This is a genomic window from Kribbella caucasensis, assembly GCF_004361855.1.
In the GTDB taxonomy this organism is placed as follows: Bacteria; Actinomycetota; Actinomycetes; order Propionibacteriales; family Kribbellaceae; genus Kribbella; species Kribbella caucasensis.
In genome coordinates this window covers 1-54,501 of the sequence record NZ_SNWQ01000019.1, presented here as the reverse complement: position 1 = coordinate 54,501, position 54,501 = coordinate 1, and the positions used below count along the sequence as shown (strand labels likewise).

The window sequence follows — 54,501 nt, the reverse complement described above, 5'->3', positions numbered from 1 at the left end:
ATCGCCACATCCGCCTTGTTCGGTGCGCGCTTCGCGGGTGCCTCGGAGGAGGTGCAGGAGGCGCTGCGGGCCTTCGGCGAGGAGATCGGCGCCGCCTTCCAGTTGGCCGACGACATCCTCGACGTCACCTCCGAATCGGTCCAGTCCGGCAAGACGCCCGGTACCGACCTGCGCGAGGGGGTGCCGACGCTGCCGGTGCTCATCTTCCGCGCCTCGGCCGATCCGTCGAAGCCCGGGGACGCCCGGCTGCTGGAGCTGCTGGACTCCGACCTCACCGACGACGCCCGGCTGGCCGAAACCCTGGGGTTGCTCCGGGCCCACCCGTCCCTCCAGCAGGCCGAGGACGACGTCCGCCGCCGGGCCGCCGACGCCCGCAAACTCCTCTCCGGCCTCCCCGAAGGCATCCCCCGCACCGCCCTCGAATCCCTCTGCGACCTGGTCGTCACCCGCTCCGTCTGAGGTTCTCCGTACGCCGGGGACCTTCAATTCTCGGGACCTTGAACAAGAACCGGGGACCGCGGACAAGGTAATTCCCTGTCCGAGGTCCCCACTTCTTGTTCATGGTCACCCGAAGAGCTGTCCGCACTACGTCAGCTGCCGACGCGGCCGCCGTCCTTGCGCCAGACGCAGGCGATGGCCGGGCGGGGGAACTTGTGCGTGTGCGGCCAGGTCGAGGTGGGCTTCTCGAAGGTCGCGTCGTCGGTCTCGCCGGGGTGCTGAACGGCGACGAAGGCGGTCTTGTCGTCATCGCTGATCAGCGGACCGCAGGCCTCGGCGGCGAACGGCACGGACAGGAACTGCTTGACCTGGCCGCGCTTCGGGCCCGCCACCGGGACGGTGAAGATGCCGTCGTTGGAGCCGAGCACGTTGCCGTCGGTGGAGATCCACAGGTTGCCGGAGCCGTCGAAGGCGACGTTGTCCGGGCAGGAGATCGGGCTCACCTTGGTCTTGTCGAACCCACCGAAGTACGTCTCCTGCGCGGCCGGGTCGCCGCAGACCAGGAACAGGTTCCAGTTGAACCCGGTCTTGGCGGCGTCGTCACCCTCCTCGCTTAGCTCGAGGACGTACCCGTTGCGGTTGCCGGACTGCTCCACCAGCGGGGCGCCCAGGCTCGGGCGGGTGTGCGACTTCGCCAGCGGGTTGGCCTCGTCCACCGGGAAGGTGCCGCCCCGGTTGGAGTTGTTCGTCAGCGCGGCGTAGACCTTGCCGTTCACCGGGTTCCGCTCGATGTCCTCGGGCCGGTCCATCCGGGTCGGGCTGACCTTGTCGGCCGCGATCCGGGTGTTGATCAGGACCTCGGCGACGCTCATCCCGGCGACGAACGACTCCGTGTCCGAGGTCAGCGGGATCCACTGGCCGGTGCCGTCGTAGAGGCCGTCGCCGCTGCCGTCGCCGGTGAACTTGGCGACGTACAGGGTGCCGTGGTCGAGCAGGCCGAAGTTCGCCTTGCGGTCGTCCTCGTCGTACTTGCCGGTCGAGACGAACTTGTAGATGTACTCGCCGCGCTCGTCGTCACCGGTGTACGCCGCGATCCGGCCGTCGGCGGTGATCGTGATGGTGGCGCCCTCGTGCTTGAGCCGGCCGAGCATGCTGCGCTTCTTCGGCGTCGACTTCGGGTCGTACGGGTCGACCTCGACGATCCAGCCGAACTTGTACGCCTCGGTCGGGGTCTTGGTCAGGTCGAAGCGCGGGTCGACCGTGCTCCAGCCCTTCTGCGTGGTCTTGGTGGTCGGCACGCCGTACCGCTTGAGGGAGGTGACGTGCTCGGCCGCGACGGTGTCGGAGACGTCGAAGTAGCCCTGGAAGTTCTCCTCGCCGGACAGGATCGTGCCCCACGGCGTGACGCCGCCGGCGCAGTTGCCGAACGTGCCGGAGACCTTCGTGCCGACCCGGGGATCCGCCGCGGCCGGGCCGGTGACCTCGAACTCGGTGTGCACGGTGATCCGGCGGTTGTACTTCGGCAGGGACTTGTCCCGGCGCCACTGGCCGCTGCGGCCGACCCGCTCGATGCCGACGACGGACATGCCGTGCGCGGCCATCGCGATCTTCTTGGTGGTGGCGTCGTCGTACTTGCCGGTCGGGAACATCAGGTACTCGTCGGTGTACTCCTGGTTGCAGACGAGCAGCGACTTCTTGTCGTCCCGCAGCGGCACGATCATCGTGTAGTCGTTGTTGTAGCCGAACTGCTTGGCCTGCGCCTCGGGCGTCTGCGCGTTGACGTCGAACTTCGGCGCGCCCGGCACGACCGGGTCTCCCCAGCCGATGATCACGGCCTGCTCGTAACCCTTCGGGACGACGATGTCGTCCTTGCGGTTCGGCGGCACCACGCTGTGGCTGAGTTCGCCGCGCGGACCGGGGAAACCGGGGAACGATCCGTTGCCCTTGTCACCGTTCGAGGCGACGAGCATGTCGGCCGCGGCCGGGGCGTTCACCGCGAGCGTGGTGACACCGGCTGCCGCGACCCCGGCGGCGCCGAGCTTCAGCATGCCGCGCCGCGAGAACGCGGACCGCATGACGGTCTGGATGTGCTCGTTACCCGACGGGTTCGGGTCGGCGTGGTCGCACTGGTTCGCGCACTTCATCTCACAAGTGCGAAGGGATCGGGATCCGTGACGGGTGCCGATCTGGCTGATCAGCGGCAGCAGCTTGGGGCTCACGCGGGTGACTCCGGTTCTCAGAAGTTCAGTTCAGCAGACGCCGCGAGGCTAGGGAGCCCAAACGGGAACCGGGTGAAGGTCAGGTGAACGTCAAAAGGCTTAGGTTGCCCTAAGTAGCCGGATGCGTCCAGCCGATCACACAGCGGATGCGGCGACTTCCAGCGACACCGTACGCCGCCGCCGGTTCATCCCGTCCCAGCTGAAGATCGCCAGCGCCAGCCAGACCAGCCCGAACCCGGCCCACCGCATCGGCGACATGTCCTCGTGGAACACCAGGACGCCGGTCGCGAACTGCATGATCGGCGCGATGTAGTTCAGCAGCCCGAGCGTGGTCATCGAGATCCTGGTCGCGGCAGCACCGAAGAGCAGCAGCGGGACCGCGGTGATCGGCCCGGTCAGCAGCACCAGCACCAGATAGCCGGAACCCTCGTGAGTCACGGTCGACTGACCCTGCACAGCCAGTACGGCGATGGCCGCGAGCGCGAGTGGAGCCGCGGTGGCCGACTCGATCGCCATCCCCTCGATCGCCCCGGCACCGGCCTTCTTCTTCGCCAGTCCGTAGAACCCGAACGAGAAGGTCAGCACGATCGCCACCCACGGCGGCCGGCCGTTCTCGATGGTCAGCCCGGCCACCGCGACGAAGGCGATCGCCAGCGCGGTCCACTGAGCCGCGTTGAGCCGCTCCTTCAGGACGAAGACGCCCAGCAGCACGGTGAACAGCGGGGTGATGAAGTAGCCGAGCGAGGTCTCGACGACGCGGCTGTTGTTCACGCCCCAGATGTAGGTGCCCCAGTTGACCGAGATCAGCAGTGCCGCCGCGACGAGCGGCCACCTGCGCCGTGGATCTCTGAGCAGCGCGCGGACCCGGCCGAGGCGCCGGAGTCCGAGGGTCAGCAGGGCGATCGTGACCAGCGACCAGATGATCCGGTGGGCCAGCAGTTCGACCGCACTGGACTGGTCCAGCAGCTTCCAGTAGAGCGGGAAGAGTCCCCAGATCAGGTACGCGGCGAACCCGTAGAAGAACCCTCTCCGCAGCTCTGGCACGCCTCGCAGTCTAGGTCCTGCGTCATAAGCGTCAAACCACTTTGCTCATTACGTGAGATGCGCTGGAGTGATGCGGTTGGATAGAGGTGACACAAGGAGGCACGCGTGGGTGTGAGGACCGGTCTGGTCTCGGTGACGTTCCGTCAGCTGGCGGTCGAGGAGGTCGTCGAGGTGGCCGCGCAGGCGGGGCTCTCGGCGATCGAGTGGGGTGGTGACATCCACGTGCCGCTGGGCGATCTGCCGGCCGCCCGGAAGGCACGCGCCCTCTGCGAGGATCACGGGCTCGCGGTCGCGGCGTACGGGTCCTATCTGCGGGCCGGCAGCGTCGACCGGGAGGAGATCCGTACCGCGGTGACCACGGCGGCTGAGCTGGGTGCCCCGAGGATCCGCGTCTGGGCCGGGAACGTGGGGACCGCCGACGCCGGCGTGGGCGACCGGATGGCGGTGACCCGGGGGCTGGCCGAGCTCGCCGATGTCGCGGCCGGAGCCGGGATCGAGATCGCGATGGAGTTCCACCGCGGCACCCTGACCGACGAGGTCGACTCCACCATCACGCTGCTGCTCGATGTCGGCGCGCCCAACCTCACGACGTACTGGCAACCGCCCGTCGACCTGGATGACAGGACCTGTCTGGAACAGCTGGAGGCGCTGATGCCCTGGCTGAGCACCGTGCACGTCTTCTCCTGGTGGCCGTCCAACAACCGGCTCCCGTTGTCCGGCCGGGAGTCGCTGTGGCGCCCGGTGCTCGACCGACTGGCGGCCGAGCCCCGGGAGATCAACGCGCTGCTCGAGTTCGTCGCCGACGACTCGATCACCCAGCTCGCGACCGACGCCGCCAACCTGCACTCCTGGGTCTGATCACTCCACCGGCACGTAGACGGCGATCACCAGGATGCCCTTGGTGGGCTTGCCACTGGTGATGCGGGTGGTGGCGGTGGCGGAAGGCCCGGCCGGTTGCGGATAGGTGCCGACACCGAAGCTGCCGTCGGAGCTGGCACTGTCGGCCGACATCGAGCCTTCCTCGGAGTTGGTCCGGACGGTCGCCTGGATGAGCGTGTCTCCGCCGCCCAGTGGAGTGCTGCCGGCCAGGATCAAGTAGGGGCGGTTGTCCGGAGTCTTGACGGAGACCTCGCCGCTGGTCGCAGCAGCGGACTTCACCTGATCGAGCTTGTACGTGTAGCCGTCCACTTCGGTCAGCTCAGGCAGCCTGACGCTCTTGCCGTCGGACGGATTCGTCACGGCGCGCTGTGGGCCCTGGAAGTAGACGCCCAGGCCCAGCCGTACGCCGGGGACGGTCACCGGCCGGCCGGACTCGTTGTCGATCAGCGTCGCGACCACCTCCACGGTCTGGCCGGCAGGCGGCGGGTCATTGAGGGTGTAGCTACTCTCCCCACCCGCATCGGTCGAACCGCCGTAGCAGTGGCCATTGGCGCGTTCGATCCCGTTGAACTGCACCCGCAGACCGTACTTCGGGTCGTGGACGTCGCCCTTGTTCGCCGTACAGAAGTCGCGCAGGCTCACCGGTGCGCCGGTGGCGGTGAACCGCAGCCGGAGAGTGGACTCACCGGGATCGCCGACGGCCGCGGTGGCCAGCGTGTCACCGCCGACCTTGGCGCGGTAGCGGACTCCGTTCTTGACGTAGTCGTCCGGGCTCTGGGGTGCTTCCCGAGACGGGGCAGTGGTCGGGTCGGTCTGGCCGGACGACGTGTAGATGCCGAGCGCCAGTTGGCTGTTCGAGTCGCCAACCGCTCGGGTCGTGGGGTCGACGATTGTGATCGTGACCTTGGCCGGTCGGCGGAGCGGGACATCCAGCCAGAGCGAATCATCGGGTGACAGCGTGGTCGGCTGGTCGGGCAGAGCGTCTTCGCACCCCATCTCCAGGACGACGACGCCGTTGATCGCGGCCTGGATGTTCTTCGGGGTGCTCGCGGTCGAGCGGCAGAACGAGCGGAGTGCGATCTGCTTCGACGACGGGACCCAGGTGAACTCGAGCCGGTCCTCGCCGGGCTTGCCGATCCATGCCTTGTCCAGGCGGTCGCCGTTCACGACGCCTGGGATGGTGATGCCGTCCTTGGTGTAGTCCGCCGGCGGTGGGTCCGACGGCTCGGGGGTCGAGCTGGTCAGGCTGGGGACGACGATGCCGAGCGCGACGGCCACCAGGGCCGCGGTACTGGCCAGTGCGGTCGCGACGCGGCGTTGTTTGGTCCGGCGGATCTTGCGGTGGACGCCGTCGAGGACGTTGCCGGTGTTGTCGTCGGCGTCGGCGGCCCGGGAGTTGAGCTCGTCGCGGAGGTCGGTGAGGTTCATCGGGAGGCCTCCTCGGCCGGGAGGTCGGCGAGTAGCGCGGGATCGAGGCGGAGTTTGGCGAACGCCTTCGAGGTCTGGCTCTTGACGGTGCCGGTGCTGCAGCCCAGGATTCTGGCGGTCTCGGCCTCGCTCAGGTCCTCGTAGTACCGGAGGACGACGACGGCGCGTTGCTTCCGGGGCAGACGTTGCAGGGCGCGCCACAGATCGGTGCGGTCCGGCGCGGCGTCGGTCTGGTCGGGACCGGTGGGTTCGGGGAGCTCCTCGGTCGGCTGCTCGCCGTTCCAGCGGCGGCGCCACCAGGTCGCGTAGGTGTTGACCATGATCCTGCGGACGTACGGCTCGGGGTCGCCGCCCTCGATCCGGGACCAGGAGAACCACGCCTTGGCGAGCGCGGTCTGGACCAGGTCCTCGGCCAGCGCGTGATCCTGGGTCAGCAGGTAGGCGGTCCGCGTCAATCTGCGGGATCGCGCCAGCACGAAGGCATCGAAGCTCTCCACAGCCGTCACAGCTCGCCCCGTTCTGCCGGCCCGCACGGTAAGTGCTTGGTCATCGATGGTCACATCATGGCTGACTACCTGGCCGCGGCCTGAGGTTGCCTGGGTGGAGACTTGGGGTCATGGAACCGGTCGGAGTGTTGCTTGCAGCGGGGGCGGGGACCCGGATGGGGATGCCCAAGGCGCTGGTCCGGGACGAGGACGGGGTGCCTTGGGTCGTGCGGACCGTCCGGGTGATGCGGGAGGGCGGGTGCGGCCGAGTCGCCGTGGTGGTGGGGGCGTCGGCCGACGAGGTCGTCGGGCTGCTGGATGGCGAGGATGTGACCGTGGTGCCTGCGACCGACTGGAGCGACGGGATGTCGGCCTCGCTGCGGGCAGGGTTGGCGTGGGTCGCGGGGACGGACGCGGAGACTGCGCTGGTGCATCTGGTCGATATGCCCGATGTGGGGAGCGACGTCGTACGGCGGGTCGTCGCGGCCGCGGGACCGGGTGAATCGGCGCTCGCGCGGGCCGGGTACTACGGGCGGGCGGGGCATCCGGTGATGATGGGCCGGGCGCATTGGACGAACGCAGCGGCCGCCGCTGTCGGTGATCGAGGCGCGGGATCCTATCTGAAGAGGGCCGGGTGCCCGCTGATTCCCTGCGACGATCTTGCTGCTGGCCATGATCAGGACAGTTGACTGGTTGGCCGGGTGTTCAGCGGGGTTTCGGGGAAAAGTTTCTGTTGAGGGCTGGTCAAAGGGTAGATATTGGCGCAATCCTGGCCGGTGACAGCGCGAACCGCCCCCCACCGCGTCCCCGGAGGTCCTCCGATGTCCTTCCGTACCGCATTCTCCAAACCACTACCCCGGATCCTGGCCGTGCTCGCCTTGTTCGCGGCCGTCCTGGGTACCACCGTGACCACCCAGGTCGTCACCGCGACCAAGGCCCACGCCGACGGCTGCTACACCTGGGGCCGGACGCTCAGCCAAGGCACCAGCGGCGAAGACGTCCGCCAGCTGCAGATCCGCGTCGCCGGCTATCCCGGGTACGGCGCACACCTGGCGACCGACGGCGCCTTCGGGCCCGCCACCAAGGCCGCGGTGACCCGGTTCCAGCAGGCGTACGGCCTGGCCGCGGACGGGATCGCCGGCTCGGCCACGTTCAGCAAGATCTACTCACTGCAGGACGACGACTGCACCCCGATCCACTTCACCTACTCCGAGCTCGACGACGGGTGCGGCGGCTCCGGCTGGGACGGCGGCCCGCTGTCCGCGGCCGCGACGAAGGCCAACGCGCTGCAGACCATGTGGCAGCTGGAGGCGATGCGGCACGCGATGGGCGATGCGCCGCTCAACATCACCAGCGGCTTCCGCAGCATTGCGTGTAACAACTCGGTCGGCGGTGCGAGCAACAGTCAGCACCTGTACGGCCGGGCGGCCGACCTGGTCGGCTCACACTCGCTCTGCCGGCTCGCCCAGCAAGCCCGTAACCACGGCTTCGGCGGCATCTTGGGTCCCGGCTACCCGGGCCACAACGACCACACCCACCTCGACATCCGCACCAGCAACTTCTGGGATGCACCCAACTGCGGGATCTGATCCGGTTCCTGGCTCAGCTGGTACGACGAACCAGCTGAGCCAGCCCGATCCCCGCCGTACGGTCGAGGTGTTCCGCGGTCAAACCGGCGGCCCGCGCACCGAGGACGTCCAGCTCGAAGTTGTCGCCGATCATCAACGTGTCGGCCGGTTCGACGCCTAACGCCTCGCAGGTCAGGTTGTACGCCTCGGCCGCGGGCTTGCTGACGCCGAGTCCCTCCGAGGTCGACACCACGTCCACCAGGTCGGCCAGCCCGATCGCGGCCAGCTTCGCGTTCTGCTGCGCCGTACTCCCGTTGGTCAGCACCCCGATCCGCCAACCGTTGCCCCGGGCAACCTCCAGTGCGGGCCGGGCATCGGGGAAGGCCGCCCACCGCAGCCGGTAGTGCTCGAGGTACCCGGCGAACACCTCGTCCAGCTCCGCATCGGTCGACGGCACCGGTACGCCGAGCAGCGGCAGGAATTCGAGCAACCGCCCCCGGCGCTGCCCTTGATGCGTCAGCCGGCCGGCGAGCCAGCCGTCGAAGTTCACTCGCTCGATCTCGAACCATCGGTCGATCAGGTCTTCGGTGAAGGTCGCCCCCACCGTCGGAACCCAGGAACGGACCGCGTTTGCCGCCGACGTGGTGTGGTCGAATAGCGTGTCGTCCAGATCGAAGAGGACAGCCTTCACGCGCGGACCAGGGAGTCCCGGTTGAGCTCGCGGTGGTTCGCGTAGCCGGACAGGGCAAGGGTGAGATCGAACTCGGCGAGCAGGCAGCGCAGTACGTGATCGACGCCGGCCTGACCCGCGAGGGCGAGCCCGTACATGAGCGGTCGCCCGACGAGAACAGCCTTAGCACCAAGCGCGAGCGCTTTCGCGACGTCGGCGCCGGTGCGGATCCCGGAGTCGAAGAGCACGGTCAGTTGCTCGCCGACCGCCTCCGCGATCGCGGGCAGCGCGTCGAGAGAAGCGATCGCGCCGTCCACCTGACGGCCGCCGTGGTTCGACACGACCAGGCCGTCGACACCTTGTTCGGCGGCCAGTTTGGCGTCCTCGATCGAGGTGATCCCCTTGAGCACGATCGGCCCGGTCCAGTTGTCCCGCAGGAAGGACAGTTCGTCCCAGCTCAGTCCGACGTTCGGGAACATCTGCGCCCAGTGCATCACCGCGGCGGCCGGGTCCTCGGCGACCGGTTTGGCCAGCTTCGCCTGGAACGCGGGGTCGCTGAAGTAGTTCGCCAGCCCCTCACCCTTCAGGAACGGCAGGAACCCGCGATCCAGGTCCGCCGGACGCCACCCGATCGTGCCGGTGTCCAGGGTGACCACGAGAACGGAGTACCCGTTGTCCTTGGCCCGTTGCAGGAAGCTGAGGCAGACGTCCTTGTCGGTCGGCCAGTACAGCTGGTACCACTTACTGTCCGCCTCGATCTGCTCGAACGCGTGACTGGCCTGCGTCGAGTGCGTGTACGTCAACCCGAGCGCACTCGCGGCCCTTGCGGTGGCCAGCTCGCCGTCCGGATGAGCAAGCGTCTGTACGCCGACCGGTGCGATCACGATCGGCGCCGGCATCTTCGTCCCGAGCACCGTGCAGGACAGGTCCCGATCGGTCGAGCCGCGCAGCATCCGCGGGACCAGCCGCCATCGCTCGAACGCGGCCAGATTCGCCCGAGCGGTGGCCCCCGTGCCCGCGCTCGGCGCGATGTAACCCATCGCCTCTGCCGACAGGTTCGCCGCCGCCTGTGACTCCAGCCGGGACAGGTCGGTGGTGATCTCCGGCCGGGTGTCCTGGAACATCCCCTGCAGGTAGATCCCGAGTTGGTGATCACCGAAATTGGCCATGCCGGATGCTTTCACGCACCCGCCCCCACCTCAACGCCCCGCACCGTCGGCGGCAGGGTGCCTGATGGGACAATCATGTGTGACTACTTCGGTGACTCCTGACACTCGGGTCTCTTCCCGGCACGTCGGGATGGCGTTGCTGGCGCTGGCGACGGGTGGGTTCGCGATCGGGACGACCGAGTTCGTGACGATGGGGCTGCTGCCGCAGATCGCCGACGGGGTGCACATCTCCATCCCGGCCGCGGGGCACATCGTCGCGGCGTACGCGATCGGCGTGGTTGCCGGCGCGCCGGTGATCGCCGCGTTGGGGGCGCGGACCGGGCGGAAGCGGCTGCTGCTCGGGTTGATGGCCGTGTTCGTGCTCGGCAACGTGTTGTCGGCCGTTGCCACCAGCTACGAACTCCTGATGGCGGCCCGTTTCCTGACCGGGCTCCCGCACGGCGCGTTCTTCGGGATCAGCGCGGTGGTCGGCGCCTCGCTGGTGCCGGTGAACCGGCGGGCGTGGGCAGTCTCGATGATCATGGTCGGCCTGCCGATCGCCAACATCATCGGCGTCCCGGCGACCACCCTGATCGGGCAGCAGCTCGGCTGGCAGTTGCCGTTCCTGCTGGTCGGCGGACTCGGTCTGCTCACCTTGGTCGCCGTGTACTTCTGGGTCGCGCCGCAACCGGTCGGCAGCGACGTCAACGTCCGCAGCGAACTGAGCGCCCTGGCCCGCCCGCAGGTGTGGATGGCGTTGCTCGTCGGCATGGTCGGCTTCGGCGGCATGTTCGCGACCTACTCATACATCACGCCGACCATGACCGAGCTGGCCGGCTTCACGCCGGCCGCGGTGACGATCGTGCTGGCCGTGTACGGCGTGGGCATGACCGGCGGCACCCTGGTCGGCGGTCGGCTCGCTGACCGCGCGCTGATGCCCAGCCTGTACGGCGGGTTGGTGGCGGTGACCGTGGTTCTTGGCACGTTCGGCTGGCTCGCGCAGAGCAAGCCGGGCGCGTTGGTCGGCGTGTTCGCGATGGGGTTCTCGGCAAGCATCCTGATCCCCGCGTTGCAGACCCGGCTGATGGACGTCGCGCACGAAGGCCAGTCGCTCGCGGCATCGCTCAACCACTCGACGCTCAACGTGGCGAACGCACTGGGCGCGTGGCTCGGCAGCGTCGTACTGGCGGCCGGGTACGGCTACGAGTGGCCGAGCCGGGTCGGGGCGGCGCTGGCGGTGGCCGGGTTGGTGCTCGCGCTGGTCTCGGGGCTGATGGATCGGCGGTCTAACCGGGTAGTTGGTTGAATCTAGATATGGCGACGCTGACGTTGAGTGAGCCGGACCTGATCCGGCGCCGGGGGCTCCGGCAGATGCGGGGAGTGGCGGTGTCGCTGCTGCTGCTCGCGGCTGCCATCTACCTGGTCACGCTGCACCAGGATGGTGGCTGGGGCTATGTGAACGCGGCGGCGGAGGCGGCGATGGTCGGTGCGCTGGCCGACTGGTTCGCGGTGACCGCGCTGTTCCGGCATCCGCTCGGGCTGCCGATCCCGCACACCGCGATCGTGCCGACCCGCAAGGACAGTCTGGCCGAGAGCCTGGAGCAGTTCGTCACCGAGAACTTCCTGTCCGAGGCGGTGGTCGCGGAGAAGATGCGGACCGCCGAGGTGAGCCGCCGGGCCGGCGAATGGCTTGCCGCGGGCAACCATGCCGAACGGATCGTCGCCGAAGGGGCCCGGACGATCGGCGCGGCGCTGCCGAAGCTCGGGGATGCCGACGTGACCGCGTTCGTCCAGGGGTCGTTGCTGCCGCGGTTCGAGAAGGAGCCGCTCAGCCCGATCGCCGGGCACTTCCTGGAGTCGGTGGTCGACGACGGCGCCCATCACGCGCTGTTCGAACTGCTGATGGTGGAGGCGTACGACTGGCTGCACGACAACCGGGAGACGCTCACCGAGGTGGTCGGGCCGCGCGCGCCGCGCTGGTCGCCGCGCTGGGTCGACTCGCTGGTGATCGACCGGATCCACCGCGAGGCGCTGGCCTGGCTGGCCGACGTCCGCGACAACCACGATCACGCGGCCCGCAAGGCGGTCGACCGGCTGCTCCGTCAGCTCGCCGACGACCTCCAGCGCGACCCGGAGATGATGGAGCGGTTCGAGACCTTCAAGCGCCGGATGCTCACTCACCCCGACATGGGCACCAGCCTGACCGCCGTCTGGGACGCCGTCCGCACCGCGCTGATCGACGCCATCGCCGATCCCGGCAGCACGCTCCAGACCCGCGCCACCCAGGCCATCAAGGACCTGGGTAAACGCCTCCAGACCGACGACACCCTCCGCGCCAAGGTCGACGTCCGCGCCACCGAGGCCGTCAGCTACGTCATCCGCACCTACGGCCGCGAAATCGTCTCCATCATCTCCGACACCATCGAACGCTGGGACGGCCGCGAAGCCTCCGCCCGAATCGAACTCCACGTAGGCCGAGACCTACAGTTCATCCGAATCAACGGCACCGTAGTAGGCGCCCTGGTAGGCCTCCTGATCCACACCTTCAGCGAGCTGCTGTGATGATGTAGCACATGTGCTACCTTGGTCGGTATGGATGCACTGGGACTGCGGGAGTTGCGGCAACACGCGAGTGACCTGGTGCGCCGGGCCGAAGCCGGCGAGCACCTGGTGATCACCGTGTCCGGCCGTCCGGCCGCCGTGCTCGGACCACCGGAGCGCGACCATTGGCGGCACTACGAAGATGTCGCTGACGTCCTTCGCCGCCGCACCGACGACGAGTGGGAGACCGATCGCGAGCTGATCGATCAGGATCTGGTCGATCCCTGGGAGCCGCGGCAGTGAAGGCGCTGCTCGACACCAGCGTCCTCATCGAGGGCCTTGACGATCCCATCGAGGCTGAGTTGGCGATCAGCACGGTCAGTCTGGCCGAGCTGCATTTCGGTGTGCTGGTCGCCAAGTCGCCGGAGATCCGCGCGGCCCGGCTGCGTCGCCTGGCCGGCATCGAGCGCGCCTTCGAAGCGTTGCCGGTCACGGACGCGGTGGCTCGCACCTACGGCTCTCTCGCTGCGACGGTCGCGGCGGCTGGGCGGCAGCCGCGGGCCCGGGCGTTCGCCCTGCTGATCGCAGCCACGGCCGCCACCCACGAAGCCGCCCTCTACACCCGCAACCCGAAGGGCTTCCAGTCCCTCCACGACCTTGTGGAAGTCATCGCCGTCTGACCCTCGTTGGTTGACTAGTTGACGGTCCAGGTGTCGGAGCCGGTTACCAGGGACTGGAGGTCGCCGGGGCCTTGGGTTTGCTGGGCGGTCTCCACTTGGTGGCGGACCAGGTCGTCGTACGCGGGGCGCTCCACCGAGCGGAAGACGCCGATGGGGGCCCGGTGCAGGACGCCGGCGTCGGTCAGCCGGGACAGGGCGAACGCGTACGCCGGGTCGTCGGTGTGCGCGTCGTGGACAACCAGGTCGGCCTCACCGTTCGGCAGGCCGGCGATCTCGCGGACCGCGAGCGAGGCGAACCCGTCCCGGACCACGCCGAGCCGGCCCTCCTTGCCGAACTTGATCGGTTCGCCGTGCACGAGCGGGATGATCGCGTCGTCCCGGGTCTCCGGGTCCTTGAACGCCTCGAACGCGTTGTCGTTGAAGATCGGGCAGTTCTGGTAGATCTCCACGAACGCCGTACCGCGGTGCTCGGCCGCGGCCCGCAGTACCGACGTCAGGTGCTTGCGGTCGGAGTCGACCGTCCGCGCCACGAACGTCGCCTCCGCGCCCAGGGCCAGCGAGACCGGGTTGAACGGGTTGTCCACCGATCCCATCGGGGTCGACTTGGTCACCTTGCCGGTCTCGGAGGTGGGCGAGTACTGGCCCTTGGTCAGACCGTAGATCCGGTTGTTGAAGAGCAGGATCTTCATGTTCACGTTGCGGCGCAGGGTGTGGATCAGGTGGTTGCCGCCGATCGACAGCGCGTCGCCGTCACCGGTCACCACCCAGACACTCAGGTCGGGACGGGACACCGCGAGGCCGGTCGCGATCGCCGGCGCGCGGCCGTGGATCGAGTGCATCCCGTACGTCGACAGGTAGTACGGGAACCGGGACGAGCAGCCGATCCCGGACACCATCGCCACGTTCTCGCGCTTGATCCCGAGCTCGGGCAGGAACCCCTGGAACGCGGCCAGTACGGCGTAGTCACCGCAACCCGGGCACCAGCGGACCTCCTGGTCGGACACGTACTCCTTGCGGTTCTGCGGTCCGTCGGCGGCCGGTACGCCGTGAAGGCCGCCGGGCAGACTCGGCAGGCCGAGATCGACCGTGCTCATCGTGCTCCCTCCGGGTGGTGCAAGTGGCCGTTGGACCGGCCGTTCGGCTCGGTGTGCAGCGCTTCGCCATGCGTCAGGCTGGCCGCGGCCTCGCCCATGTGCCGGGCGTCGTCGTCGATGCCCTCGGTCTCCTCGACCAGGTTACCGATCACCTCGGCCAGTTCCGCGGCGCCGAGCGGCATGCCCCGGACCTGTGCGTACGAGACCACGTCGACCAGGTACTTGGCGCGCAGCAGCATCGCCAGCTGGCCGAGGTTCATCTCAGGCACGAGGACCTTGTCGTAAGACTTCAGTACTTCGCCCAGGTTCGACGGGAACGGGTTCAGGTGCCGCAGGTGCGCCTGCGCGACCTTGCCGCCGACCTTGCGGACCCGGCGGCACCCCGCGCCGATCGGGCCGTAGGTGCTACCCCAGCCGAGGACCAGCACCTTCGCAGTACCGTCCGGATCGTCCACCTCGAGGGGTGGCACCGCGATGCCGTCCACCTTCGCCTGCCGGGTGCGGATCATCAGGTCGTGGTTGGCCGGGTCGTAGGAGATGTTGCCGGTCTTGTCCTCCTTCTCCAGACCGCCGATCCGGTGGTCCAGCCCCGCCGTACCGGGAACCGCCCAGGCGCGGGCCAGGGTCTCCGGGTCGCGGAGGTAGGGGAGGTACGTCGGCTCACCCTTGTCGTTGGTCGCGTTCGGCCCGGTGGTGAAGTCCGGGTCGATCGTGGGCAGATCCTCGATCACCGGGATCTGCCACGGCTCGGAACCGTTGGCCAGGTAGCCGTCGGACAGCACGATCACCGGCGTCCGGTAGGTGACCGCGATCCGGGTCGCCTCGACCGCGATCGCGAAGCAGTCCGCGGGGGACTGGGCCGCGACCACCGGCAGCGGGGCCTCGCCGTTGCGGCCGAACATCACCTGGAGCAGGTCGGCCTGCTCGGTCTTCGTAGGCATCCCGGTCGACGGGCCGGCGCGCTGGATGTCGCAGACCACCAGCGGCAGCTCGAGCATCACGCCGAGGCCGATCGTCTCCGACTTCAGGCTGATGCCCGGACCGGACGACGTGGTCACCCCGAGCGCCCCGCCGAACGCGGCACCCAGGGCGGCGCCGACACCGGCGATCTCGTCCTCGGCCTGGATGGTGGTGACGTTGAACCGCTTGAGCTTGGACAACTCGTGCAGCACGTCGGACGCGGGGGTGATCGGGTAGGCCCCGAGCACCAGCGGCAGACCGGCCCGTTGGGCGCCCGCCACCAGCCCGTACGCGAGCGCGAGGTTGCCGGAGATGTTGCGGTACTGACCGGTCGGCATCGCGGCCGGCTTCACCTCGTACCGGACGGAGAACTCCTCGGCCGTCTCGCCGAAGTTGTACCCCGCGCGGAACGCCGCGATGTTGGCGTCGCGGATGTCCGGCTTCGAGGCGAACTTGGTCTCGAGGAACTTGATCGTCGACTCGACCGGTCGCTGGAACAACCAGGACACCAGGCCGAGGGCGTACATGTTCTTCGCCCGGGAGGCGTCCTTGCGGGTCAGCCCGAACTCCTTGACCGACTCCACCGTCATGCCGGTCAGGTTCAGCGGGACGACGTGGTACGCGTCCAGCTCGCCGGTCTCGAGTGGGTTCTCGTCGTACCCGATCCGCTTGAGGTTGCGCGCGGTGAAGTCCGCGGTGTCGACGATCAGGGTGGCGCCGCGCGGTACGTCGCGCAGGTTCGCCTTGAGCGCCGCCGGGTTCATCGCTATCAGCACATCGGGCGCATCACCCGGCGTGAGGATGTCGTGGTCGGCGAAGTGGAGCTGGAAGGACGAGACTCCCGGCAGGGTTCCGGCTGGTGCCCGGATCTCCGCCGGAAAGTTGGGCAACGTCGACAGGTCATTGCCGAACGAAGCCGTTTCCGCTGTGAACCTGTCCCCCGTGAGTTGCATCCCGTCACCGGAGTCGCCGGCGAACCGGATCACCACTCGGTCGAGTTGCTTGACCTCGATGGTCACTGTTCTGTTCATCTCCAAGTCGAGCTTGGGCCGACCGGCCTTCGGTAGAAGTCGGCCGATCCCCCCTGTCAGGGCGATAACCCCAATGTTAGTTCGCACTTAGTACAGAACCATGCGGATCGCCGAGTGGTCCACAGCCTGGGATGGGCAGACCAAATCCGTCAGTGTGACGTAGAGCAGTCGCTCGCTTGCCATCCGCAGCCATTACCGGCAAGGTGTCTTCATCAAGTTGTGATCTACCCCGGGATGCCCCGGGTCTCGAGGGAGTTTCCACCATGGGCGTTCGCCCTCTCATCGGTCTTGTCGTGTCGGCTTTGGTTTTGACGGGTTGTGCCGCGACGGTCGCCCCGGCGCAGAACGCGATGGTCGTGACCGACGACATGTTGGTGGCGTCCCAATCGGCGGCGCGCACGGTGAAGATCACGAGCGTCCGGACGACCGACTACACCAAGGGCACGCTCACCGTTTCGGGCACGCTCAGCCCGGCGCCGGCCGCCGGGTCACGGGTGGCCCTGCAGCGCTGGTCGTCGACGGCCGGCTGGCAGGAGATCGGTCACGGCACTCCCTCCGGCGGCAACGTCACCATCTCGTCGAACCAGCCCGGCTCGATCCGCACGTACCGGCTCGCGATCGGCCCGCAGGCGCCGTACGCCGCTGCCGCCTCGGCGCCGGCCGGGTTCTACCACTACGTGTGGCGCGGGATGTTCAAGAAGCCACTGCTCGCCTCGGGTGGCACTGGGCATCCGGTGTTCACCGTGATCCCGGTGTCGGAGGCGCCACGTCGCGCCGAGGCCGAGGTGCTCGCCGACAAGACCGGTGTGGTCTGGGGCGACGTCAACTCCGCTGGCTGTTCCTGGGTGAAGAACTGGCTGGGCAACATCACCGACGGCACCATCCGCGCGTCGCTGCTGAACGGCTCGACCGGGCTCGGCTCGGTCGATATGGCCCAGGAGACCGAGACCTGGCTGAACCGCAAGATCCTCGGCGTCAACCGGCTCCGCGTCCAGATCGCCGACGTCCGCTCCGGCTACGGCCCCCAGGTCGCCCTCGACTCGATGCTCCTCTGTACCAACTGAAGCTCGCCCGGAACTAGACTGCGGCCATGTCCGAGGCCTACGGAGTCGTCGCCGTCCTGGTGGTGCTCGCCCTCGGCGGCCTGATCGGCGCGTTCGCCCTGAACCGGGCCCTCACGATCACGCACCCGACCCCGGAGAAGCTGAAGACGTACGAGTCCGGCGTCGACCCGGTCGGCGAAGGCTGGGCGCAACTCCACATCCGCTATTACCTGTACGCCTACCTGTACGTCATCTTCGCCGTCGACGCCGTCTACCTCTTCCCCTGGGCCACCATCTTCGCCACGGTCGGCGTCTCGTCCCTGATCGAGATGTTCATCTTCCTCGGCTTCGTAACCGTAGGCCTCCTCTACGCCTGGCGCAAAAAAATCCTCACCTGGACCTGATCCGCGTGGTCGAGAGCTACGGGCTCTGGGACAGGAGGCGGGCGATCGCCCAGTCCTGGGGGCCTAGGCCGACTGATTTGAAGACGGTTCGGCCGGTGGTGGGTTGGGGGTGGGTGGTGAGGGCGGTGCCCAGTTCGACCAGGGAGTCGGGGGAGAGGGCGCCCGACTGGACGGCGTCGATGATCTCGCCGGACTCCTCCAGTGCGGCTTCGCGTTGGTCGACGAGGACCAGGTCGGCGCTGGCAAGCAGGGAACGGGGGAGTTCGCGCATGGTTGGGCGGAAGGCGCCGATCGCGTTGACGTGGACGCGCTCGGGGAGGGCGTCCGCCTCGAAGAGTGGGGTGGACGTGGAGGTGGCGCAGCAGATGATGTCGGCCGCGGCGACTGCGCGGTCGATGTTGGTGCCGGAGATGAACTTCACCTGAGGGAACTCGTCAGTGAGCGCGGCGGCCAGGGCTCTCGCGCGGTCGGGGTTGCGGCCGGCAATCATCGTCTCGGCGATCGGCCGTACTGCGAGGACGGCGCGGACCTGGTCGGCTGCCTGGCCCCCGGTTCCGATCAGGGTGAGCCTGGTGGCGTCGGCGGGGGCCAGTAGGTCGGTTGCGAGGCCGACAACGGCGCCGGTCCGGAGTGTGGTGATCACGGTGCCATCGGCAACGATCTGCTCGCCGCCGGTCCAGATCAGAAGCGCACGGATGGCCGGATCACGGTCCAGATCGATACTGATCTTCTTCACCACAGCGGTCCGGGTCGGCGTGTGGTACGTCGACATCACCAGCACCGCGCCATCCCCGAAAACCTGCCGCGCCGGCAGCACGAAGTTCCCAGCCGCAAGGTCCAGAAACGCCTGCCGCATCCCCTCGATCGCCATCGGCATCGAGACAACCCGCCGCACATCCTCCGCCCCAAAGATCCTCACCACCCGCACCCTAGCCGCCACCCACCCTGTACCGGTCGACATGAGGTAGTCCCTCGCTTGGCAGTCCTCCACGCCTGAAGCCCACCGATTGAACGCCCCAACCCTGACCACCTCATGTCGAGATGTACGCCAGACGGTCCTGCGGGGGCGGGGTTGAAATTCGTGTACTGCGGTGGTCGGCTGGCTCGGGAACTTGATGAGTCAGGGGGTTGGTGGGATGAGCGAACTGCACCGGGACGCGATCGTGGCCGACGCGCACAACGATTTGTTGATGTTGGTGGCGCGGCGGCCGAGGGAGACGTGGGCGGGGTACTTCCGGGATCGGTGGATTCCGCAGTTGCGGGACGGTGGGGTCGACGTTCAGGTGTTGCCGGTGTTCATCGACGACGAGTTCCGGCCGGAGGGGGCGTTGCGGGAGACGTTGCGGATGATCGAAGCGGCGTACCGGATCGCGGAGGGGAATCCGGACCAGGTCGCGCTCTGCCGGACCGGTGCCGACCTCACCGCCGCGTGTCCCATGTCGGCCGGGCCGGCGTCGAGCACATCCTCGAGCTGGCGACGAAGCCGGTGATGGCGTCGCATTCGAGCGCCTTCGCGGTTCGCGAGCACCACCGCAACCTCACCGACGACCAGTTGCGCGGGATCGCGGCGACCGGCGGAGTCGCGTGCGTGAACTTCTTCGCCGGCTTCCTGACCACCGAGAAGCCGACGATCGAGCACCTCGCCGACCACATCGAGCACATGCTGGCCGTGGCGGGGGAGGACCATGTCGGGCTCGGCAGCGACTTCGTCCAAGAGGTGTTCGACGAGAAGATCCCGGCTTGCGACCGGCCGGTGATCATCGAGGGGCTGGACAGCAGTGTGTACGTCCCCGGGCTCGAGGGGCCGGCCGGGATGCCACTGGTCACCGAGGCCCTGGTCGCCCGCGGGTTGCCCGAGGTAACGATCCGGAAGGTGCTCGGGCAGAACCTGGTCCGGATCATGAGTCACTGAGAGTCACCTGCCTGGACAGGGACCGATGGTTGCCTGATCACCCTGAGTCATTGCGTTCGACAACCATTGTGACGAAATCCCCTGCTGTTGTTACCGATTGCGATGGGACTATCGCAATCCGGTCAGGACGGGGCTATGGTGATTACTGGGGGGAACGGGGCGAGTACGGGGCGGTGAGGCATGTTCTGGCAACTGTGGGTATTGGTTGCGGTGGTCGCGAGTGGCCTGCTGATCTTCGTGACGGTGCGATTCAGGCACGCGCAGAGGGTCTTCGACCACATCATCGACCAGCTCGACGACCCGGCCGCGTGCCCAGATCTCGACGCCCCGATCGACGAGTTAGCCCGCCGGCGCCGTACGGATGCGGCCTTGGTCCCGCACCAGGCTCACCCGCACAGCCGGCAGCGCTGACCGAATCAGTCCAGCAGACCGTCCCGGTGGGCCACGGCGGCCGCCTCGGTGCGGGAGCGGACCCCGAGCTTGGCCAGGATGTTCGACACGTGCACGCTCACGGTCTTCTCGCTGATGTACAACTCCCGCGCGAGCTGCCGATTCGTGCGGCCCTCGGCGAGCAGTCGTAGTACCTCGGTCTCGCGGGCCGTCAGCGCGGAAACGCCGGCCGGCTCGGCCGAACTGCCCAGCTCGTCCAGCAGCGGCTTCGCCCCCAGTTCGCGAGCGACCTCCGCAGCCAGCTGAGCCTGTTCGTTCGCCTCCGCGACCCGCCCGGCCGCCCGCAACGCGTCCGACAGCCGCACCCGCGACCACGCCTGCTCAAACACATACCCATAACCGAAGGCGTCCACGGTTCGCTGCCAGGTCGCGACATGTTCGGCGGCCGTCGGCGGATCGATATCGGCCAGCCACCGAAGCCGCTCCCACTCGGCCTCCAGTCGCGCCAGCCAGGCGATTCCCTCGACGCCCAGCACCCGCCCCGGCGGCAGCCCCTTCTCCGCCACCGTGTGCCCCACGCTGAGCAGATCCGCACCCCGCGCGACCAACTCCGCGGCCGCGGTCGGCTCGGTCACCACCCGATGGCTGAGCACCTGCAACCCGATCGCGGAGTACCGGATCCGGGCCAGGAACCACTCGCTCTGGAACACGTCGCTGAGCAGCGTCGTGACATCGGCTATCAGCTTCTCCGCCTCGGCAGTCCGGTTGAGCGCCACATACGCGTCCACGGCCGGCTGCAACCCGAGCAGCGGCAGCATCACGTCGAGCGACCAGAACTTGCGGGACCGCTCGAGCTCCTCCGCGACCGACGTGTCACCCCGACCGCTGCGAACCGCCATCCCGACCGCCCGCAGTCCGGCATCGGCGGCGGCGGGCGTCATCGTGTCGGTCCGCGTGGTCACCGCCGCCTCGTCCCACTCGCCCAGCACGAACTGCGTCAGCGCGAGCATCCGCCGGGCATCGAACCCGTACGCCGCCCACTGGCGGCCGAGCTCACCCGCTCGCTGACTGGCGTTCAGCAGAGCCGTCTTCGCGTTGGCCAGATCACCTTGTTCGTAGTGGTTCGCGCCGAGCAGGTACCGGCTGCGGACCTCGGCCGCGGCATCGCCCGCCAACTGGGCCCGGACCGCGGCCTCCTCGAGCTGTTTCGCCGCGGCGACCGGATCACCGGCTCGGCGGCGGAGCTGGGCCAGCGTGATCCCGGCATCACCGGCCGCGTCCTCCTGGCCGATCTCGCGGGCGATCTGGAGCGCCTCGTTGGCCCAGCGCTCGGCGTCCATCGGCCGGCCGAGCGCATCCGAGACGCGCGCGTACAACGAGACCACCTGGGCCTTGAACACACTCGCCGGCTCGTCGGCCATCATCCGGAACGCCTGCGTGATCGCCTCATGCGACTCGCGGTCCTGGTCGATGATCAACGCGATGTCGGCCAGCGGCAGCAACAGCTGCGCCCGCTGCATCTTCGGCGCGTCGGCCGGCAGATCCGTCAGCGCCTTGCGGAGCAGCTTGACCCCGCGGAGGTGCTGCGAGGAGAGCGTGGCGGCGGTCGCGGTCTGGACGACCAGCCAGGTCTTCTCGATCGTGCTGTCGGCCGCGGCGTTCGGGAACAGCTCCAGCGCCATCTCGTAGTGCTTGAGCCCCTCCTGCGGCGCGGCGACCGAGATCGCCTCCTGCCCGGCCCGCACACGTGCCTCGAACGCGGTCGCCAGATCGTGGGATCGAGTGGCGTGCCCGGCCAGCTCCGCCGCAGTACCGGCGACGGTCTGGTCTTTCAGAGCCTTCGCGTACGCCGCGTGCTGGCGGACGCGTTCGCCCGGCAGCAGGTCGTCGTACACGGCCTCGGACAGCAGAGCGTGGCGGAAGTAGTACCCCGCGTTGCCCGGGTGCTCGATGATGTGCGCGTCGATCAGCTCGCGCAGGGCGGCGTCGAGTTCGCGGTCGGGCAGCCCGGCGACGGCGGTCAGCAGATTGTGCGGAACGCGCCGGCCGGCGACGGCGATCACCCGGGCCACCTGGCGGGCGTCGTCGGACAGCGGGTCGAGGCGGACCAGGAGCAGATCGGCGAGGTCCGGCGGTACTGCGTCCGCGTCGCCCATCGAGGCCGCCGCGACCAGTTCCTCGGTGAAGAACGCGTTGCCGCCGGCCCGCTCGAGGATGCGGCTGACCTCCGACTCGGGGAGTGGCTCGGTGAGGAGCGCGGTCAGCAGAGTGCGCGACTCGACGGCGTCCAGCGGGTTGAGGGTGACGCGGTGGACGCGCGGGTTGCGGGACCACTCGGCGATCGGGCGGCGGAGTGGGTGCCGGCGGTGCAGATCGTCGCTGCGGTACGAGACCACGAGGGCGAGTCGCTGCGACGTCAGCCGGGTGAGCAGGAAACCGATCAGGTCCCGGCTCGAGTCGTCGGCCCAGTGCGCGTCCTCGACGATCACCAGCAGCGGTTCGCTGGTGGACAGCGCTGTGAGCGCGCCGAGCACGGCGTCGAACAGGGCACCGCGGTCGAGCTGGCCGTCCTGCGGGACCGGCTGGGCGCCGATCAGCCGGTGGGTCGGCAGCAGCCGGCCGATCGCGGGGAAGTTGGTCAGCACGCTGTCGACCAGGTCCGGCCGCTCACCCGCCAGCCGGCCGAAGATCTCGGTGAACGGCAGGTACGGCAGGCCGGCGTCGCCGAAGTCGGTGCAGTGCCCGACCAGTACGCCGAAACCCCGCTCCTGCGCGCCGGTGGCGATCTCGTCGAGCAGCCGGGTCTTGCCCACGCCGGCGTCGCCGGACAGCAGGATCGCGCCGGCGCGGCGGGTCTTCGCCTCGTCGACGGCGCTGAGCAGTGCGGCCATCTCGGCTGAGCGGCCGACGAGAGGTGTCGAGGTCCAGGGCACGTCGTCCATCTTCGCCCCTGGCGCCGACACAATTCGACGACATCCCATCCGAGCCCCATCGGAAGCCCGTCCAACACCGCTCGCAGCCGGCCTTTCTCCGGGTAGCAGAACGCCGTCCCTGGTCTTGGTTGCTGGACCAGGGACGGCGTGTGTGGCGGTCATGCGGCGTGAGTGGGTCGCAGGGCCCGGCGCGCGCTCCGGGGTTCGGCCTTCGCGGCCTGCTCCCGCCGCTCCTTACGGGCGGTCGCCCGGAAGTCGCGCTTGATCCGTTCCTGCCGGTAGGCGGTCTCCGCCTGGATGCTTTGCTGTGTCATGAACATGGTGGTTTCCCTCCCTTCAGGCCTTCTTGGTGAACAGGTGGACGAGGTGCCGGCGGTTCCCGCTCTGGCGGGCCGAGCGGCGGTAGTCACGGGCGAGGCGCTGCCTGCGGTAATCGACCTCTGCCTTGACGGACTCGGTGCTGAACATTTGTGCTGCCTCCTGGGCTGCGGTTGCATCGACGCCTTGTCGATGCCCTAAATCTGCTCGTCTGAGGAGGACCCGCACATCGGAACTCCTCCCTATCCACCACCCCCGGTTGCCTTAGGCGGTCCCTATATCGCCTGGGACCCCGCCTAAGGCGTCCGCAAAGGCAGCAGCGCGACCGAGGGAGCCTCGGTCGCGCTGCATTGGTGGAAGGAGACAGGTGGTGGCCGGGCGCTCACATCGCGTGCCGGGAGCGGATCACCCGCAGCTCGAGCGCGGTCGCCTCCGGCTTCGGGGCGCGGCGCAGGAACCACCCCGGCCGCTGGAAGTCCCGCTTGAGCCGCTCCTGCCGGTACTCGATCTCCGCCTGCAGAGATTCGGGGGTGTGGAAGTACATGCCGTCCTCCAGAGCTGGTCGATGGCTCGACTGTGCTCGTCTGAGGTCCGTCACCACATCGGCACTACTCCCTAGAGATCGCCCGCCCAAGCGTCTAAGGACCGGGTCATCCACCGGCCTCGTTGAAGGTCAGGCTGAGTTCGAAGTGCCGCGGATCGAGCAGGCTGTCCACGTGTTCGGCGAACCGGTCGTCGGCGGTCCAGCTGGTCCGCGTGCTGTGCAGGAACCAGGTCCCGTCCGGCCGGCCGAGCAACGCTGCCTCCTCCCGGTCCAGCGGTCGGCCGCGCAACCGCTGTTCACCATGGTCGAGATGCAGTCCGGCCCGGATCAGGGTCGCCGTGATCGAGGCGTTCTCCAGCCCTCGTTGGGGAAGGTCGCGGAGTTCACCGATCGCGGGCAGGCAGCTCCGCTCGATCGAGATCGCGTCGCCGCCGACGATGGTGCGGACCCGCTGTACGACGATCACGTCCGGCGACTCGAGTTCCAGTCGCGCCGCGAGATCGTGGTCCTGCTCGAGCGCCAGCCGTAGTACCCGGATCTGTGTTTCCACACCGTGCTCGGCCAGGGCGTGGGTCCAGCCGAGCCGGTCGTCCAGGGGGCGTCCGTCGAACAGTACGAACGACCCCTTGCCGGTCCGGGTGGTGATCAGCCCGTCCTCGCACAGTGTCGCGAGCGCCGAGCGGACGGTGTTGCGGCTGACGGCGAACCGTTTCGCGAGCTCCACCTCGCCGGGCAACCGGCTGCCGTGCCGGACCTGGCCGGACCGGATCTCCCGGGCCAGGATCGACGCGATCCGCTCGTGTTTCAGGGTGATGCCACGGATCACTGCGTCTGCTTCCGGAGTTCGTCGACGGTGACGATCTCCAGCATCGGCGTGTACAGCCGCATGATGTCGATCGCCTTCTGGTGGTTCGCCTCGTCGGACCCGACGCACGCATCCTCGACCACCTGGACGTACACACCGGCGTCTGCGGCTGCCAGGGCGGTGCTGAGCACACAGCAGTCGGTGGTCACGCCGGCCAGGACCAGGTTGCCGCCCGGCCCCACCGCGTCGGCGAGTTCCTTGCCCCACTTGCCGAAGCTCGGGCTGTCGAGGGTGGGCGCGCCGTGGAACTCGTCCACTAGTTGGTACGCGTCCGAGTCCGGTGGTTGCAGGGCGAACGGGTACAGCTCGTAGTACGACGCCCAGGAGCCGGTCGGTACGTCGGTGGGCGCGACGAATCTGGTGAAGATCACGTGCGGCGAGAACTGCTCGACCAGTCGCCGGGTCGGTTCCACCACGCGCTGGAAATCGGGCGCCGCCCAAGCGCTCCCAGGCTCGGCGAAGATCCGCTGCAGATCGATCAGGGCCAGCACCATCAGCTCACCCGTTCCTGGGCCTGTACGGCGGATCGGCCGGCGAACCACTGGACCAGGAAGGACAGGACCAGCGCGACCAGCACACCGAGATTCGCGAACGCCCACGCGCCTTCCTTGCCGCCGAGACCGAGTGGTCCGAGCAGGTACCCCTGCCACTTCAGCCAGGCCGCGGCCGCGTTCGTGACCAGGCCCCAACCGATGCCGGTGGCAACGACCATGATCGCGATCGGCAACCACCGCACATCGCCGTACCGGCCGTTCCGGTCGAAGAGGTCGGCGTCGTGGTAGTCGCGTTTGCGGCTCGCGATGTCGGCCAGCATGATGCCGCACCAGGCCGCGACCGGGACGCCGAGGGTGATCAGGAAGCCCTGGAACTCGCCGAGGAACTCGTCGCCGAAGAACACCACGTAGATGGTCCCGGCGATCATCACGAGGCCGTCGATGAACGCGGCGACGTACCGGGGTGCGGGCAGGCCGATCGACAGCAGGGCGAGGCCGGACGAGTAGATGTCCAGGACCGCGCCACCGACGAGTCCGAGCACCGCCACGATCACGAACGGCACCAGGAACCAGGTCGGCAACGCCTCGGCCAAGGCCCCGATCGGGTCGGCCGCGATGGCCGCGCTCAGGTCGGTCGAGGAGCCGGCCAGCAACAGCCCGAACATCAGCAGCACGAGCGGCGCGATCGACGCGCCGAAGGTGGTCCAGCCGACCACGCCCGCACTTGACGACGTACGGGGCAGGTAGCGGGAGTAGTCCGCGGCCAGGTTCACCCAGCCGAGGCCGAACCCGGTCATCAGGAACACCAGCGCCCCGATGAACGCCTGGGTCGACCCGCTCGGCAGCGCGGACACCGTGCTCCAGCTCACCTCGTCGGCGACCAGGAGGATGTAGACGACGGTCAGTACCGCGGTGACGATCGTGATGATGGTCTGCATCCGCATGATCAGGTCGAACCCGAGTACGCCGCACGCGACGATCAGCGTGCCGACCATGACCAGCGCGACCACCTTGGTGATGTCACCACCACCCCAGCCGAGCCGCTCGAACACGGTCGCGGTCGCCAGCGTCGCGAGGATCGTCAGCACCGTCTCCCAGCCGACCGTGAGCAACCAGGACACGAACGACGGCAGCTTGTTACCCCGTACGCCGAACGCCGCCCGGCTCAACGCCATCGTCGGCGCCGATCCACGTTTGCCGGCCAGCGAGATCAACCCGCAGAGCAGGAACGAGAACACGATCCCGACCACCGCAGCGATCACGGCCTGCCAGAACGACACCCCGAACCCGAGGGTGAACGCGCCGTAGCTCAACCCCAGCACCGACACGTTCGCCCCGAACCAGGGCCAGAACAACTGATTCGGCCGGCCCTTCCGCTCCGAGTCGTCGATCACGTTCAGCCCGTTGTTCTCGACGGTGAGCGCTCGCGGCCCCACCTCCACCTGCTCGGCCATCGCCGTTCTCCCAATCCGGGGAAGTGAACCTGTTCAGTCCTGTTCAATCACGGTAGGTCGGCCTGAAGAATGGGTCAAGGAATCGGGTGGGGCTGCCGACCGGGCCAGAACAGCGCATACTTGAAGCCTGATGGATTCCTACCGCGCGACGACGCGTCGTCACCTGTCAACGAGCCCCTTCAAGCCCCGCGAACCCGAGCCGGTCAAGGTCTTCGAGGTCGGTGAGCGGGTGTCCCACGACAAAGAAGGTCTGGGCCGGATCGCCTCGGTGGACGGCGGCCACGCAGTGGTCGTCGACTTCGGCGGCGGCAAACTGGTCCGCGTCATGGCCCCCTTCACCAAGCTCTACCCCCTCTGACCGCTGCCCCCTGAGCGTCGTCCGAACCACCGCAACCCGGTGGTTCGGTCAGGGCGCGCTGTCATCGGGAGGACACTCATGCCGGTCAGCACTGCGGTGGATGGTTTCCGGTTGGCGTATGACCAGGTGGGGGACGGGCCCGCGGTCGTGTTGTTGCACGGATGGCCGGGGGATCGGACGGATTATCGACGGCTCGGGCCGATGCTGGTGGAGCGCGGCCGGCAGGTCGTCGTACCGGATCTTCGAGGGTTCGGGGAGTCCGACAAGTATTTGGTGGATGGGCAGTACGACGTCGCGGGGCAGGGCCGCAGCGTTGTCGGGTTGATCGACGAACTCGGGCTCGAGCTGCCGGTACTCGCGGGGTACGACATCGGCAGCCGGGTCGCGCAGGGGATCGCGAAGAGCCGGCCCGAACTGGTGAAGGCGTTGGTGGTGGCGCCGCCGTTGCCGGGCATCGGGCAGCGGGTCTTCTCGGAGCGGGCGCAGACCGAGTTCTGGTACCAGGCGTTCCACCGGCTGCCGGTGATCGAGGAGTTGATCGACGGGAACCCCGATGCGGTGCGGGCCTACCTGAACCACTTCTGGACGCACTGGTCCGGCCCGGGGTTCGAGCCCGAACTGGATCATCTCGTCGAGGTGTACTCCGCGCCGGGGGCGTTCACGGCGTCCATCAACTGGTACCGCGCCGGGGCCGGTGCGGTTGCCACGTCCGCCGCTGAGGTCGCGCCTACGCCGGACCAGCGGATCGGCGTACCGACGACGGTGTTGTGGCCGGAGCACGATCCGCTGTTTCCGCGCTCGTGGTCCGATCGGCTGGATGAGTTCTTCAGCGACGTACGGCTCCGGCCGGTCGATGGAGTTGGGCATTTCGCACCGCTCGAGTATCCGGAAGTGCTCGCAGAGGAGATCGTCGGACTAGGCTGACCCCATGGCTGATGTGCATCTGCCGATGCCGACGGTGCGGCCGGCTGTGGGCGGGCTGGCGAAGCTCGCGCCCGAGCCGGTGCGGTACCTGCTGAATTGGGGCCGCAAGTACTCGCTCTGGGTGTTCAACTTCGGGCTCGCCTGCTGCGCGATCGAGTTCATCGCGGCGTCGATGGGCCGGCACGACTTCATCCGGCTCGGCGTGATCCCGTTCGCGCCCGGGCCGCGGCAGGCCGACCTGATGGTGGTGTCGGGCACTGTGACGGACAAGATGGCACCGGCGATCAAGCGGCTGTACGAGCAAATGCCGGAGCCGAAGTACGTCATCTCGTTCGGTTCCTGCTCCAATTCGGGCGGTCCGTACTGGGACTCGTACTGCGTGACGAAGGGCGTCGACCAGATCATCCCGGTGGACGTCTACGTGCCCGGCTGCCCGCCCCGGCCGGAGGCGTTGCTGCAGGGGATCCTCAAGTTGCAGGAGAAGATCGCCGGCGAGGACGTCACCACCCGATACGAGCCGTCCGCGCAAGCCCTGACCCGCGGACTCGTGCAGCCCGCTGTGACCCCTGGTCCGGTGGAGCCGCGGTGAGCGACCACATGCTCTCGGCCCTCACCGAGGCCGGGATCACCGCGACCTCGACGGACAGCTTCGGCCCGGTCGCGATCGACGTACCGGCGGAGTCGTGGGTCGCGGCGCACGAGGTACTCCGGGACGACGTCGGCCTGATCTTCTTCGACTTCCTGACCGCGAGCGACGAGCTGACCGACGGGTTCCGGGTGGTCACGCACCTGGCCGACTTCTGGGGTGGCGCGCATGTCGAGCATGTCCTGGTCCGCACCCTGATCCCGCGGACCCCGGCCCGGCTGGCGACGCTCTCGGGGGTCTACGCGGGCGCGAACTGGCACGAGCGCGAGACCTTCGAGATGTTCGGCATCACCTTCGACGACCACCCGAACCTGATCCCGCTGCTGCTTCCCGACGGCTTCGAAGGCAACCCGCTCCGCAAGGAGTTCATCCTCGCCTCCCGAGTAGCCAAACCGTGGCCCGGCGCCAAGGAACCAGGCGAATCCGACCACGCCCCAGCCGCCCGCTCCGGCGCCCCCTCCCGCCGCCGCACCCTGCCCCCCGGCGTCCCCGACCCCGAAACCTGGGGCCCCCGCCCACCCGGCACCCCAGACCCCGACCCCCTGGCTCCGGCCGCCGCGGCCGCAGCAGCCCCCGCCCGCCCCCGCCGAACCCCCACCGAACGCCGCCCCCGCCCCCAAACCACCACGGCCGAAACCCCAACCACCACGGCCGAAACCCCACCCACCACGGCCGAGGCCCCACCTCCAACCCCCTCGGCCGCCCCCACCCCACCATCCGACGCATCGTCCCCGCCCGCGTCCCCGCCAACCGACGCTCCGCAGACCGCGCGCCCAGCAACCGAGGCACCGGCCGAGCCCACCCCACCGGCCGAGCCCAACCCACCCGCCGCGTCCAACCCACCCGCCGCGCCCAACCCACCCGCCGACGCGCCGCCCGCTGACCCAGAGGATCGGGCCTGACATTCGCGGGACCGTGAACAAGAAACCGGGACCGTGAACAAGAAATAACGTGACCGAGCTCCCCACTTCTTGTCCGAGGTCCCGATTGCCCGTCCACGCGGACGTCCGAACCCCTCGTCACCCATCGGCGGCCGCCCCCGGTACACGTAGATCAGCCCTGCGGGGTTGGTGGGGTGAAGTAGAAGACTTCCTCTCGGGTGATTTGGCCGGTGGTGACGGTGTAGAGGGAGAACTTCGTGGTGAGGGCGTCGGTTTCGGCGTATTGGAAGGTGAAGCGGACGCCGAACTGGTCTGCCGACAGGAGTGGGTCGGGGATGTCGACGGCTGTGATCGTGTGGCCCTCGAGGGTGCGGGCGGCGTTGGTGAGGATGGCTTCGTGGCCGACCAGTTCGCCGTCGTACTCGAGAGGCGCCACGCGGGTCACGTCGGGAGCCTCGAGCTTGGTTGCGCGGGAGAAGTCGCCGGTACGGAAGGCGGTCACGAACTCCTCAGCAACCTCGGCGGTCGACAGGACGCGGAACTCCGATGCATGGTCTTTGACCCACTCGCGGAAGGTGCGGGCGGGGTGACCGGTCAGGTCGGCGACTGTGGTGATCACGGGTTCGGGATTGTCGACGAGCGAGGCCCAGTAGGAGACGGATGCGTTGGCCAGGGTCTCGTCGGCTCCCATCGCGAGCATCGCGGCGCGGGCCTCGTCGGGCGTCTCCTCCTCGACCCGGAGCGGCTTGCCGATGACGGAGCCGATCACCGCGACCTGCTCCTCCTGCGTGAGCACCTCCGGCCCGGTCAGCTCGTACGCCTTGCCGACGTGTACCTCGTCCAGTAACGACAGTACGGCGACGTCGGCGATATCGCGTTCGTGGATGAGCGAGCGACCGGCCTTCGGCGACGGGATCCGGATGACGTCACCCGTACGGAACGCCGGCGCCCATCCGAGCGTGTTGGCCGCGAACCCGCCGGCGCGAAGGAACGTCGTCGCGGCGCCCTTGGACGTGAGCAGTTCCTCCACCTCACCCCACACACCCGCAGGGACCAACGCGGACAGGTACACAACCCGCCGTACCTCCTCGACCAGAGCTGACACGATCGGCGCCGCGCCCTCCGAGCTGAAGGACGGCCAGAGCAGGAAGGCGGCATCAACCCCCGCGGCGGCTCGTCGTACGGCGGCTGGATCGTTGATGTCGCCCTGCACCAGCTCGACGGCAGCGGGCAGCCCCGACAGCAGCGGTTGCCGCACCAGCGCCCGTACTTCGGCGCCCGCCTCGAGCAGACCCGCGACCACCTGCCGGCCGACCTTCCCGGTAGCTCCGGTCACCAGAATCATCCCAACTCCCTCACCATCGTCTTCTGTTGTCCCCGTGTCCAACAAAGCCTTTGACCTGAACAGAGGTTGAGGTCAAGCCGGAGTCGGTAAGGTGCCGTCATGGTCGAGTTCGTACTGCGGGTCGTCGGCGTGCTGGTCGCGTTCCTGGTCGCGCCGCTGCTGGTCGGTCAGGCCGAGCACAAGGTGATGGCCCACATGCAGTCGCGACTCGGGCCGATGTACGCCGGCGCCTTCCACGGCTGGGCGCAACTCGTCGCCGACGGGGTGAAGTTCGTTCAGAAGGAGAGCGTCACGCCGGCGGCCGCCGACAAGCGGGTGTTCGAGTGGGCCCCGGTGGTCGCGATCCTGCCGTACCTGGCGGCGCTGGCCGCGATCCCGCTCGCCCCGGGGATCGTCGGCGCCGACCTGGACTCGGGGTTGTTCTTCGTGATCGCCGTGATGAGCATCGGCGTCCTGGGTTCGCTGATGGCCGGCTGGGCGAGCGGCAACAAGTACAGCCTGCTCGGTGGACTGCGGGTCGCCGCGCAGCTGATGAGCTACGAGCTGCCGTTCGTGTTGTCGGCCGCGAGCGTGGCGGTTGCCGCGGGCACCTTGAGCTTCACCGGCATCGTCGACGAGTGGAATCCGTTGTGGTTGCTCTGGCAGCTGCCCGGTCTGGTGGTGTTCTTCATCGCCGGACTGGCCGAGCTGCAGCGGCCGCCGTTCGACATGCCGGTGGCCGACTCGGAGGTGATCTTCGGGCCGTACACGGAGTACACCGGCCTCCGGTTCGCCCTGTTCCTGCTCGCCGAGTACGCCGGGATCGTGGTGCTCGCGGGTCTCACCACCGTGCTGTTCCTCGGCGGGTGGAGCGGGCCTGGTCCGGATGAGCTCGGCTGGTTGTGGTCGATCGTGAAGATCGCGGCCGTCTCGCTCGTGGTGATCTGGGTCCGGGTCGCGTTTCCGCGGATGCGGGCCGACCAGTTGCAGAAGCTCGCCTGGCAGGGCCTCGTGCCGGTGGCGCTCCTGCAGCTCGCGCTCACCGGCATCGGGGTCACGTTGTTCCGCTAAGGAGTGGCAAGCGCCTCCGTTGGTGAGAGCCGGGACGCGCGGATCGCCGGATAGAGCCCGGCCAGTCCGCCGATCACCAGCGTCGCCAGGATCCCGCCGGCCACAGACCAGACCGGGATCACGGTCAGCCAGCCCTGGTACGCCGCGTACGCCGTCGTCACGCCGCTCCCCAGGACGGCACCACCTATTCCGCCGAGCGCCGACAACAGCAACGACTCGGTGAGGAACTGCGTGCGCACTTGTCCACGCGTGGCGCCGAGTGATCGCCGCAGCCCGATCTCGGCGCGGCGTTCGAGCACCGAGATCACCATGATGTTGGCGACGCCGACCCCGCCGACGAGCAGGGCGACCGCGCCGAGACCGAGCAGCAATCCGGTGAACGCCTCGCCCGCGGCCTGTTTCGCCGCCAACGCGTCGGACGGACGGGACACCTGGACCTCGCTCGGGGATTCGGGATTGGCCGTCGCCCCAAGGACCTCGCGGACCGATTCGACCTGCGCGTCGGCCGACCTCGTGTAGATCTTGGTCGGATGCCCGTCGAAGCCCAGGGTGGAATCGGCCGCGGGCCAGCCGACCAGGACCGCACTGTCGAGCTCCGGAGCCAGCGCCGCGGGGGCCAGGATGCCCAGCACCGTGAACCACTCGTCACCGATCAGCACCTGTGTGTCCGGACTGGATCGGCTGATCCCGAGCCGTTCGGCGGCCGCCGAGCCGAGCACCGCCGCGGGGTACCGGCTGGTCGCAGCGTCGAGCCATTTGCCGCTGCGGATCACGCCGCCGATGGTGCTCAGCAGATCCGTGCGAGCGGCGTACGGGACGATGCCGTTGGTCTCGATCGCGGGGATCTTGTCGCTGCGGTAGACGTTCGCGCCGTCCACCCGGCCGATCGCGGAGTGCGCCCGGACCGGCCCGATCCGGCCGACCATCGACTCGGCGGCGAGCGGGAGTTGCGCCTCCTCGCCGGTCAGCGTCGTACCGGGTTCGACGGTCAGCAGATTGGTGCCGAGGGCATCGAGGGTGTTGTCCAGCTCGGCCCGCGACGATGACGAGATCCCGACCACGGCCACCATCGCGGCGATCCCGATCGCGATCCCCAGCGCCGACAGGAACGCCCGGGTCGGCCGGGTCCGCAACCCGACCGCCCCTACCTTCACCACATCTCCCGGCCACAACCGAGCCGGCCGCAACTGCGCAGGTTGGCGTGGTCCGGGGTTCATCAGCGCACCTCCGTGACAATTCGGCCGTCTCGCATCTGGACCTGGCGGGGGAGGGAGGCGGCGATGTCGCGGTCGTGGGTGATGATGACGACCGTGGTGCCGGCGGCGTTGAGGTCGCGGAAGAGTTGCATCACCCCGGCTCCGGACTGCGAGTCGAGGGCGCCGGTCGGCTCGTCGGCCAGCAACAGCCCGGGATCACCCGCGACCGCGCGAGCGACCGCGACCCGTTGGCGCTCACCACCGGACAACTCGTGAGGTTCGTGGTCCAGCCGATGACTGAGCCCGACCTTCTCCAAGGCGGCCGCGGCTCGCTGACGACGCTGGGTCGCCCGCAACCCGGAGTACAGCAATCCGTCCGCGACGTTGTCGACCGCCCGTACACCGGACGCCAGGTGGAACTGCTGGAAGACGAACCCGATCCGGCTCGCCCGCAACGCCGACAGACCCGCGTCGGACAGCCGCGCGACGTCGTACGAGTCGATCATGACCCGGCCCGAGGTCGGCCGATCGAGAGTGCCGAGCACGTTGAGCATGGTCGACTTGCCCGAACCGGACGGGCCGACGATGGCGACCAGTTCGCCGCGATCGATCCGCACCGAGACGCCACCGAGCGCGGTCACGCCGCCCGGGTAGACCTTGGTCACGTCGGTCAGTTCGATCACTTCGGCACCCCCACGCTGACCCCGGCCGCGATCCCAGTCCCGCTGATCTCGACCCGGCCGCTCGCGAACAGCCCGGTCTTCACCGCCACATACCGGGAGGACGTGCCGTCGGTCACCTCGACACCGAATCCGCCTTCGCTCAATGCGAGCAGCGCGGCGACCGGGACGGTCAGCACGTTCTTCCGCTCGGCCGCCGTGAACGTGACGTCGACCGAGGCGTTGCTGTAACTGGCCAACGCATTCTGGTTGTCGACGGCGACGATCACCTCGATCTCCGTCGTCGGTTCCTCGTTCTGGGCGGCCGCCGGGACGATCACGGTGGACACCTTGTCCACCCGGCCCTCGACGGTCTTGTCGTCCGGCAGGGTGACGGTCACCTTGGCGTTCCTCTTGGCCAGCCGCTGGTCCGCGGCCTCCAACTTGACCGTCACTGCCTTCTTCGTCGCCGTGTAGGTCAGCAACTGCTGGCCCGGACCGGTCGGCGCTCCCTCCTGCGCCGCCAGGCTGTCCACCCGGATCGGACCGGTCGAGAACAGGACCTGGCCGAGTTCCACGCTGCCTGTCTCGTCCAGCCCGCGGTCCTCCTGCCACGCCTCGACCGCGTCGGCCGTGTTCGACGTGTACTCGTCGTCCGCGGTGAAACCCGTGTAGCCGAGTGCCTCGAGGTTCTGCTCGAGCTGGAGGACGTCCGGACCCTCACTGTCCACCGCGAGCCTCCGGTACGCCGGCAGCGCGCCGTACATGAGACTGGTCGGCTTGTTGTTCACGGAGAACACCGTCTGCCCGCGGTAGAACTGTTGCCCACTGTCAGGCAATGCGGTAACGGTCCCTGCACCACGGCTGACCGCAGTACTGGTCGTGCCGTACCCGAGCTCGCCGTCGGCAGTCTCGGTGTCCTTGAGGGTCTGCTGTGTCACCTTGGCTGTGTTCGGCGGCAGTGTTGGCGTGGTGTCGTCCGCGGCCTGACTGCTGTCGCTACGGGTGAGGAGCGTGGCCGTGAGTGCACCACCTGCGGCCAGCACAGCCAGTGCGGTGAGGGTGGTGCGACGACGACGGGGCATCAGTTACCCGCCATGATCGGCTGACAGGTCTGCTGCGCCTTGTCGAAGTCCGGGTCGTTCCCCGACTCCGGGCCAATCATGATGCCGCGCTGGCCGGGCTTCGGGTCGGGGAACGACTCGACGCCGTTCTTCCGCATACAAGCGGCGAACTCACGGCCGTTCTCTTCCTGCTCCGGGTTCGGCGCGGCGTCGCCCTGTGGGTTGTACTGCTTGCACTCTTCCATCGCCTTGTCCACCTGCTCCCGGCTCAGCCCCGACTCCGGACCGACCTTGAGCTGGAATCCCTTCCCTGGCTCGGGGTCGGGCACGTTCAGACCATGCTCGCGCAGGCATTGGGCGAACTTGATCGCCTTCTCGTCCCGGCTGAGGTTCTCCGGCGCGGGGCTGGCGCTGCCGTCGGACTGCGGCTGGGCGCCGCTGCCGGACGCGACCTGCGGGTCCTCGGTGTCGGCGCCGCAACCGGTCAGGATCACGCTCGCGGCCAGGGCGAACGCGGCCAGGTACTGCAGTCGTTTCATCTCAGCTCCTCGGTCGATGCTTGCGAGTCCCAGCCAACGCGGTAGCGCGTTTCCCTGCCGTTACCGTTCGCGCTAACGCTGGGGAAACAGCCGGGTCGGAGATGATGTCTGGAAACGGCGGAAGGGCGGTGCGGCATGCGGGTGCTGGTGGTCGAGGACGAACCGTTGCTGGCGGCAGCGATCGCGGAGTGGTTGCGCGATGACGCCCACGCGGTCGACGTCGCCACCGACGGGGTCGCCGCGCAGGAACGGCTCGTCGTCAACGAGTACGACGTACTGGTGCTGGACCGCGACATCCCACTGGTTCACGGCGACGAGGTCTGCCGCGAGCTGGTCGCGTCCGGCTCGCCGACCCGGGTGCTCATGCTGACCGCGGCCGCCGCGATCACCGATCGGGTGGAAGGACTCGGGCTGGGAGCGGACGACTACCTGACCAAGCCGTTCGCCTTCGTGGAGCTCGCGGCCCGGGTGCACGCCCTCGGCCGCCGCAGTCGTCCGGCCGATCCACCTGTACTACGTCGCGCCGGGCTGGCCCTGGATCCGGCGAGACACCAGGTCTTCCGCGACGGGCGCTATGTGCCGCTGTCCAAGAAGGAATTCGCCGTACTGTCCGAGCTGCTCCGCGCTGACGGCGCAACCGTGTCCGCGGAACAACTGCTGGAGAAGGCGTGGGACGAACATGTGGACCCGTTCACCGCCGTGGTGCGGCTGACAATCCTCAAGCTGCGCCGCAAGCTCGGTGAGCCGGCCGTGGTGGAGACCGTGACAGGAGTGGGGTACCGGATACCGTGAAGTCACTCATCGGCCGCCTGACGCTGCGGGCCCGGCTGACACTCATCTACGGCGGGCTGTTCATGATCGCCGGGGTGATGCTGCTCGGCGTCACCTACGCCCTGTTCAACCAGCGGCTCGACAACCGCGTCGTGGTCAAGGGCACCTACCTGCAACGACCGCAATCTCCGGGAACGACACCACAGCCGGGCGCCGTCCCGACCAGCCCGAACCTCTGGGTGCTGAATCCGTCCGGCGACGTCCTCACGGGCCCGGACGCCGAGCGGGTGATGGAACAACAGCAGGCGCAGGTCCGGGACGCCGCCAGGAAGACACTGCTCGTCCAGGGCAGCATCGCACTCGTGCTGGTGGGAGCTCTGGCCGCCGGCTCCGGTTGGATTGTCGCGGGCCGAGTCCTGGCGCCCCTCCACCGAGTCACCGACACAGCACGTCGCATCGCCGCAGCCCCTGCCGCCGGTCGCGGTCTGCACGAGCGGATCGCATTGAGCGGCCCGGACGACGACGTGAAGGACCTGGCCGACGCGTTCGACACCATGGTCGAGCGGTTGGACCACTCCTTCGACGGACAGCGCCGGTTCGTCGCGAACGCCTCGCATGAGCTGCGCACCCCACTGACCTTGAGTCGCGCCCTGGTCGAGGTCGCGATGCACCGCAAGACCGCGTCGGCCGACGTGAAGCAGTTGGGCGAGAACCTGCTCGCGATCAACGCGCGGCATGAGCAACTGATCAACGGTCTGCTGGCGCTGGCCGACTCCGACAAGGTGCTCACAGCGGTCTACCCGGTCAACCTGAGCGACGTAACGGCTCACGTCGTCGCCCAGCTCGCCGCCGAGGCGGCCCAGGCCAGAATCGACGTCCACGCCTACGCGATGGATGCACCGACCACCGGGGACGCGCTCCTGCTCGAACGACTCGTCCACAACCTCGTGGAGAACGGCATTCGCCACAACACGCAGGGCGATGGCTGGGTGAGCGTGGCCAGCCGCTCGGTGGGCGACCGAGTGGAGGTGGAGGTGGAGAACACCGGGCCCGACGTCCCGCCGTACGAGGTCGAGGGGTTGTTCAAGCCGTTCCGGCGGCTGGGTGACGACCGGCTCGTCGCTCCGAAGGGGGCCGGCCTGGGGTTGTCGATCGTGCGGTCGGTGGCGGAGGCTCATGACGGAACCGTCCGGGCGGCCCCGCGCGATGGCGGTGGGCTGACGGTGGTCGTGTCGCTGCCTGTCGATCCGGGCTGATGCCGTTCGTGTAGTGGGTGACAACACCCGACACCTGGAGGTCGTGATGACGCAGTACCTGCTCAGCATCTACCAGCCGGACGGGCCCGTGCCGGACGACGAGTTCCTGGCGCCGATCATGAAGGAGCTGGCGATCTGGAACGACGAGCTCCGTGCGGCCGGATCCTGGGTCTTCAGCGCCGGTCTGCACCCGCCGGAGACGGCGACCGTACTGCGGTCGTCGGGTGAGGAGTTGCTGGTCACGGACGGGCCGTTCACCGAGGGCAAGGAACACCTGGGCGGGTTCACTGTGGTCGACGTGGCCGATCTCGACGAGGCGATGGAGTGGGCCCGCAAGCTGGCCCGGATTCTCGAGCCGCTGTCGATCGAGGTCCGGCCGTTCGCGCACTGATGGGCCGCTGATGGGGCTCGCCGTTGAGGAAGTGGCGGCCGTGTTCCGGCAGGAGCACGGCCGGGCGGTCGCGGTGCTGGCGGGTGTCTTCGGTGATCTGGACATCGCCGAGGACGCCGTGCAGGAGGCGTTCGCGGCCGCGGTCGAGAAGTGGCCGGCCAATGGACTCCCACCGAGCCCGGCCGGCTGGATCATCACCGCCGCCCGGCACCGCGCGATCGACCGGCTCCGGCGGGAGGCGGCCCGCGAGGACAAGCACGCGCAAGCCGCTCTCTTGCACGCCCAGGACGAACCAGTGGAGGAGGGACCCGTGCGCGACGACCGGCTCCGGCTGATCTTCACCTGCTGCCACCCGGCGCTGGCGCTGAACGTCCGGGTCGCCCTCACCCTGCGCCTGCTCGGCGGCCTCACCACGGCCGAGATCTCGCGCGCTTTCCTGGTCCCGGAGCCGACGATGGCCCAGCGCCTGGTCCGCGCAAAGACCAAGATCCGCGCCGCCGGCATCCCATACCGCGTCCCGTCCGACTCGGATCTCCCCGAACGGCTGCGCGGAGTACTGGCCGTGGTCTACCTGATCTTCAATGAGGGGTACGCCGCGTCCTCCGGCGACGAGCTGATCCGGACCGAGCTCTGCGCGGAGGCGATCCGGCTCGGTCGCGTCCTGGCCGAACTGATGCCGGACGAACCCGAAGTACTCGGTCTACTCGCGCTGATGCTGCTGCAGGAATCCCGGCGTCCGGCGCGCACCGCGGCGGACGGCTCGCTCGTCCCGCTCCCCGAGCAGGACCGATCGCGCTGGGACCGAGAGCTGATCACCGAGGGACAGGACCTCGTACGGCGTTGCCTGCGTCGCGACCAACCAGGTCCGTACCAGCTCCAGGCCGCGATCAACGCCGTCCACAGCGACGCTCCGAGTACCGCGGAAACCGACTGGTCCCAGATCGTCCAGCTCTACGACCACCTGATGCGCCTCACCCCGACTCCGGTGGTCGCCCTCAACCGCGCGGTCGCCGTCGGCGAGTTGACGGGTCCCGCCGAGGCGCTCGCCATCGTCGACGACCTGGACCTCGGCAGCTACTACCTCTTCCACGCCATCCGCGCCGATCTGCTCCGGCGACTCGATCGTCCTCGGGACGCCGCTGCCGCCTACGAAGCCGCCATCGCCATGTCCGCCAACGCAGCCGAGCAGGCCTTCCTCCGCGGCCGGCTCGCCATGCTGTAGTTCACCTACTGGTCGCATCCCGGCTGTTGAACCACCGCACACCCGACGGCAAAGTTTGGTCCTGGCTGGGCCACCAACGCGACTGGGTCTGGCCGGACAAGCACAAAGTGACCAGCAACAGCTGGGGACCGGGACCGCACTCAGCGCTACCCCGACTTCCTCACCCGGCTGGAACGCGCGCGGCCCGACCTCTCGACGGACGCGATCGCCGACTGGACCCCGCTGACCACGAACAGCGCCGGCCAGGCGATCTTCAGTGCCGCGCCGAACCAGAGCCGCGAGAGCAACGTCCGCGCCCGCGGTGTGTTCGCCGTCGCCGACTCCGGCGAGTGGTCTGACCTGCCCCGCATCGGCCTCTTCAACAGCAAGCTCATTTCACCTTCGTCCTCCGTCGCTGGTGCCAGTGCTGCGTTGCTCAGCTTCACCTCGCACTACCGGAAGAGCGGCGCGGAAACCGCCCGGGTCCTGGTCTCCTTCGACGGGGGGACTCCTCAGCCGATCCTCACTGACGGGGGTGACGTCACCGCGCGGATCGAGCGCCTCGCCGTTCCTGTCCCAGCCGGCGCGCAGACGTTGAAGGTCACGTGGTCGCTGGCCAGCGGCGACAACGACTGGTACTGGGCTGTGGACAACCCGATTCTGACGACCAGCTGACGATAGGGTCTCGGGGGTGACCGGGTTTCAGGTGATCTGTGAGGTGGAACCGCCGACGCGGCCGGATCTGAAGAAGGTGCGGCACCAGATCGGCGTGATGAGCCCGATCGCGGACGCGTTCCTGATCCCGGACAACCACATCGGCCGGGCCACCGTGTCCAGCGTCGCGGTGGCCAACGAGGTGCAGCTGATGGGCGCCCGGGGGATCGCGTGCCTCAACTCACGGGACCGGAATCTGCTCGGCTTCCGCCGCGACCTGCTCACGGCCGCGGCGTACGGGGTCGAGCAGTTCCTGTTCGTGCACGGCGACGACCCGCGCGAGGGCGGCCGGACCAGTCAGCTCACGGTCCGGACGATGATCGAGGAGACCCGGGCGACCGGCTTCCCCGGTTGCGGGCCGTTCGAGGTCGGCGCGACCGCCCGGCTGGGCAGGGTCCCGCGGTGGAAGGCCGAGGCGGACTTCCTTTACCTGCAGGTCAGTTTCGACGTGGACGAACTGCTCCGCTGGCGGGACAGCGTCGCGCTGGACATCCCGGTGTACGCCGGGGTGATGGTGCTGGCGAGCGCGAAGATGGCCCACAACCTGGCGTCCGTGCCGCAGCTCGCCATCCCCGATCGGCTGGTCGAGGCGGTCGAGCGGGATCGGGACGCGGGCGTCGAGGCGGCCTGCGAGCAGGTCCTCCGGATCCGGGACAGCGGCGCCTTCGACGGGGTGCATCTGATCCCGGTGAGCCGGTACCGACAGGTCGCGGCGCGGCTCGAACCGGAACTCTGACTGCACTCTCCCTGCATTTCCACTGCACCGAGTGGGAACTGCGGCCGTCTGGTGACTCCGTAAGGGGGCTGGACCGGTTAGTGTCAGCCTGCAGGGTTTCTGTTGTTTGATGGCTCGGTTCGCCGGACGGGAGGAGGAGGCGTGGCACTACCAGGCAAGGGTCTGATCGACGGCCTGAAAGTCACTGCGAAGACGCTGTCCCGCCGCGCCGTCACCGAGCAGTACCCGGACGTCCAGCCCGAGCTGCCGCCGCGCAGCCGGGGCGTGATCGCGTTGCTGGAGGAGAACTGCACCTCCTGCATGCTGTGCGCCCGGGAGTGCCCGAGCTGGTGCATCTACATCGACTCGCACACCGAGACCGCGCCGTCGGTCGGTGAGCAGGCCCGAGAGCGCAGCCGCAACGTGCTGGACCGGTTCGCGATCGACTTCTCGCTCTGCATGTACTGCGGGATCTGCATCGAGGCCTGCCCGTTCGACGCGCTGTTCTGGTCACCCGAGTTCGAGTACGCCGAGACCGACATCCGCAACCTGACCCACGAGAAGGACCGGCTGCGCGACTGGATGTGGACCGTCCCCGCACCCCAGCCGATCGACCCCGGCCCGTCCGTCATCGAGGCACCGGCCGTCGAGGGACCAGCTGCCGGGGCAGCGCCGTCCGACGGGGCGCCGAGGGCTGGCGAGGGGCCCGAGTCCGGGGGCGGCGAGTGACCACTGCGCTCTTCTCCATCGCGGGGGCGGTGGCGATCGCGGCGGCCGTTCTCGTCGTCACGTCCCGCCGGATCGTGCACGCCGCGCTCTGGCTGGTGGTCGCGCTCGGCGCGGTCGCAGGCTGCTTCGGCGCGCTGCACGCCGAGTTCGTCGCGCTGGTGCAGATCCTCGTCTACGTGGGCGCGATCGTGGTCTTGGTGCTGTTCGCGCTGATGCTGACCAAGGCACCGACCAACCCGCTGCCGGCGCTGACCACCCGGCGGAGCCCGTTCGCGGCGATCGTCGCCGGGGTGCTGGCGCTGCTCCTCGGCACCGGAGTGGTGATTGCCTTTGGCAACGAGAAGATCGAACCGGTGCCGGCCGGGTCGGCGACCGATGTCGGGACCGCGGTTTTCAGGATCTGGGTGCTGCCCTTCGAGGTCCTCTCGGTGTTGTTGCTGGCAGCCCTGATCGGCGCGATCGTCTTGTCCCAAAGGAAATTGTCGGAGCGCTCTGACAGGCTGTCCTCCTCGGGGAAGGAGGACTGACATGCCACTGGTTCTCCCGTTGCTGCTGGCCGTCCTGCTGTTCTGCCTCGGCGTGTACGGCGTGCTGGCGCGGCGCAACGCGATCACCATGCTGATGTCCTTCGAGCTGATGCTGAACGCGGTCAACCTGAACCTGGTCGCCTTCGACGCCTGGCGACTGGACGGACTCGCCACCGGGCAGACGCTCGCGGTGTTCGTCATCACGCTGGCCGCGGCCGAGATCGGCCTCGGGCTGGCGATCGTGCTGCTGCTGTTCCGCGGCCACGGTCATGTGGATGCGGACGCCGCCCGCGACCTGGTTGAGCAGGACGGCGGGATCCCCGCGGCTGATGGGGCGGGCACCGCCGCTGGGAGGACCGCGGTCGAGAAGGGTGCGGCGTCGTGATCGCGACGACGTGGCGCGTGGTCGGCGTCGGCTTCTCCCTGCTGGTGATCCTGGCGGCCATCCTGCTGTCCGGTGTCGAGCCTCAGCAGACCAGCTTTCCCGGCACGGGTGTCGGCCCCGACGTGTTCTGGACCTTCGACCTGCGAACCGACGACCTGACCGTGCTGCTGCTGGCCGTGGTCGGCGTCGTCTCCGCCTGCGTCCAGGTCTACTCGATCGGCTACCTGCACGAGCGCGCCGCGTCGTACACGGCGCTCGTCACCCTCTTCACCGCGGCCATGGTCACGGTTGTCGTCGCGGACAGCCTGTTCCTGTTGCTGATCGGCTGGGAGGTGATGGGCGTCTGCTCGTACTTGCTGATCGGGCACTATTGGGAGCGCCGTGACGCCCGCTCCGGTGCGATGAAGGCGTTCCTGATGACCAGGTTCGCCGACGTCGGGTTCCTGTTCGGCATCTTCGTCCTCGGCATCGGCTACAACACGTTCCGCATCTCCGAGCTGGGCTCCGGCCCGATCTCGCCCGGTGCATTGACGGCCGGGACGGTGCTGCTGCTGGTCGGCGTGGTCGGCAAGTCCGCCCAGGTCCCGTTGCAGACCTGGCTCCCCGACGCGATGCCCGGTCCGAGCCCGGTCAGCGCCCTGATCCACGCGGCGACCATGGTTGCCGCCGGCGTCTTCCTGATCGCCCGCCTGTACGACGTGTTCGTCGAGGCCGAGGCGACCCTCACCGTGCTCGCGGTGGTCGCGTGCGTGACGATGCTGGTCTCCGCGCTCTGTGCGATGGCGGCCGTCGAGGTCAAGCGGGTGCTCGCGTGGTCGACGGTGAGCCAGTTGGCGATCATGTTCGCCGGTCTCTCGCTCGGGACAGAAGACGGTCGGCACGCCGCGTTGTTCCACCTCGTCACGCATGCGTCCTTCAAGGCGTTGCTGTTCCTCTGTGCCGGTGTGCTGCTGCACCAGGTCGGCAGTGCCGCCTTCGTCGTACTCCGTCGCTACACCCGACGCGGTGCCCTCCGCCGGGCGATGCCGGTCACCTTCGTCACGATGACGATCGGCCTCGGTGCGCTGGCCGGCGTGCCGGGGCTGGCCGGGTTCTTCTCCAAGGACTCGGTGGTCGAGGCGGCCTGGCACCACGCGCGAGACGGGTCGACCATTGGCTGGGTCGTGCTGGTCTCGGTCTGCCTGACGGCGGCGTTGACCGCGTTCTATTGCGTGCGCTTGTGGTTGTGGACGTTCTTCCGGACGCCCGCACTGGCCGGGGCGCTCGGCGCGTTCGAGGATGACGACCCGATGGCGGATGTCGATGAGCCGGACACGTCCAAGCTCCGCGAGCCGTCCTGGTTGATGCTCGGGCCGCTGGTGCTGCTGGCGATCGGTGCGGCCGGGCTCGGGTATGCCGATGGGGTGCATGTCCACTGGGGCGTTGCGCTGGTGACGACCGTGCTGGCGGTGTTCGGCGCGCTCCCGGCGTACTCGTTGTGGCAACGTGGGGCGGATCCGCGGCCGGTTGTGCTGGAGCACGAGTTCGGCCTGGATGCGGCGTACCAGGGAGCGGTCGTCGTTCCGGTGCGGTGGTTCGCGAAGCTCGCGGTGCTTGGTGATCGGGATGTGATCGGGGGATATGTGCGGGCCACGGGGCGGGCGGGGACGTTGGCTTCGCAGGGCTTCCGGTTGCTGCAGACCGGGAATGTGCAGACGTATCTGACCGCTGCGGTGATCGGTGTGGTCGCGCTGGCTGTCCTCGCGGGGGTGATCGCCTCGTGAGTACTTTGCTGATCGCATTGCTGGCCGTGCCGGCGCTGACGGCGATGGTGCTGTGGGTGCTGCCGGTGTCGTTCGCCGATCGGGTGGCCGCCGTTGTGGGCTCAGTGATTTCCGGGCTGGTGCTGGTCGGTTCGGTGTGGTTGTGGATCGACTATCTGCGGCCCGCCGACGGACCGGGGACGCTTGTTGGGTTCGAGACAGCGCCCAGGACCCTGCCCGGCAAGCTGTACCCGTTCGCGGAGACCGATCTGGAGTGGATCCCGCCGTTGGATGTGCGGTTCCACATCGCGGTGGACTCGATCTCGATCCCGTTGATCATGCTCACCGCGTTGCTGGTCTTCCTCTGCTGCCTGTACTCGCTTCGCATCACCCCACGGATCGGCCGTACCCGGTCCCTGATCGCGTTGTTGCTGGTGATCGAGACCGGGGTGATCGGTACGTTCTCGGCCGTCGACCTGGTGCTGTTCTTCCTGTTCTTCGAGGTCGTCCTGATCCCGATGTGGCTCGTCATCGACATCTGGGGTGACGAGCACGACGCGGCCGGGCGACGGCGTGCGGCGACCACGTTCGTGTTGATGACGGTGCTCGGTTCGGCCGTGATGTTGCTCGGCTTCCTGCTGATCCACCGGCAGGCAGGGACGTTCGATCTCGAGGTGCTCGGCAACAACCCGGTGGCGGGCGGACGCGGCGTACCACTCGCGGCGGCGATCCTGGTCGCGCTCGGCCTGGCCGTGAAGATGCCGCTCTGGCCGCTGCACATCTGGTTGCCCGATGCGCATGCGAAGGCGCCGACGGTCGGGTCGGTCCTGCTGGCCGGCCTATTGCTCAAGCTCGGCAGTTACGGCCTGATCCGGATCCTGTTGCCGGTGCTGCCCGAGGCGACGACCACCATCGCGCCCTATCTGGGCGGCTTCTCCACGGTCGCGATCATCGCCGGATCGCTGGCGTGTTTCGCGCAGACCGACGTGAAGCGGCTGATCGCGTACTCGAGCGTCGGGCACATGGGGTTCATCGGGCTCGGGATCGCGACGATGTCGCCGGAGGGCCTGAGCGGGGCGCTGTTCGCGAACATCGCGCACGGGCTGATCACCGGTCTGCTGTTCTTCCTGGCCGGCGCGATCAAGGACCGGCACGACACCAGCGATCTGCGCACGATCGGCCGCGCGCTGAACGCCCGGCTGCCACGGATCAGCGGACTGCTCGTCTTCGCCAGCCTCGCCTCGCTCGGGCTGCCCGGGCTGGCCGGGTTCTGGGGTGAGATGCTCGCCCTGCTCGGCGCCTACCGCCCGGCCGACTCGTTGCCTCGGACAACCTTCCTGGTGTTCATGGTGATCGCGGGTCTCGGGACAGTGCTGACCGCGGCGTACTTCCTCCGGCTGATCCGCAACCTGTGCCAGGGTGACCCGGCCGAGTACCCGACGACCGCGTTCGCCGTCGACCTGAGCCGGATCGAGTTGCTCACGTGGACGCCGCTGGTGGCGCTGACCGTCGTCCTCGGGCTCGCGCCCTGGCTCCTGCTCGACTATTGGAACTTCGTATGACGATCACCTGGACCGACTGGCAAGCGATCGCGGTACCACTGGTGCTCGCGCTGGGTGCCGTGGCCGCGCTGCTCGTCGACGGTTTCTGGGGCGCCGGTAGCCGTCAGCTCAAACACCTTTGCGTCACGCTGGTCACCGCTGGCGCGATCCTGTTCGGCTTCGCGTTCCTGGTGACGCAGCGCAACTCGGTCCGACCCGGATTCTGCCGCGCCGCAGTCGAAGCACCGGCCGAGTGCAGCATCGTCTTCGAACCCCTCACCGTCGGGTTGTGGGCCGTCCTGTTGATCGGCGGACTCGGCGTCGTCGGCCTCTCGACGTACGGGTTGCTCGATCGCGAGATCCCGGTCGGCGAGTACCACTTCCTGCTGCTCAGCGCGCTCACCGGCGCGACCGTGCTGGCCGGTGCGCGCGACCTTGCGACAATCGTGATCGCCCTCGAGGTGGTGTCGCTGCCGAGCTTCGCGATGGTTGCCCTGCGCCGCGACCGCCGCGGTTCCGAAGCCGCGCTCAAGGCGTTCCTCGTCTCCGTCCTGTCGACGGCCGTGATGCTGTTCGGCATCTCCTACCTCTACGGCGTGACCGGCTCGCTTTACCTGCAGACGATCGCGACGCAACTCCCGGGGATCGACCCGGACCTGCGCCGGGTGGCGTTCGCGGCCGGCCTGTTCGTGATCGTCGGCTTCGGCTTCAAGATCGCGGCCGTCCCGTTCCACGGCTGGCTCCCCGACACGTACGCCGGTGCGCCGGTCGAGGTCACCGCCTTCCTCGCCGTCGTCTCCAAGTCGGCCGGCGTGGCCGGGCTCCTGGTCCTCGTCACCTTCGGCGTGGCCCCCAGCGGTTCGGAGCTCCGGACGGTCGTCGCGATCCTGGCCGCCGTCACCATGACCGTCGGGAACCTCGCTGCCCTCCGCCAAGGCGAAGCGGTCCGCCTCCTCGCTTGGTCCTCCATCGGCCAGGTCGGCTTCCTCCTTGCACCCCTGGCGGTAGGCGATGCCCAAGCGGTCGTCGGCTACCTCGCCGCCTACGTCGTCGTAACGCTCGGCGCCTTCGGTGCGGTCGCCGTGGTCCAACGCCACCGCCCGGCAGGCCTCCTCACCGACTACCGAGGCATGATCCGCTCCGAACCAGGCCTGGCCGCTGCCCTGATCTTCTTCCTGGTGGTCCTGGCCGGCCTACCCCCAGGCTTGGCCGGCCTCTTCACCAAGTTCGCCGCCTTCCAGTCGGTCATCGACGCCGACCTCCTCTGGCTCGCCGTCATCATGGCCGTCAACGTCATGATCGGCTTGGCTGTCTACCTCCGCTGGATCGCCGAACTCTTCCGCCTCCCCGCCGAAGCCCCCTTCTCGGTCGACATAGAAACCCCCGCCGTAACCGTCATCAGCGCCTACACCGCCGCGGCGATAGTCGTCTCCGTCCTCCCCAGCACCCTCTTCACCCTCATCACCTGAACTTGCAGCCCTCTTCATGTCCAGGGAAACCAGCGATGGAGTCGATCGCCTCGTTCTCACGGGTGCCGACGGTCTCTACGAACTCGACGGCGACGTCTTCCAGTACGTCGGCGGGTCGGGCAGCCGACTTCCTCAGACCCTGGCAGCAGGCCCGATCGAGAAGACCATCGCCGCTTTGACGAAGTAGGCCCTGCCGGGGCTGGGCCGGCGGTGGGGGAGCGGACGTGCACGCCATCAATGCGGGTCGCTTGCGGGGCCGCCCACGCTTGGAGCCGGGATCAAAGAGTGGATTGTGATGGGCTGGGGATCCGGGACCTGGCAGGGTGGGGGTATGACTTCGGAGCGGATCTATGTCGGGAGTTACACGAGTCAGTCCGGGGGCGGGGACGGGATCGCGTTTGGGACCACCGAGGTATTGAGCGTTGTGGCGGAGACCGCGGATCCGTCGTTCTTGACCCGATCGGCCGACCACAGGTTCCTGTACGCGACGAACGAGCTCGAGGCGGGACGGGTCAGTGCGTTCGCGATCGAGGCGGACGGCGGGTTGAAGTTCCTGAACGACCAGCCGACCGAGGGGGCGCATCCGTGTCACCTGGCGGTCGACCCGTCGGGCCGGTTCCTGTTGTCGGCGAACTACAGCTCCGGATCGGTCGCCATCCACCCGATCGCGGCGGACGGTTCGCTCGGTACCGCGACCCAGATCGTGCAGCGCGAGGGGACCGGGCCGAACAAGGAACGCCAGGAAGGGCCGCACGCGCATCAGGTGGCGTTCGACCCGTCGGGTGAGTACGCCTTCGACGTCGATCTCGGCACGGATCTGGTGTACGTCTCCACGCTCTCGTCCGAAGGCCGGCTGGAGGAGGTCGGGCGGCTTCCGGTGCATCCGGGGGCCGGGCCGCGGCACCTCGTGTTCCGGCCGGGCGGCGGCGCGGCGTACATCATCAACGAGCTGGATTCGACATTGACCGTTTGCAGCTATCAAGACGGCAAGCTGGTGATCGTGCAGACGGTGTCGACCCGGCCGGAGGGTGCGGAGGGGGACAACTTCCCGGCGGAGGTGCTGATCTCGGCCGATGGGCGGTTCGTCTACGGGTCGAATCGCGGCGACGACACGATCGCGGTGTTCGCGGTCGCGGCCGACGGGTTGAGCGTCCAACTGATCCAGACGATCGGCACCGGCGGCGTCTGGCCGCGACACCTTGCTCTTGGCAATGACCCGGCCGTCCTGTACGCCGCGAACGAGCGCTCCGACCAGCTCGCGACCTTCACCGTCGACCAGACCAGCGGCGTCCTCACCGCAACGGGGACGCCGCTGCCCTGGCCGAAACCCGTCTGCGTCCTACCCGCCTGATTGAAGCGCTGCGGAGCGGTGGGTGGTTCGGCTTGCCAGTAGGAAGCCGGCGGTGGCGACCAGGGCGGCGGTGAGGAAGCCGGTGCTGCGGTCGAGTCCGGCGGCGACGAGTCCGAATGTCGCCGGGCCGAGACCGAGTGCGAGGTCGATGCTCATGCTGACCGTGCCCATCACGGCCCCACGTTCGGCGGCCGGGATGCCCTGCAGCGCCAGCATCATGATCGCCGGAGTGCCGAAGGCGATGCCGACGCCCAGCACGACTGTCCCGATGGCCAGACCCGGCACAGCCCGCCAACTGCCTATGATCGCCAGCCCGATGGCACAGCAGGACAGCGCGAGCCGTACGCTCCGAGCCGCGCCCAGCCGATCCGGGATGCGCGCGCCGATGCTACGGATCACGACCACAATCCCGGCGAAGACGAACATCAGGGGACCCGCACCCGCCAACCCGAGATCCAGCGCGTAGAGCGGTACGAAGGCCAGGAACCCCGCCATCCCCCAGACCAGTGCAAGCAGCAACAAGCCGGGTACGACGGCGGCCGGGTGGATCAGCCGTCCGCCGGATTCGGTAGGCCCCGGTTCCCGTGTATCACCGACGCGTGACGCCAGTACGACGGAGAGCACGGCCGCGCAGGACGAGAACACCCAGACCGTGCCGAACCCGATCGCGCCGACCACAGCCTCCCCGAGCGGAGGGCCGACCGCGAGCCCGACGTACAGGGACAACGAGAACAGGCTGATCGCCTCGCCTCGGCGTTCCGCGGGAGCCAGGTCGCTCATCGCGGTCACCGCGCCGACGAAGAAGAACGCCTCCCCGACACCGGTGAGCAGCCGCAACGCGACCAGCATCGCAACGCTGTCGGCCAAGCTGTACCCGGCTACCGAGGCGGCGAAGACCAGCCCACCGAAGATCATCACAGTCGACCGCCCGCGCCGATCCGCGAACCGGCCCGCCCACGGCCGTAGCAGCAACGCGGACAAGCTGAACGCCCCGACGGCCATCCCCACGCTCACGTCACTGCTCGCGAGAGGGCCGGTCACGTACAGCGGCACGCTCGGCACCAGGAGTCCGTCGGCGAAGAAGTAGGCCAGCGCCGCCACTCCCAGCATCGCGAACTGCGGCGTGACGAGGCGAGGCCGGGCGGTTGTCGCGGTCTGGCTCATGATTCCTCCCCGGTCCCAAAACGTCCCAACTGGGCGTTTGAGGTTCACAATGGCCGTACGGCGCTCTCCGGGGCATCGGTAGATCTGCCCATCTCGACGGCCGACACACAGACCCCGTGCCTCGGACCTGACCGGCGCTGTCGAGGGGGTGCCATGGCCCGCGACGAACTGCGGCTCGCCGAACCCCTCTGCGCCTTGTCCGTGACGCTGGACCTCGCCATGGCCCAGCCGCTCGAGAAGTCGATCCGCAGTTGCCTGGTCGCGATCCGGCTCGCGCAGCGCCTCGGCCTGCCCGCCGTCGAGCAGCGGACCGTGTACTACGCGACGCTGCTCCGCCATCTCGGTTGCACCGCCACCACCCACGAGGAGGCCCACCAGTTCGGCCCCCGCGCGGCCGAGCTCCGTCCTCTCGCGGAGCGGACCGACAGCTCCGACAGCCGCGCGACACTCGCCATCCTCCGGCAGATCGGCAAGGGCGGTGGAGTCCGCCGCCTCCAGTACTTCACGCGCGTCTTGACGGCAGGTAAGACCGGCGAGGCGGAGATACTGCTGGCGGTTTGCGAGGTCGGCAGCATGCTCGCGAAACGGCTACACCTCGGCCCCGAGGTCGCCGCCGCGCTCTACCAGAACCTGGAGCGCTGGGACGGCGCCGGTTCGCCGAAGGGCCTGGCGGGCGAGGAGATCGCCATCGCCACCCGGATCGCCGAGGTCGCCACCCAGGCTGTCATCTTCACCAACCTCGGCGGGCCGGAGGCGGTTCAGACGGCGTTCGGCAAACGCCAGGGCGGGTGGCTTGACCCAGGTGTGGTCGCGGTCTTCAACCCGGACCTGCTCAAGGACCTGGACACCATCGACGTCTGGCAGCACGCTCTCGACGCCGAACCCGAGCCGCGCCGCCACGTTCCGGCCGATCGGCTGGACGACGTGGCCCGGGCCTTCGCCCATTTCGTGGATCTCAAGTCGCCGTACCTGTTCGGTCACTCGACCGGGGTCGCGGACCTGGTCGACCAGGCGGCGCCGAAGCTGCGGCTGGATGACGACCAGCGGGCGATCGTCAGGCAGGCCGCCTACCTCCATGACCTCGGCCGGGCAGCCGTCCCGACCAGCGTGTGGGAGCGCAAGAGCGAGCTCCGCAGGGCCGACTGGGAGCAGGTCCGCCTCCACCCGTACCACTCGGAGCGGATCCTGGCCCGCTCCACCGCACTCGAACCAGTGGCCGCTCTGGTCGGTCTCCACCACGAACGGCTCGACGGGAGCGGCTATCCGAAGCAGTCGAAGGCCGGTGAGCTACCGGTTGGGGCCCGCCTGCTCGCAGTGGCCGACGTGTACCAGGCGCTCACCCAGTCACGCCCACACCGCCCAGCGCGGTCACCGGCCGCAGCGGCGGACGCAGTACTGGCTGAAGTGGCTGCGGGGCGGCTGGATGGGGACTGTGCGCGGGCCGTACTCGAGGCGGCCGGGCAACAGGTGCCCGGCCGCCTGACGAGTCGCCCGGCCGGCCTCAGCGAGCGGGAAGTGCAGGTACTACGCCTGGTCGCGTGCGGCCGGTCGAACGCCGAGATCGCCCGCGAGTTGGTGGTCTCACCCCGTACCGCGGAACACCACGTGCAGCACATCTACGGCAAGATCGGCGTCTCCACCCGAGCCGCGGCAGCGCTGTTCGCGATGCAAAACGGCCTGTTCACGCCGTAACAGAGGCCAGCTTTTCGAAGAAGAACTCGTGCTTGAGGAACGACACGTCGTACTCGTGCCCGTGCGCAGGTGGCAGCAGTTGCGCGGCCTGGAACAGTCGCCAGCCGTCCTTCAACGCGTCCAGCCCGGTCGCGTACGGCGGGACGTCGCTGTCGCCAGTAGTCGGGTGGGTCTCGCCGGTGCCGTCGTACCTCGACCAGCCGACGACCCGTGCATCCAGGGCGGACGAGGCCAGGTAGAGGACCAGCACCTGCTGGCGGACGGTCTGCTGTGCGGTCTCGGCGGGGGCGGTCGCGGTCATGCCATCTCCTTCTTCGCGGCGTGCGGGTTGAGACTGCGCTGGGCGACGACGCGCTGCGGCCGGTTCGACACGCGGGTGACCCAGTACTCCGGGTCGAAGGTGTCGTCACCGGTGAGGGCCTGCCACAGCTTGATCCGGTTGTACTTCTCCAGCCGGCCGGTGGCGTTCTCGTACCAGGGGAACGTCTGGTCGAGTTCACGCGCGACCTCGGCGTCGTACAGGTCGTCGGTGTTCCACAGCCGGACCTGGCGGACGGTCGGGTTGAACCGGATCTTGAACATGTACCGGTCGATGGCGCTGTCGTTCTTGCGGCCGCCGTGCCAGATGCCGTGGTGCAGGAACACCACGGTGCCGGCCGGGCAGGTGAGCCGGGTCTGGCCGAGCAGGTTCTGGTACCGGCCGGTGTCCGACTCGTTGGTGCGGCGCAGGTGGCTGCCGGGCACGCTGAGGGTGCCGCCCATCTCGAGCGTCACCTCCTGCGGGTAGTACATCAGCTGCACGTCGAAGGCGTCCTCGCGGACGTCGATGATCGCGTCGCCGTGCAGGTTCTGCGCCTCGCCCTCGTGCGCCTTGCGGATGTGCACCGCGTGGTGGTCGACCGTGGGATCCGGCCCGACCAGGCTGTGGATCGCGCCCGCGACCTCCGGCAGCTGCACCAGCCGCTGGACGAACTCGCTGCCCACGAACGCCTCGGACAGCGGGGTGCCGTACGGGACGCCGGGGATGCCGGCTTTCAGAACGTCGATCGCCTGCTGGTTCATCTCGTCGGGCACGACGGCGTCCATCCGGAACGCGCCGTTCGCGACGAAGTGGGCCATCTGGACGGAGGTGAGCAAGTTCTTGCGATGCGGTTGGGGCATGTCTCTCCCTCTCGGGGTGACTTGGTGGTTCGTACTCGTCCAGGCTAGGCGTCGACAACGTTGTTTCGCGTGGGCTGAGATCACTACTAGTGGTAGGTTTTCACCATGCTTCCTATGCCGCTGTCTGCGCCGCCCGAGGTGGTCAGCGTCGGGCTCGGGGTGCACGGCGTGCGGACGCGGCGGGACGTCTTCCGGTTGCCGGACCTGTGGCAGCTCCACCTCTTCACCTACTCGGCGGACCTGACGGTCGACGGTACGACGTACGCGGTGGCGCCCGGATTCGTCAGCCTTACGCCGGCCGGGGTCGAGGTGGAGTTCGCGTACCGCGGTCGGTCCGAGCACCTCTACGTCCACTTCCGTCCCCGTGAGGTCGGCGAGCCGTCGTACGTCCCGGTCGTCCAGGACGCTGGTACTGCGGCGCCGGTGCTGACCGAGTTGCTCCGGTCTGCGCTGGAGGCGTCTCCGACCGGATCGGCCCGAGTGACCGCCGAGGTGTGGACCGCGCTCTGGCGGGTGGCCCAGCTCGGCGCGCGCGTCACCGAGGGCGGGCAGGCCACCTCCCACCAGGCAGTCGCGACGGCCATCGCCTACATCGAGGCCAACCTCGCCCGCCCGCTGACGGTGCCCGAACTGGCCCGGGTCGCGGGTGTCTCGCACAACCACCTGACCCGGCTCTTCCACGCGGAGACGGGCGACACGGTGATCGCGTACATCCGCCGCCGACGTCTCACCCGCGCCCGCCATCTCCTGGTCGCGTCCACACTCTCGATCCCGGCGGTCGCGGCCTCGGTCGGCATCCCGGATCTCCAGGCCTTCAACAAGGCCTGCCGCCGCGAGCTGGGCGGATCACCCCGGGCGGTACGAAATGCGGTCGTCGTGGCCGGTCAGGCGGTTTAGCCTTCAGCGCATGGACAAGCTGATCCCGGTGGCCGAGGCGCCCGAGTTGGACGAGGAGGCCGGGAAGCGGTTCGTCGAGGACTGGCCGGAGTTCATCTTCCACGACCTCGGCGTGAAGCCTTACCGGGATCGCCGGGTGGAGTACTTCCGGGATTGGGAGTTCTACCTGGTGTCGAACGAGCGCCGGCTGATCGCCGGGTGCTGGGGTGTGCCGATCGCGTGGGACGGGACGGTGGCGGATCTGCCGAGCGGGTTCACCGATTCACTCGCGCGGGCGGTCACGTCGTACGAGGCGGGTGTTGTGCCGGACACGTTCGTCCTGATGGCGGCCGCGGTACGGAACGACGAGCAGGGCAAGGGGTACGCCGGTCGGGTGATCACGGCGGTCCGGGAGCGCGCGGCCGAGGCTGGTCTGGCGCGGATGATCGCGCCCGTCCGGCCGACGCTGAAGAGCCGCTATCCGCTGACCGGCATCGCCGAGTTCATGACGTGGACTCGTGACGACGGGCTGCCGCTGGATCCGTGGTTGCGCACCCACGTGCGGCTTGGTGCTGAACTGCTCGCGCCGGCGCCCGTGTCGCAGACGATGACGGGTTCGGTGGCCGATTGGGAGAAATGGACCGGGATGGTGTTCCCCGCGTCGGGTTCGTACGTCATCCCCGACGGCCTGGCTCTACTGGAGATCGACCGGTCCGCCGACACAGGCATCTACAGCGAGCCGAACATCTGGATGCGTCACAGCTAGGGGCTCCGGGCAACGTCGTAGCGGTGCGTGGCCGCACTCTCACCCTCATGGTCTTGAACCCGTAGTGGCGCGCGTGTCAGAGTGCACCAAATCGTGGGCAGTCCGCCCGCGTGGGGGATGGGGGAAACACCATGAACAGATTGCTTCGCCGTGCGCTCATGACCGGGGCCGGCGCGGTCGCGATCGTCGGACTTGCCGCGGCTCCGGCCAACGCACACTTCTGCTTCAAGACCAACCTGAACGCCATCGCGGCACAAGGTATGGCCGGTTCGGCGAACTGGGTGCCGTTCGGTGACCTCGCGGCCGAGTTCCTGCCGGGTCTGTGCGAGGCGGGGATCGAGCATCTCGCCACAGCAGGCGGGGTGAGGACGTCCACGCTGATCAACACCCACGGCACCATGGCCGGCGGCACGTTGAAGAAGGGCGCGGACGCGGGGACGCCGTCAATCTCGCATCTCAACTTCGACGCCATCGACGCGGCGGTCCCCGACGCGTTCGCACTCTGCGCCGGCTGACCCGCAGCATTCGGCCAGCCCCGGCTCGTCGAGGGTCGGTCCGGGGCTGTCCGAGTCAGGAGAGCGCGAATACTGCGAGGCCGTGGGGTCCGAGGACTCCCTTCAGGATGTCGAGGGACTCCTCCCGGTCGGGGCCGGTGATCGCCTGCTCGGCCCACAGCGCGACGTCTTCGAGGGCGCGGGCGTTGCGGTAGTAGGTGATGGCGTGCTGGTCGAGCGTTGTGTCGCCGGTTAAGCGGCTCTTCAAACTTGACCGGGCAGCGATTCTGGTCTGGCTGTGCTCCGGCGTGATTGCCGGGTGCAGAAGTACCGTACTCGGCGGCGTTGGTTG

At 68.6% G+C, this 54,501-nt stretch carries 61 protein-coding genes and 1 pseudogene (1 of these 62 only partly in view); 36 read left to right on the top strand and 26 right to left on the bottom strand.

Annotation, left to right across the window (positions count from 1 at the left end; genetic code table 11):
• Positions 1-459 carry the 3' end of a polyprenyl synthetase family protein gene (locus tag EV643_RS31955; protein ID WP_133803910.1) on the top strand. Its footprint begins 564 nt before the window's first position, so 459 of the gene's 1,023 nt are visible here — the last part of the coding sequence; its start codon lies off the left edge, out of view; it ends in the stop codon at positions 457-459.
• A gap of 131 nt (positions 460-590) precedes the next feature.
• Here EV643_RS31955 and EV643_RS31950 read toward each other — a convergent pair whose 3' ends face one another.
• The gene (locus tag EV643_RS31950; RefSeq protein ID WP_133803909.1) at positions 591-2,657 is read right to left on the bottom strand and encodes a PhoX family protein; all 2,067 of its coding nucleotides are present in this window, start codon (positions 2,655-2,657) and stop codon (positions 591-593) included.
• Between the two features lie 135 nt (positions 2,658-2,792).
• Positions 2,793-3,701, bottom strand: a complete 909-nt coding sequence (rarD, locus tag EV643_RS31945) for an EamA family transporter RarD (protein ID WP_133803908.1) — start codon at positions 3,699-3,701, stop codon at positions 2,793-2,795.
• Positions 3,702-3,806: 105 nt separating this feature from the next.
• On the opposite strand from rarD, the gene EV643_RS31940 reads away from it, so the two are divergent.
• A complete protein-coding gene (locus tag EV643_RS31940; protein ID WP_133803907.1) occupies positions 3,807-4,559 on the top strand; it encodes a sugar phosphate isomerase/epimerase family protein in 753 nt (250 codons plus the stop codon).
• Here the strand turns inward: EV643_RS31940 and EV643_RS31935 are convergent, their stop codons facing one another.
• Together EV643_RS31935 and EV643_RS31930 are read right to left on the bottom strand one after the other, a co-directional pair.
• Complete coding sequence (locus EV643_RS31935) at positions 4,560-6,008, bottom strand: hypothetical protein (protein ID WP_133803906.1); 1,449 nt, start codon at positions 6,006-6,008, stop codon at positions 4,560-4,562.
• Positions 6,005-6,514: a SigE family RNA polymerase sigma factor gene (locus EV643_RS31930; protein ID WP_238165938.1), complete on the bottom strand. Its 510-nt coding sequence runs from the start codon at positions 6,512-6,514 to the stop codon at positions 6,005-6,007. The genes EV643_RS31935 and EV643_RS31930 overlap by 4 nt, the downstream gene beginning before the upstream one ends.
• A 110-nt stretch (positions 6,515-6,624) precedes the next feature.
• Here EV643_RS31930 and EV643_RS31925 point away from each other — a divergent pair, with 110 nt between their 5' ends.
• Positions 6,625-7,182: a nucleotidyltransferase family protein gene (locus EV643_RS31925; protein ID WP_133803904.1), complete on the top strand. Its 558-nt coding sequence runs from the start codon at positions 6,625-6,627 to the stop codon at positions 7,180-7,182.
• Positions 7,183-7,314: 132 nt separating this feature from the next.
• Positions 7,315-8,082 carry a D-Ala-D-Ala carboxypeptidase family metallohydrolase gene (locus EV643_RS31920; protein ID WP_133803903.1) on the top strand — a complete coding sequence of 256 codons (768 nt, stop codon included), beginning with the start codon at positions 7,315-7,317 and terminating at the stop codon, positions 8,080-8,082.
• A 13-nt stretch (positions 8,083-8,095) separates the two neighbouring features.
• Here EV643_RS31920 and EV643_RS31915 read toward each other — a convergent pair whose 3' ends face one another.
• Both EV643_RS31915 and EV643_RS31910 read right to left on the bottom strand, forming a co-directional pair.
• Entirely contained in the window at positions 8,096-8,752 is a 657-nt protein-coding gene (locus tag EV643_RS31915; protein WP_133803902.1) for an HAD family hydrolase, read from the bottom strand.
• Positions 8,749-9,900, bottom strand: a complete 1,152-nt coding sequence (locus EV643_RS31910) for an alpha-hydroxy-acid oxidizing protein (RefSeq protein WP_133803901.1) — start codon at positions 9,898-9,900, stop codon at positions 8,749-8,751. Before EV643_RS31910 ends, EV643_RS31915 begins: the two co-directional genes overlap by 4 nt.
• A 91-nt stretch (positions 9,901-9,991) precedes the next feature.
• On the opposite strand from EV643_RS31910, the gene EV643_RS31905 reads away from it, so the two are divergent.
• Genes EV643_RS31905 through EV643_RS31890 form a run of 4 tightly spaced genes read left to right on the top strand, consistent with a single transcriptional unit; the run spans position 9,992 to position 13,100 of the window.
• On the top strand, positions 9,992-11,185 hold the full coding sequence (locus tag EV643_RS31905; protein WP_238165937.1) for an MFS transporter: 1,194 nt from the start codon (positions 9,992-9,994) through the stop codon (positions 11,183-11,185).
• An 8-nt stretch (positions 11,186-11,193) separates the two neighbouring features.
• Positions 11,194-12,441: a DUF445 domain-containing protein gene (locus tag EV643_RS31900; RefSeq protein WP_133803899.1), complete on the top strand. Its 1,248-nt coding sequence runs from the start codon at positions 11,194-11,196 to the stop codon at positions 12,439-12,441.
• 30 nt (positions 12,442-12,471) lie between these two features.
• Positions 12,472-12,723: a type II toxin-antitoxin system Phd/YefM family antitoxin gene (locus EV643_RS31895; protein WP_133803898.1), complete on the top strand. Its 252-nt coding sequence runs from the start codon at positions 12,472-12,474 to the stop codon at positions 12,721-12,723.
• A complete protein-coding gene (locus EV643_RS31890; RefSeq protein WP_133803897.1) occupies positions 12,720-13,100 on the top strand; it encodes a PIN domain-containing protein in 381 nt (126 codons plus the stop codon). The genes EV643_RS31895 and EV643_RS31890 overlap by 4 nt, the downstream gene beginning before the upstream one ends.
• A gap of 14 nt (positions 13,101-13,114) precedes the next feature.
• Here EV643_RS31890 and EV643_RS31885 read toward each other — a convergent pair whose 3' ends face one another.
• Together EV643_RS31885 and EV643_RS31880 are read right to left on the bottom strand one after the other, a co-directional pair.
• Positions 13,115-14,194: a 2-oxoacid:ferredoxin oxidoreductase subunit beta gene (locus EV643_RS31885; protein WP_133803896.1), complete on the bottom strand. Its 1,080-nt coding sequence runs from the start codon at positions 14,192-14,194 to the stop codon at positions 13,115-13,117.
• Positions 14,191-16,185, bottom strand: a complete 1,995-nt coding sequence (locus EV643_RS31880) for a 2-oxoacid:acceptor oxidoreductase subunit alpha (RefSeq protein WP_238165936.1) — start codon at positions 16,183-16,185, stop codon at positions 14,191-14,193. The genes EV643_RS31885 and EV643_RS31880 overlap by 4 nt, the downstream gene beginning before the upstream one ends.
• A 263-nt stretch (positions 16,186-16,448) precedes the next feature.
• Between EV643_RS31880 and EV643_RS31875 the strand changes: the two genes are divergently transcribed.
• On the top strand, positions 16,449-17,249 hold the full coding sequence (locus EV643_RS31875) for a hypothetical protein (RefSeq protein ID WP_133803895.1): 801 nt from the start codon (positions 16,449-16,451) through the stop codon (positions 17,247-17,249).
• A 26-nt stretch (positions 17,250-17,275) separates the two neighbouring features.
• On the top strand, positions 17,276-17,632 hold the full coding sequence (locus EV643_RS31870) for an NADH-quinone oxidoreductase subunit A (RefSeq protein ID WP_133803894.1): 357 nt from the start codon (positions 17,276-17,278) through the stop codon (positions 17,630-17,632).
• Between the two features lie 16 nt (positions 17,633-17,648).
• On the opposite strand, the gene EV643_RS31865 is transcribed toward EV643_RS31870, so the two are convergent.
• Positions 17,649-18,551, bottom strand: coding sequence for an ornithine cyclodeaminase family protein (locus tag EV643_RS31865; protein ID WP_202869853.1), 903 nt, complete (start codon positions 18,549-18,551; stop codon positions 17,649-17,651).
• A 217-nt stretch (positions 18,552-18,768) separates the two neighbouring features.
• Between EV643_RS31865 and EV643_RS46050 the strand changes: the two genes are divergently transcribed.
• The 3 genes from EV643_RS46050 (at position 18,769) to EV643_RS31855 (ending at position 19,955) form a co-directional block, all read left to right on the top strand.
• Positions 18,769-19,122, top strand: a complete 354-nt coding sequence (locus EV643_RS46050) for a membrane dipeptidase (RefSeq protein WP_238165935.1) — start codon at positions 18,769-18,771, stop codon at positions 19,120-19,122.
• Positions 19,062-19,544 (top strand): dipeptidase, encoded by a 483-nt coding sequence (locus EV643_RS46045; RefSeq protein WP_238165934.1) that lies wholly within the window; start codon positions 19,062-19,064, stop codon positions 19,542-19,544. The genes EV643_RS46050 and EV643_RS46045 overlap by 61 nt, the downstream gene beginning before the upstream one ends.
• A 180-nt stretch (positions 19,545-19,724) precedes the next feature.
• On the top strand, positions 19,725-19,955 hold the full coding sequence (locus EV643_RS31855; protein ID WP_133803892.1) for a hypothetical protein: 231 nt from the start codon (positions 19,725-19,727) through the stop codon (positions 19,953-19,955).
• Between the two features lie 5 nt (positions 19,956-19,960).
• Here EV643_RS31855 and EV643_RS46760 read toward each other — a convergent pair whose 3' ends face one another.
• The 7 genes from EV643_RS46760 to EV643_RS31830 form a co-directional block, all read right to left on the bottom strand.
• The gene (locus EV643_RS46760) at positions 19,961-22,876 is read right to left on the bottom strand and encodes a helix-turn-helix transcriptional regulator (RefSeq protein WP_133803891.1); all 2,916 of its coding nucleotides are present in this window, start codon (positions 22,874-22,876) and stop codon (positions 19,961-19,963) included.
• A gap of 149 nt (positions 22,877-23,025) precedes the next feature.
• Positions 23,026-23,187, bottom strand: coding sequence for a hypothetical protein (locus EV643_RS44370; RefSeq protein ID WP_166665651.1), 162 nt, complete (start codon positions 23,185-23,187; stop codon positions 23,026-23,028).
• 16 nt (positions 23,188-23,203) lie between these two features.
• Positions 23,204-23,335 carry a hypothetical protein gene (locus EV643_RS46555; RefSeq protein WP_255513061.1) on the bottom strand — a complete coding sequence of 44 codons (132 nt, stop codon included), beginning with the start codon at positions 23,333-23,335 and terminating at the stop codon, positions 23,204-23,206.
• Between the two features lie 232 nt (positions 23,336-23,567).
• Positions 23,568-23,783 carry a hypothetical protein gene (locus EV643_RS31845; protein WP_133803890.1) on the bottom strand — a complete coding sequence of 72 codons (216 nt, stop codon included), beginning with the start codon at positions 23,781-23,783 and terminating at the stop codon, positions 23,568-23,570.
• A gap of 52 nt (positions 23,784-23,835) precedes the next feature.
• Positions 23,836-24,555, bottom strand: a complete 720-nt coding sequence (locus EV643_RS31840) for a GntR family transcriptional regulator (RefSeq protein WP_238165933.1) — start codon at positions 24,553-24,555, stop codon at positions 23,836-23,838.
• Positions 24,552-25,088 (bottom strand): cysteine hydrolase family protein, encoded by a 537-nt coding sequence (locus EV643_RS31835; RefSeq protein ID WP_133803889.1) that lies wholly within the window; start codon positions 25,086-25,088, stop codon positions 24,552-24,554. Before EV643_RS31835 ends, EV643_RS31840 begins: the two co-directional genes overlap by 4 nt.
• The gene (locus EV643_RS31830; RefSeq protein WP_133803888.1) at positions 25,088-26,542 is read right to left on the bottom strand and encodes a purine-cytosine permease family protein; all 1,455 of its coding nucleotides are present in this window, start codon (positions 26,540-26,542) and stop codon (positions 25,088-25,090) included. The genes EV643_RS31835 and EV643_RS31830 overlap by 1 nt, the downstream gene beginning before the upstream one ends.
• Before the next feature lie 130 nt (positions 26,543-26,672).
• Between EV643_RS31830 and EV643_RS31825 the strand changes: the two genes are divergently transcribed.
• The 4 genes from EV643_RS31825 to EV643_RS31810 all read left to right on the top strand — a co-directional run bounded on the left by EV643_RS31825 (position 26,673) and on the right by EV643_RS31810 (position 29,372).
• The gene (locus tag EV643_RS31825; RefSeq protein ID WP_202869852.1) at positions 26,673-26,900 is read left to right on the top strand and encodes a hypothetical protein; all 228 of its coding nucleotides are present in this window, start codon (positions 26,673-26,675) and stop codon (positions 26,898-26,900) included.
• A 78-nt stretch (positions 26,901-26,978) separates the two neighbouring features.
• On the top strand, positions 26,979-27,824 hold the full coding sequence (locus EV643_RS31820; protein ID WP_133803886.1) for an alpha/beta fold hydrolase: 846 nt from the start codon (positions 26,979-26,981) through the stop codon (positions 27,822-27,824).
• Between the two features lie 4 nt (positions 27,825-27,828).
• Positions 27,829-28,413, top strand: coding sequence for an NADH-quinone oxidoreductase subunit B (locus tag EV643_RS31815; protein ID WP_133803885.1), 585 nt, complete (start codon positions 27,829-27,831; stop codon positions 28,411-28,413).
• Positions 28,410-29,372, top strand: a complete 963-nt coding sequence (locus tag EV643_RS31810) for an NADH-quinone oxidoreductase subunit C (protein WP_238165932.1) — start codon at positions 28,410-28,412, stop codon at positions 29,370-29,372. The genes EV643_RS31815 and EV643_RS31810 overlap by 4 nt, the downstream gene beginning before the upstream one ends.
• A gap of 151 nt (positions 29,373-29,523) precedes the next feature.
• Here EV643_RS31810 and EV643_RS31805 read toward each other — a convergent pair whose 3' ends face one another.
• Positions 29,524-30,696, bottom strand: a complete 1,173-nt coding sequence (locus tag EV643_RS31805; RefSeq protein ID WP_202869851.1) for an NmrA family NAD(P)-binding protein — start codon at positions 30,694-30,696, stop codon at positions 29,524-29,526.
• A gap of 99 nt (positions 30,697-30,795) precedes the next feature.
• Between EV643_RS31805 and EV643_RS31800 the strand changes: the two genes are divergently transcribed.
• Complete coding sequence (locus EV643_RS31800; RefSeq protein WP_133803884.1) at positions 30,796-31,746, top strand: complex I subunit 1/NuoH family protein; 951 nt, start codon at positions 30,796-30,798, stop codon at positions 31,744-31,746.
• Here EV643_RS31800 and EV643_RS31795 read toward each other — a convergent pair.
• Genes EV643_RS31795 through EV643_RS31780 form a run of 4 tightly spaced genes read right to left on the bottom strand, consistent with a single transcriptional unit; the run spans position 31,743 to position 35,204 of the window.
• Positions 31,743-32,963 carry an ABC transporter permease gene (locus tag EV643_RS31795; RefSeq protein WP_133803883.1) on the bottom strand — a complete coding sequence of 407 codons (1,221 nt, stop codon included), beginning with the start codon at positions 32,961-32,963 and terminating at the stop codon, positions 31,743-31,745. The two genes, EV643_RS31800 and EV643_RS31795, sit on opposite strands and share 4 nt — an antisense overlap.
• On the bottom strand, positions 32,963-33,625 hold the full coding sequence (locus tag EV643_RS31790; RefSeq protein ID WP_133803882.1) for an ABC transporter ATP-binding protein: 663 nt from the start codon (positions 33,623-33,625) through the stop codon (positions 32,963-32,965). The genes EV643_RS31795 and EV643_RS31790 overlap by 1 nt, the downstream gene beginning before the upstream one ends.
• Positions 33,622-34,686: a peptidoglycan-binding protein gene (locus tag EV643_RS31785; protein WP_133803881.1), complete on the bottom strand. Its 1,065-nt coding sequence runs from the start codon at positions 34,684-34,686 to the stop codon at positions 33,622-33,624. Before EV643_RS31785 ends, EV643_RS31790 begins: the two co-directional genes overlap by 4 nt.
• On the bottom strand, positions 34,686-35,204 hold the full coding sequence (locus EV643_RS31780; RefSeq protein ID WP_133803880.1) for a hypothetical protein: 519 nt from the start codon (positions 35,202-35,204) through the stop codon (positions 34,686-34,688). The genes EV643_RS31785 and EV643_RS31780 overlap by 1 nt, the downstream gene beginning before the upstream one ends.
• A 135-nt stretch (positions 35,205-35,339) precedes the next feature.
• Here EV643_RS31780 and EV643_RS31775 point away from each other — a divergent pair, with 135 nt between their 5' ends.
• The 4 genes from EV643_RS31775 to EV643_RS31760 are packed head-to-tail and all read left to right on the top strand — an operon-like array spanning position 35,340 to position 38,844.
• Entirely contained in the window at positions 35,340-35,996 is a 657-nt protein-coding gene (locus tag EV643_RS31775; RefSeq protein WP_133803879.1) for a response regulator transcription factor, read from the top strand.
• Positions 35,993-37,231, top strand: coding sequence for a sensor histidine kinase (locus EV643_RS31770; protein ID WP_202869850.1), 1,239 nt, complete (start codon positions 35,993-35,995; stop codon positions 37,229-37,231). Before EV643_RS31775 ends, EV643_RS31770 begins: the two co-directional genes overlap by 4 nt.
• Positions 37,232-37,277: 46 nt before the next feature.
• Positions 37,278-37,622, top strand: coding sequence for a YciI family protein (locus tag EV643_RS31765; protein ID WP_133803878.1), 345 nt, complete (start codon positions 37,278-37,280; stop codon positions 37,620-37,622).
• A 10-nt stretch (positions 37,623-37,632) separates the two neighbouring features.
• Positions 37,633-38,844: an RNA polymerase sigma factor gene (locus EV643_RS31760; protein WP_133803877.1), complete on the top strand. Its 1,212-nt coding sequence runs from the start codon at positions 37,633-37,635 to the stop codon at positions 38,842-38,844.
• A gap of 146 nt (positions 38,845-38,990) precedes the next feature.
• On the opposite strand, the gene EV643_RS31755 is transcribed toward EV643_RS31760, so the two are convergent.
• A complete protein-coding gene (locus EV643_RS31755; protein WP_133803876.1) occupies positions 38,991-39,218 on the bottom strand; it encodes a hypothetical protein in 228 nt (75 codons plus the stop codon).
• A 37-nt stretch (positions 39,219-39,255) separates the two neighbouring features.
• Here EV643_RS31755 and EV643_RS31750 point away from each other — a divergent pair, with 37 nt between their 5' ends.
• The 10 genes and pseudogenes from EV643_RS31750 to EV643_RS31710 all read left to right on the top strand — a co-directional run bounded on the left by EV643_RS31750 (position 39,256) and on the right by EV643_RS31710 (position 47,996).
• Positions 39,256-39,498 carry an ACT domain-containing protein gene (locus EV643_RS31750; RefSeq protein WP_133803875.1) on the top strand — a complete coding sequence of 81 codons (243 nt, stop codon included), beginning with the start codon at positions 39,256-39,258 and terminating at the stop codon, positions 39,496-39,498.
• A gap of 16 nt (positions 39,499-39,514) precedes the next feature.
• Positions 39,515-40,273 (top strand): methylenetetrahydrofolate reductase, encoded by a 759-nt coding sequence (locus tag EV643_RS31745; RefSeq protein ID WP_133803874.1) that lies wholly within the window; start codon positions 39,515-39,517, stop codon positions 40,271-40,273.
• Positions 40,274-40,573: 300 nt separating this feature from the next.
• A pseudogene (locus tag EV643_RS46030) lies at positions 40,574-40,765 on the top strand (4Fe-4S binding protein); the annotation flags it as partial.
• 212 nt (positions 40,766-40,977) lie between these two features.
• On the top strand, positions 40,978-41,508 hold the full coding sequence (locus EV643_RS31735; protein ID WP_133803872.1) for an NADH-quinone oxidoreductase subunit J family protein: 531 nt from the start codon (positions 40,978-40,980) through the stop codon (positions 41,506-41,508).
• A gap of 1 nt (position 41,509) precedes the next feature.
• Positions 41,510-41,893 (top strand): NADH-quinone oxidoreductase subunit NuoK, encoded by a 384-nt coding sequence (gene nuoK / locus EV643_RS31730; RefSeq protein WP_238165931.1) that lies wholly within the window; start codon positions 41,510-41,512, stop codon positions 41,891-41,893.
• Positions 41,890-43,656, top strand: a complete 1,767-nt coding sequence (locus EV643_RS31725) for an NADH-quinone oxidoreductase subunit 5 family protein (RefSeq protein WP_133803871.1) — start codon at positions 41,890-41,892, stop codon at positions 43,654-43,656. The genes nuoK and EV643_RS31725 overlap by 4 nt, the downstream gene beginning before the upstream one ends.
• A complete protein-coding gene (locus EV643_RS31720) occupies positions 43,653-45,197 on the top strand; it encodes a complex I subunit 4 family protein (protein ID WP_133803870.1) in 1,545 nt (514 codons plus the stop codon). Before EV643_RS31725 ends, EV643_RS31720 begins: the two co-directional genes overlap by 4 nt.
• Positions 45,194-46,645 (top strand): NADH-quinone oxidoreductase subunit N, encoded by a 1,452-nt coding sequence (locus EV643_RS31715; protein WP_133803869.1) that lies wholly within the window; start codon positions 45,194-45,196, stop codon positions 46,643-46,645. The genes EV643_RS31720 and EV643_RS31715 overlap by 4 nt, the downstream gene beginning before the upstream one ends.
• A gap of 16 nt (positions 46,646-46,661) precedes the next feature.
• Complete coding sequence (locus tag EV643_RS44365) at positions 46,662-46,832, top strand: hypothetical protein (RefSeq protein ID WP_166665653.1); 171 nt, start codon at positions 46,662-46,664, stop codon at positions 46,830-46,832.
• Positions 46,833-46,976: 144 nt separating this feature from the next.
• Positions 46,977-47,996: a lactonase family protein gene (locus EV643_RS31710; RefSeq protein WP_133803868.1), complete on the top strand. Its 1,020-nt coding sequence runs from the start codon at positions 46,977-46,979 to the stop codon at positions 47,994-47,996.
• On the opposite strand, the gene EV643_RS31705 is transcribed toward EV643_RS31710, so the two are convergent.
• Entirely contained in the window at positions 47,985-49,160 is a 1,176-nt protein-coding gene (locus tag EV643_RS31705) for an MFS transporter (RefSeq protein WP_133803867.1), read from the bottom strand. The genes EV643_RS31710 and EV643_RS31705 overlap by 12 nt on opposite strands.
• A 153-nt stretch (positions 49,161-49,313) precedes the next feature.
• Between EV643_RS31705 and EV643_RS31700 the strand changes: the two genes are divergently transcribed.
• Positions 49,314-50,852: an HD domain-containing phosphohydrolase gene (locus EV643_RS31700; RefSeq protein ID WP_133803866.1), complete on the top strand. Its 1,539-nt coding sequence runs from the start codon at positions 49,314-49,316 to the stop codon at positions 50,850-50,852.
• Here EV643_RS31700 and EV643_RS31695 read toward each other — a convergent pair.
• Both EV643_RS31695 and EV643_RS31690 read right to left on the bottom strand, forming a co-directional pair.
• The gene (locus tag EV643_RS31695) at positions 50,842-51,153 is read right to left on the bottom strand and encodes a hypothetical protein (protein WP_133803865.1); all 312 of its coding nucleotides are present in this window, start codon (positions 51,151-51,153) and stop codon (positions 50,842-50,844) included. The genes EV643_RS31700 and EV643_RS31695 overlap by 11 nt on opposite strands.
• Positions 51,150-52,013 carry a phytanoyl-CoA dioxygenase family protein gene (locus tag EV643_RS31690; RefSeq protein WP_202869849.1) on the bottom strand — a complete coding sequence of 288 codons (864 nt, stop codon included), beginning with the start codon at positions 52,011-52,013 and terminating at the stop codon, positions 51,150-51,152. The genes EV643_RS31695 and EV643_RS31690 overlap by 4 nt, the downstream gene beginning before the upstream one ends.
• Positions 52,014-52,127: 114 nt before the next feature.
• On the opposite strand from EV643_RS31690, the gene EV643_RS31685 reads away from it, so the two are divergent.
• From EV643_RS31685 to EV643_RS31675, 3 genes are all read left to right on the top strand, one after another.
• Positions 52,128-52,910 carry an AraC family transcriptional regulator gene (locus EV643_RS31685; protein ID WP_238165930.1) on the top strand — a complete coding sequence of 261 codons (783 nt, stop codon included), beginning with the start codon at positions 52,128-52,130 and terminating at the stop codon, positions 52,908-52,910.
• Positions 52,911-52,920: 10 nt separating this feature from the next.
• Entirely contained in the window at positions 52,921-53,655 is a 735-nt protein-coding gene (locus EV643_RS31680; RefSeq protein WP_133803863.1) for a hypothetical protein, read from the top strand.
• A gap of 131 nt (positions 53,656-53,786) precedes the next feature.
• Positions 53,787-54,170 carry a hypothetical protein gene (locus EV643_RS31675; protein ID WP_133803862.1) on the top strand — a complete coding sequence of 128 codons (384 nt, stop codon included), beginning with the start codon at positions 53,787-53,789 and terminating at the stop codon, positions 54,168-54,170.
• A gap of 55 nt (positions 54,171-54,225) precedes the next feature.
• Here the strand turns inward: EV643_RS31675 and EV643_RS31670 are convergent.
• Positions 54,226-54,501: hypothetical protein (locus EV643_RS31670; RefSeq protein WP_238165929.1), on the bottom strand; the 276-nt coding region annotated here is incomplete at its 5' end.

Excerpts from the sequence above, each read along its gene's own strand:
- EV643_RS44365 (WP_166665653.1), top strand. The coding sequence starts at position 46,662 with ATGTCCAGGGAAACCAGCGATGGAGTCGATCGCCTCGTTCTCACGGGT.
- EV643_RS46555 (WP_255513061.1), bottom strand. The coding sequence starts at position 23,335 with ATGTTCAGCACCGAGTCCGTCAAGGCAGAGGTCGATTACCGCAGGCAG.
- EV643_RS31875 (WP_133803895.1), top strand. The coding sequence starts at position 16,449 with ATGGGCGTTCGCCCTCTCATCGGTCTTGTCGTGTCGGCTTTGGTTTTG.
- EV643_RS44370 (WP_166665651.1), bottom strand. The coding sequence starts at position 23,187 with ATGTTCATGACACAGCAAAGCATCCAGGCGGAGACCGCCTACCGGCAG.
- EV643_RS31935 (WP_133803906.1), bottom strand. The coding sequence starts at position 6,008 with ATGAACCTCACCGACCTCCGCGACGAGCTCAACTCCCGGGCCGCCGAC.
- EV643_RS31805 (WP_202869851.1), bottom strand. The coding sequence starts at position 30,696 with ATGATTCTGGTGACCGGAGCTACCGGGAAGGTCGGCCGGCAGGTGGTC.
- EV643_RS31825 (WP_202869852.1), top strand. The coding sequence starts at position 26,673 with ATGGATTCCTACCGCGCGACGACGCGTCGTCACCTGTCAACGAGCCCC.
- EV643_RS31690 (WP_202869849.1), bottom strand. The coding sequence starts at position 52,013 with ATGCCCCAACCGCATCGCAAGAACTTGCTCACCTCCGTCCAGATGGCC.
- EV643_RS31715 (WP_133803869.1), top strand. The coding sequence starts at position 45,194 with ATGACGATCACCTGGACCGACTGGCAAGCGATCGCGGTACCACTGGTG.
- EV643_RS31775 (WP_133803879.1), top strand. The coding sequence starts at position 35,340 with ATGCGGGTGCTGGTGGTCGAGGACGAACCGTTGCTGGCGGCAGCGATC.
- EV643_RS31785 (WP_133803881.1), bottom strand. The coding sequence starts at position 34,686 with ATGCCCCGTCGTCGTCGCACCACCCTCACCGCACTGGCTGTGCTGGCC.
- EV643_RS31815 (WP_133803885.1), top strand. The coding sequence starts at position 27,829 with ATGGCTGATGTGCATCTGCCGATGCCGACGGTGCGGCCGGCTGTGGGC.
- EV643_RS31895 (WP_133803898.1), top strand. The coding sequence starts at position 12,472 with ATGGATGCACTGGGACTGCGGGAGTTGCGGCAACACGCGAGTGACCTG.
- EV643_RS31780 (WP_133803880.1), bottom strand. The coding sequence starts at position 35,204 with ATGAAACGACTGCAGTACCTGGCCGCGTTCGCCCTGGCCGCGAGCGTG.
- EV643_RS31900 (WP_133803899.1), top strand. The coding sequence starts at position 11,194 with ATGGCGACGCTGACGTTGAGTGAGCCGGACCTGATCCGGCGCCGGGGG.
- EV643_RS31920 (WP_133803903.1), top strand. The coding sequence starts at position 7,315 with ATGTCCTTCCGTACCGCATTCTCCAAACCACTACCCCGGATCCTGGCC.
- EV643_RS31800 (WP_133803884.1), top strand. The coding sequence starts at position 30,796 with ATGGTCGAGTTCGTACTGCGGGTCGTCGGCGTGCTGGTCGCGTTCCTG.
- EV643_RS31830 (WP_133803888.1), bottom strand. The coding sequence starts at position 26,542 with ATGGCCGAGCAGGTGGAGGTGGGGCCGCGAGCGCTCACCGTCGAGAAC.
- nuoK (WP_238165931.1), top strand. The coding sequence starts at position 41,510 with ATGCCACTGGTTCTCCCGTTGCTGCTGGCCGTCCTGCTGTTCTGCCTC.
- EV643_RS31695 (WP_133803865.1), bottom strand. The coding sequence starts at position 51,153 with ATGACCGCGACCGCCCCCGCCGAGACCGCACAGCAGACCGTCCGCCAG.
- EV643_RS31820 (WP_133803886.1), top strand. The coding sequence starts at position 26,979 with ATGCCGGTCAGCACTGCGGTGGATGGTTTCCGGTTGGCGTATGACCAG.
- EV643_RS31675 (WP_133803862.1), top strand. The coding sequence starts at position 53,787 with ATGAACAGATTGCTTCGCCGTGCGCTCATGACCGGGGCCGGCGCGGTC.
- EV643_RS31705 (WP_133803867.1), bottom strand. The coding sequence starts at position 49,160 with ATGAGCCAGACCGCGACAACCGCCCGGCCTCGCCTCGTCACGCCGCAG.
- EV643_RS46050 (WP_238165935.1), top strand. The coding sequence starts at position 18,769 with ATGAGCGAACTGCACCGGGACGCGATCGTGGCCGACGCGCACAACGAT.
- EV643_RS46760 (WP_133803891.1), bottom strand. The coding sequence starts at position 22,876 with ATGGACGACGTGCCCTGGACCTCGACACCTCTCGTCGGCCGCTCAGCC.
- EV643_RS31760 (WP_133803877.1), top strand. The coding sequence starts at position 37,633 with ATGGGGCTCGCCGTTGAGGAAGTGGCGGCCGTGTTCCGGCAGGAGCAC.
- EV643_RS31765 (WP_133803878.1), top strand. The coding sequence starts at position 37,278 with ATGACGCAGTACCTGCTCAGCATCTACCAGCCGGACGGGCCCGTGCCG.
- EV643_RS31835 (WP_133803889.1), bottom strand. The coding sequence starts at position 25,088 with ATGGTGCTGGCCCTGATCGATCTGCAGCGGATCTTCGCCGAGCCTGGG.
- EV643_RS31910 (WP_133803901.1), bottom strand. The coding sequence starts at position 9,900 with ATGGCCAATTTCGGTGATCACCAACTCGGGATCTACCTGCAGGGGATG.
- EV643_RS31685 (WP_238165930.1), top strand. The coding sequence starts at position 52,128 with ATGCCGCTGTCTGCGCCGCCCGAGGTGGTCAGCGTCGGGCTCGGGGTG.
- EV643_RS31885 (WP_133803896.1), bottom strand. The coding sequence starts at position 14,194 with ATGAGCACGGTCGATCTCGGCCTGCCGAGTCTGCCCGGCGGCCTTCAC.
- EV643_RS31795 (WP_133803883.1), bottom strand. The coding sequence starts at position 32,963 with ATGAACCCCGGACCACGCCAACCTGCGCAGTTGCGGCCGGCTCGGTTG.
- EV643_RS31925 (WP_133803904.1), top strand. The coding sequence starts at position 6,625 with ATGGAACCGGTCGGAGTGTTGCTTGCAGCGGGGGCGGGGACCCGGATG.
- EV643_RS31880 (WP_238165936.1), bottom strand. The coding sequence starts at position 16,185 with ATGAACAGAACAGTGACCATCGAGGTCAAGCAACTCGACCGAGTGGTG.
- EV643_RS31855 (WP_133803892.1), top strand. The coding sequence starts at position 19,725 with ATGTTCTGGCAACTGTGGGTATTGGTTGCGGTGGTCGCGAGTGGCCTG.
- EV643_RS31755 (WP_133803876.1), bottom strand. The coding sequence starts at position 39,218 with ATGAGCTTGCTGTTGAAGAGGCCGATGCGGGGCAGGTCAGACCACTCG.
- EV643_RS31680 (WP_133803863.1), top strand. The coding sequence starts at position 52,921 with ATGGACAAGCTGATCCCGGTGGCCGAGGCGCCCGAGTTGGACGAGGAG.
- EV643_RS31870 (WP_133803894.1), top strand. The coding sequence starts at position 17,276 with ATGTCCGAGGCCTACGGAGTCGTCGCCGTCCTGGTGGTGCTCGCCCTC.
- EV643_RS31700 (WP_133803866.1), top strand. The coding sequence starts at position 49,314 with ATGGCCCGCGACGAACTGCGGCTCGCCGAACCCCTCTGCGCCTTGTCC.
- EV643_RS31710 (WP_133803868.1), top strand. The coding sequence starts at position 46,977 with ATGACTTCGGAGCGGATCTATGTCGGGAGTTACACGAGTCAGTCCGGG.